General features: G+C 44.1%; 48 protein-coding genes, 4 tRNA genes and 1 other RNA gene (1 of these 53 running past the window's edge). 22 read left to right on the plus strand and 31 right to left on the minus strand.

Going from position 1 to position 57,671, the window contains the following annotated elements:
- The 11 genes from IJJ71_RS14360 to IJJ71_RS14410 all read right to left on the minus strand — a co-directional run.
- A partial coding sequence (locus IJJ71_RS14360) for a SpvB/TcaC N-terminal domain-containing protein (protein ID WP_296847992.1) occupies nucleotides 1-7,935 on the minus strand: 7,935 nt, incomplete at its 3' end.
- Nucleotides 7,936-7,937: 2 nt separating this feature from the next.
- Nucleotides 7,938-8,624, minus strand: a complete 687-nt coding sequence (locus IJJ71_RS14365; RefSeq protein ID WP_296847993.1) for a hypothetical protein — start codon at nucleotides 8,622-8,624, stop codon at nucleotides 7,938-7,940.
- 11 nt (nucleotides 8,625-8,635) lie between these two features.
- A complete protein-coding gene (locus IJJ71_RS14370; protein WP_296847995.1) occupies nucleotides 8,636-9,424 on the minus strand; it encodes a hypothetical protein in 789 nt (262 codons plus the stop codon).
- Complete coding sequence (locus IJJ71_RS14375; protein ID WP_296847997.1) at nucleotides 9,421-10,395, minus strand: TonB-dependent receptor; 975 nt, start codon at nucleotides 10,393-10,395, stop codon at nucleotides 9,421-9,423. Before IJJ71_RS14375 ends, IJJ71_RS14370 begins: the two co-directional genes overlap by 4 nt.
- A gap of 86 nt (nucleotides 10,396-10,481) precedes the next feature.
- Entirely contained in the window at nucleotides 10,482-11,699 is a 1,218-nt protein-coding gene (gene fabV, locus IJJ71_RS14380) for an enoyl-ACP reductase FabV (RefSeq protein WP_296847999.1), read from the minus strand.
- Nucleotides 11,700-11,817: 118 nt separating this feature from the next.
- Nucleotides 11,818-12,540: a hypothetical protein gene (locus tag IJJ71_RS14385; RefSeq protein ID WP_296848001.1), complete on the minus strand. Its 723-nt coding sequence runs from the start codon at nucleotides 12,538-12,540 to the stop codon at nucleotides 11,818-11,820.
- Between the two features lie 24 nt (nucleotides 12,541-12,564).
- Nucleotides 12,565-13,800 (minus strand): beta-ketoacyl-ACP synthase, encoded by a 1,236-nt coding sequence (locus tag IJJ71_RS14390; protein WP_296848003.1) that lies wholly within the window; start codon nucleotides 13,798-13,800, stop codon nucleotides 12,565-12,567.
- A gap of 94 nt (nucleotides 13,801-13,894) precedes the next feature.
- A complete protein-coding gene (fabG, locus tag IJJ71_RS14395; RefSeq protein ID WP_296848005.1) occupies nucleotides 13,895-14,629 on the minus strand; it encodes a 3-oxoacyl-ACP reductase FabG in 735 nt (244 codons plus the stop codon).
- Nucleotides 14,630-14,701: 72 nt separating this feature from the next.
- Complete coding sequence (locus IJJ71_RS14400) at nucleotides 14,702-15,139, minus strand: hotdog family protein (protein WP_296848007.1); 438 nt, start codon at nucleotides 15,137-15,139, stop codon at nucleotides 14,702-14,704.
- Nucleotides 15,136-16,371 carry a beta-ketoacyl synthase N-terminal-like domain-containing protein gene (locus IJJ71_RS14405; protein ID WP_296848009.1) on the minus strand — a complete coding sequence of 412 codons (1,236 nt, stop codon included), beginning with the start codon at nucleotides 16,369-16,371 and terminating at the stop codon, nucleotides 15,136-15,138. Before IJJ71_RS14405 ends, IJJ71_RS14400 begins: the two co-directional genes overlap by 4 nt.
- Nucleotides 16,368-16,946, minus strand: a complete 579-nt coding sequence (locus IJJ71_RS14410) for a DUF3261 domain-containing protein (RefSeq protein WP_296848011.1) — start codon at nucleotides 16,944-16,946, stop codon at nucleotides 16,368-16,370. Before IJJ71_RS14410 ends, IJJ71_RS14405 begins: the two co-directional genes overlap by 4 nt.
- Before the next feature lie 163 nt (nucleotides 16,947-17,109).
- Between IJJ71_RS14410 and IJJ71_RS14415 the strand changes: the two genes are divergently transcribed.
- Nucleotides 17,110-18,516, plus strand: coding sequence for an outer membrane protein assembly factor (locus IJJ71_RS14415; RefSeq protein WP_296848013.1), 1,407 nt, complete (start codon nucleotides 17,110-17,112; stop codon nucleotides 18,514-18,516).
- On the opposite strand, the gene IJJ71_RS14420 is transcribed toward IJJ71_RS14415, so the two are convergent.
- From IJJ71_RS14420 to IJJ71_RS14435, 4 genes are all read right to left on the minus strand, one after another.
- Nucleotides 18,513-20,360 carry a B12-binding domain-containing radical SAM protein gene (locus IJJ71_RS14420; protein ID WP_296848014.1) on the minus strand — a complete coding sequence of 616 codons (1,848 nt, stop codon included), beginning with the start codon at nucleotides 20,358-20,360 and terminating at the stop codon, nucleotides 18,513-18,515. The genes IJJ71_RS14415 and IJJ71_RS14420 overlap by 4 nt on opposite strands.
- Nucleotides 20,361-21,089, minus strand: coding sequence for an IMP cyclohydrolase (locus IJJ71_RS14425; protein ID WP_296848015.1), 729 nt, complete (start codon nucleotides 21,087-21,089; stop codon nucleotides 20,361-20,363). It abuts the gene before it with no gap.
- 132 nt (nucleotides 21,090-21,221) lie between these two features.
- A complete protein-coding gene (locus IJJ71_RS14430; protein WP_296848016.1) occupies nucleotides 21,222-21,800 on the minus strand; it encodes a DUF308 domain-containing protein in 579 nt (192 codons plus the stop codon).
- Nucleotides 21,801-21,842: 42 nt separating this feature from the next.
- A complete protein-coding gene (locus IJJ71_RS14435; RefSeq protein WP_296848017.1) occupies nucleotides 21,843-22,814 on the minus strand; it encodes an ABC transporter substrate-binding protein in 972 nt (323 codons plus the stop codon).
- 83 nt (nucleotides 22,815-22,897) lie between these two features.
- Between IJJ71_RS14435 and IJJ71_RS14440 the strand changes: the two genes are divergently transcribed.
- From IJJ71_RS14440 to IJJ71_RS14460, 5 genes are all read left to right on the plus strand, one after another.
- Nucleotides 22,898-24,805 carry a diguanylate cyclase gene (locus IJJ71_RS14440; protein ID WP_296848018.1) on the plus strand — a complete coding sequence of 636 codons (1,908 nt, stop codon included), beginning with the start codon at nucleotides 22,898-22,900 and terminating at the stop codon, nucleotides 24,803-24,805.
- 55 nt (nucleotides 24,806-24,860) lie between these two features.
- Nucleotides 24,861-24,945: transfer RNA gene (locus IJJ71_RS14445), tRNA-Ser, on the plus strand.
- 21 nt (nucleotides 24,946-24,966) lie between these two features.
- Nucleotides 24,967-25,052 (plus strand) — tRNA-Ser (locus tag IJJ71_RS14450).
- 32 nt (nucleotides 25,053-25,084) lie between these two features.
- Nucleotides 25,085-25,159: transfer RNA gene (locus IJJ71_RS14455), tRNA-Arg, on the plus strand.
- Nucleotides 25,160-25,590: 431 nt separating this feature from the next.
- Entirely contained in the window at nucleotides 25,591-26,352 is a 762-nt protein-coding gene (locus IJJ71_RS14460; RefSeq protein WP_296848019.1) for a DNA/RNA non-specific endonuclease, read from the plus strand.
- A gap of 45 nt (nucleotides 26,353-26,397) precedes the next feature.
- On the opposite strand, the gene ffs is transcribed toward IJJ71_RS14460, so the two are convergent.
- Together ffs and IJJ71_RS14470 are read right to left on the minus strand one after the other, a co-directional pair.
- Nucleotides 26,398-26,492, minus strand: an RNA gene (gene ffs, locus IJJ71_RS14465) — signal recognition particle sRNA small type.
- 48 nt (nucleotides 26,493-26,540) lie between these two features.
- Complete coding sequence (locus tag IJJ71_RS14470) at nucleotides 26,541-27,803, minus strand: M48 family metallopeptidase (RefSeq protein WP_296848020.1); 1,263 nt, start codon at nucleotides 27,801-27,803, stop codon at nucleotides 26,541-26,543.
- 96 nt (nucleotides 27,804-27,899) lie between these two features.
- On the opposite strand from IJJ71_RS14470, the gene IJJ71_RS14475 reads away from it, so the two are divergent.
- Nucleotides 27,900-28,484: a thymidine kinase gene (locus IJJ71_RS14475; protein WP_296848022.1), complete on the plus strand. Its 585-nt coding sequence runs from the start codon at nucleotides 27,900-27,902 to the stop codon at nucleotides 28,482-28,484.
- A gap of 36 nt (nucleotides 28,485-28,520) precedes the next feature.
- Here IJJ71_RS14475 and IJJ71_RS14480 read toward each other — a convergent pair whose 3' ends face one another.
- Both IJJ71_RS14480 and IJJ71_RS14485 read right to left on the minus strand, forming a co-directional pair.
- Nucleotides 28,521-30,272, minus strand: a complete 1,752-nt coding sequence (locus tag IJJ71_RS14480) for a hypothetical protein (RefSeq protein WP_296848024.1) — start codon at nucleotides 30,270-30,272, stop codon at nucleotides 28,521-28,523.
- Nucleotides 30,273-30,319: 47 nt separating this feature from the next.
- The gene (locus tag IJJ71_RS14485) at nucleotides 30,320-30,514 is read right to left on the minus strand and encodes a hypothetical protein (RefSeq protein WP_296848025.1); all 195 of its coding nucleotides are present in this window, start codon (nucleotides 30,512-30,514) and stop codon (nucleotides 30,320-30,322) included.
- 162 nt (nucleotides 30,515-30,676) lie between these two features.
- Here IJJ71_RS14485 and IJJ71_RS14490 point away from each other — a divergent pair, with 162 nt between their 5' ends.
- Nucleotides 30,677-32,038 (plus strand): PFL family protein, encoded by a 1,362-nt coding sequence (locus IJJ71_RS14490; RefSeq protein WP_296848026.1) that lies wholly within the window; start codon nucleotides 30,677-30,679, stop codon nucleotides 32,036-32,038.
- 158 nt (nucleotides 32,039-32,196) lie between these two features.
- The gene (locus IJJ71_RS14495; protein WP_296848027.1) at nucleotides 32,197-33,558 is read left to right on the plus strand and encodes an MATE family efflux transporter; all 1,362 of its coding nucleotides are present in this window, start codon (nucleotides 32,197-32,199) and stop codon (nucleotides 33,556-33,558) included.
- 133 nt (nucleotides 33,559-33,691) lie between these two features.
- Here IJJ71_RS14495 and IJJ71_RS14500 read toward each other — a convergent pair whose 3' ends face one another.
- The 4 genes from IJJ71_RS14500 to IJJ71_RS14515 are packed head-to-tail and all read right to left on the minus strand — an operon-like array spanning nucleotide 33,692 to nucleotide 36,368.
- On the minus strand, nucleotides 33,692-35,548 hold the full coding sequence (locus IJJ71_RS14500; RefSeq protein WP_296848028.1) for a YgiQ family radical SAM protein: 1,857 nt from the start codon (nucleotides 35,546-35,548) through the stop codon (nucleotides 33,692-33,694).
- Entirely contained in the window at nucleotides 35,548-35,826 is a 279-nt protein-coding gene (locus tag IJJ71_RS14505; RefSeq protein ID WP_296848029.1) for a DUF4160 domain-containing protein, read from the minus strand. Before IJJ71_RS14505 ends, IJJ71_RS14500 begins: the two co-directional genes overlap by 1 nt.
- Nucleotides 35,819-36,088, minus strand: a complete 270-nt coding sequence (locus tag IJJ71_RS14510; RefSeq protein ID WP_296848030.1) for a hypothetical protein — start codon at nucleotides 36,086-36,088, stop codon at nucleotides 35,819-35,821. Before IJJ71_RS14510 ends, IJJ71_RS14505 begins: the two co-directional genes overlap by 8 nt.
- 43 nt (nucleotides 36,089-36,131) lie before the next feature.
- Nucleotides 36,132-36,368 carry a NifU family protein gene (locus IJJ71_RS14515; RefSeq protein ID WP_296848032.1) on the minus strand — a complete coding sequence of 79 codons (237 nt, stop codon included), beginning with the start codon at nucleotides 36,366-36,368 and terminating at the stop codon, nucleotides 36,132-36,134.
- Between the two features lie 87 nt (nucleotides 36,369-36,455).
- Between IJJ71_RS14515 and hisG the strand changes: the two genes are divergently transcribed.
- The 7 genes from hisG to IJJ71_RS14550 all read left to right on the plus strand — a co-directional run bounded on the left by hisG (nucleotide 36,456) and on the right by IJJ71_RS14550 (nucleotide 44,538).
- Complete coding sequence (gene hisG / locus IJJ71_RS14520; protein ID WP_296848033.1) at nucleotides 36,456-37,328, plus strand: ATP phosphoribosyltransferase; 873 nt, start codon at nucleotides 36,456-36,458, stop codon at nucleotides 37,326-37,328.
- 58 nt (nucleotides 37,329-37,386) lie between these two features.
- A complete protein-coding gene (locus IJJ71_RS14525; RefSeq protein WP_296848034.1) occupies nucleotides 37,387-37,782 on the plus strand; it encodes a GxxExxY protein in 396 nt (131 codons plus the stop codon).
- A gap of 172 nt (nucleotides 37,783-37,954) precedes the next feature.
- A complete protein-coding gene (locus IJJ71_RS14530) occupies nucleotides 37,955-38,572 on the plus strand; it encodes an imidazoleglycerol-phosphate dehydratase (RefSeq protein WP_296848097.1) in 618 nt (205 codons plus the stop codon).
- Nucleotides 38,573-38,747: 175 nt separating this feature from the next.
- Nucleotides 38,748-40,955 (plus strand): methyl-accepting chemotaxis protein, encoded by a 2,208-nt coding sequence (locus IJJ71_RS14535; protein WP_296848035.1) that lies wholly within the window; start codon nucleotides 38,748-38,750, stop codon nucleotides 40,953-40,955.
- A gap of 218 nt (nucleotides 40,956-41,173) precedes the next feature.
- Nucleotides 41,174-41,668, plus strand: coding sequence for an Lrp/AsnC family transcriptional regulator (locus IJJ71_RS14540; protein ID WP_296323760.1), 495 nt, complete (start codon nucleotides 41,174-41,176; stop codon nucleotides 41,666-41,668).
- 118 nt (nucleotides 41,669-41,786) lie between these two features.
- A complete protein-coding gene (locus tag IJJ71_RS14545; RefSeq protein WP_296848037.1) occupies nucleotides 41,787-42,956 on the plus strand; it encodes a pyridoxal phosphate-dependent aminotransferase in 1,170 nt (389 codons plus the stop codon).
- Nucleotides 42,957-43,209: 253 nt separating this feature from the next.
- Entirely contained in the window at nucleotides 43,210-44,538 is a 1,329-nt protein-coding gene (locus IJJ71_RS14550) for a tetratricopeptide repeat protein (protein WP_296848039.1), read from the plus strand.
- Here the strand turns inward: IJJ71_RS14550 and IJJ71_RS14555 are convergent.
- From IJJ71_RS14555 to nrdD, 4 genes are all read right to left on the minus strand, one after another.
- A complete protein-coding gene (locus IJJ71_RS14555; protein WP_296848042.1) occupies nucleotides 44,535-45,431 on the minus strand; it encodes a 1-acyl-sn-glycerol-3-phosphate acyltransferase in 897 nt (298 codons plus the stop codon). The genes IJJ71_RS14550 and IJJ71_RS14555 overlap by 4 nt on opposite strands.
- A gap of 113 nt (nucleotides 45,432-45,544) precedes the next feature.
- Nucleotides 45,545-45,617 (minus strand) — tRNA-Ala (locus tag IJJ71_RS14560).
- A 178-nt stretch (nucleotides 45,618-45,795) separates the two neighbouring features.
- On the minus strand, nucleotides 45,796-46,302 hold the full coding sequence (gene nrdG / locus IJJ71_RS14565) for an anaerobic ribonucleoside-triphosphate reductase activating protein (protein ID WP_296848044.1): 507 nt from the start codon (nucleotides 46,300-46,302) through the stop codon (nucleotides 45,796-45,798).
- 111 nt (nucleotides 46,303-46,413) lie between these two features.
- Nucleotides 46,414-48,591: an anaerobic ribonucleoside-triphosphate reductase gene (gene nrdD, locus IJJ71_RS14570; RefSeq protein WP_296848046.1), complete on the minus strand. Its 2,178-nt coding sequence runs from the start codon at nucleotides 48,589-48,591 to the stop codon at nucleotides 46,414-46,416.
- 295 nt (nucleotides 48,592-48,886) lie between these two features.
- On the opposite strand from nrdD, the gene IJJ71_RS14575 reads away from it, so the two are divergent.
- Nucleotides 48,887-49,258 carry a hypothetical protein gene (locus IJJ71_RS14575; RefSeq protein ID WP_296848048.1) on the plus strand — a complete coding sequence of 124 codons (372 nt, stop codon included), beginning with the start codon at nucleotides 48,887-48,889 and terminating at the stop codon, nucleotides 49,256-49,258.
- 39 nt (nucleotides 49,259-49,297) lie between these two features.
- Nucleotides 49,298-50,140 carry a 5-dehydro-4-deoxy-D-glucuronate isomerase gene (gene kduI / locus IJJ71_RS14580; protein WP_296848049.1) on the plus strand — a complete coding sequence of 281 codons (843 nt, stop codon included), beginning with the start codon at nucleotides 49,298-49,300 and terminating at the stop codon, nucleotides 50,138-50,140.
- A 378-nt stretch (nucleotides 50,141-50,518) separates the two neighbouring features.
- Here the strand turns inward: kduI and IJJ71_RS14585 are convergent, their stop codons facing one another.
- Entirely contained in the window at nucleotides 50,519-51,178 is a 660-nt protein-coding gene (locus IJJ71_RS14585; protein ID WP_296848051.1) for a TetR/AcrR family transcriptional regulator, read from the minus strand.
- Between the two features lie 108 nt (nucleotides 51,179-51,286).
- Between IJJ71_RS14585 and prfA the strand changes: the two genes are divergently transcribed.
- The 4 genes from prfA (at nucleotide 51,287) to IJJ71_RS14605 (ending at nucleotide 55,769) form a co-directional block, all read left to right on the plus strand.
- Entirely contained in the window at nucleotides 51,287-52,363 is a 1,077-nt protein-coding gene (gene prfA, locus IJJ71_RS14590; protein ID WP_296848053.1) for a peptide chain release factor 1, read from the plus strand.
- Nucleotides 52,356-53,519, plus strand: a complete 1,164-nt coding sequence (locus IJJ71_RS14595) for an MBL fold metallo-hydrolase (RefSeq protein ID WP_296848055.1) — start codon at nucleotides 52,356-52,358, stop codon at nucleotides 53,517-53,519. Before prfA ends, IJJ71_RS14595 begins: the two co-directional genes overlap by 8 nt.
- Before the next feature lie 90 nt (nucleotides 53,520-53,609).
- On the plus strand, nucleotides 53,610-54,566 hold the full coding sequence (gene prmC / locus IJJ71_RS14600; protein WP_296848057.1) for a peptide chain release factor N(5)-glutamine methyltransferase: 957 nt from the start codon (nucleotides 53,610-53,612) through the stop codon (nucleotides 54,564-54,566).
- 381 nt (nucleotides 54,567-54,947) lie between these two features.
- The gene (locus tag IJJ71_RS14605; RefSeq protein ID WP_296848059.1) at nucleotides 54,948-55,769 is read left to right on the plus strand and encodes a class I SAM-dependent methyltransferase; all 822 of its coding nucleotides are present in this window, start codon (nucleotides 54,948-54,950) and stop codon (nucleotides 55,767-55,769) included.
- A 160-nt stretch (nucleotides 55,770-55,929) separates the two neighbouring features.
- On the opposite strand, the gene IJJ71_RS14610 is transcribed toward IJJ71_RS14605, so the two are convergent.
- The 3 genes from IJJ71_RS14610 to IJJ71_RS14620 all read right to left on the minus strand — a co-directional run.
- Nucleotides 55,930-56,157, minus strand: a complete 228-nt coding sequence (locus tag IJJ71_RS14610; protein ID WP_296848061.1) for a hypothetical protein — start codon at nucleotides 56,155-56,157, stop codon at nucleotides 55,930-55,932.
- A gap of 93 nt (nucleotides 56,158-56,250) precedes the next feature.
- Nucleotides 56,251-56,661, minus strand: coding sequence for an LPD3 domain-containing protein (locus IJJ71_RS14615; RefSeq protein WP_296848063.1), 411 nt, complete (start codon nucleotides 56,659-56,661; stop codon nucleotides 56,251-56,253).
- A 154-nt stretch (nucleotides 56,662-56,815) separates the two neighbouring features.
- Nucleotides 56,816-57,671 carry the 3' portion of an NAD(P)/FAD-dependent oxidoreductase gene (locus tag IJJ71_RS14620; RefSeq protein ID WP_296848064.1) on the minus strand. The gene runs 749 nt beyond the window's last position, so 856 of the gene's 1,605 nt are visible here — the last part of the coding sequence; its start codon lies beyond the right edge, outside the window; it ends in the stop codon at nucleotides 56,816-56,818.

A 57,671-nucleotide genomic window follows, 5' to 3' on the forward strand; every position in this document is an offset into this window, starting at 1 on the left:
GCCGAGGTAGTCAGAGACATATTTCATCGTTGCGGTGATTGAAGTTCCGTCGCTGTCATCCGCGCTCATGCGGTAGATGCTTCGTGTTTCTTCCACGACTTCACCCAAAGAGCCGTACTTGTATTCTATCGAGCCTGTGGAGTCGGTGGTTTTGATTATCTTTCCGGCTCCGTTGCCGCCCGCGTTCGCTCCGCCGTACTCGTAGACGGTATCAGCTGTTTCGGGGTAGTCAATCCTTACAAGGCGGTTCATGCCGTCGTACTCGTACTTTATCTGCTCTCCCTTGCTCCTTAGAAGCGAGTCGTCCTCGCGGACTTTGTTTCCCGCCTCGTCATAGAAGAAATGTTTCTCGCCTGAGTCCGTGCTTGCAAGGCTCGTCATACGCCCCGCCAGGTCATAGGTTACGGTGATTGGCTTTGTAGAGTCCTCGTTGTATGCCTCAAGCATCTGCCCGATTACATCGTAAGAGTAATTTACTGATGTAAGCTTTTTTCCGTGTGAGTCCTGTTTTTCCATGTAAACAATGTTTCCGCGGGCATCAGATACCTGCACCGTCCGGTTCTTCAACGGGTCGGTCGATACCGTTCCCGCCATGCCGTCCGTTATGATGTATTCGGTCCTGCTTTCGGGAGTGTTGCCCTCGCTGTCCTTCGGCAGAATGCTTTTGACAGTCCTTCCTTTAGCATCGTACTCGGTGTAAGATGGATTAACGAGAATCTTTTCGTCACAAAGCAAGGCTTCCATTGACCATGCCTCAGAGAACTGCACCATGCCGCTGGCCTTTGTGCGTGCAAGGCTGTCATAGGTCACAAGGCCGCTCACATTCCAGCCCCGCTTGGTCTCCGTTCCACCGTCAGTAACACAGCCTGTCTTTGCCGTCCACTTAACGCGGCCTAATCCGTCGCTTACGGCCACAGTCTGAATCACTGGGTTTGACGAAGAAACGCTCCTGTCATACAATGTTTTGTTGGTCGTGATTGAGTACCAGAGACCGTCTTCGCTCCTGCGGTATTCGTAGCTTACGGCTGGGCTGTCCTTATCCTCTGGAGTCCAGACTTCCTTGAGACGCCCCTGCGTGTCGTACTCATACTTCATTGAATTTTTATTCGGGTCAGTCTCTTTTTTCTTTAATTCACGCGCAAATTCCCATTCGTACTCGCTTATATATGTGTCACAGCCGTTGCCTGTAACGGAGACAGTTCTGACAAAACGCGGGTCTGTGTAATATGTGAACGAGTTTTTCATGCTGTTCGGGGCGGTTACAGATTTGATGTTTCCGTTCGACTCATAGCTGAAATGATATGTGCTTGATGAATCTTTGTCATAGTAGGTGCTTAATGAAAGCATGTCGCCAGCCTTGTTGTAGGCGGCACATCTTCGCCTCATAAGGGTTCCAGAAGCCGAATTTCCTTCGTAAGCTCTAAGTTCGGTTATAAGGCCATGGTTTAATACATTAGAGTCTTTCGCATAGTCGAATTCAGCGTAGATGTCTTTCGTGCTGTCGCTCGTCGTCTCCAAGAGGGAAGTGATATTGCCCCAGTCGTCGTCATAGAAGTATTCCGTAGTCACGGAGATTCCCTGCGACTGGTCATTGTATTCATAAGAGGTCTCGGTTTTCTTTGTTACCCTCGCATAAGGAGCGGAATCTATTTCATAGTCCTGTACTGAATGGGTTGTACCGTTGCAATCCGAAACTGTAACCCGCCTTTGCATTCCTTTATTGTAGTATTCTGTGTTGTAATACTCTGTCACTGTTGTTACAGCTTCGTTTCCTGAGCCCTGCGTTTTTATGATGGTGTCATAACCGAAGAATTCTTTTATTGAGCGGTTATAAAAACCGCCTGCATAACTGAATGTCGTGACATATTTATTTACAGTTTCCTCAAAGCCATTTGTATTATCTGCGGCTTCATACGAAACATTGTAAACATCAGATTGTATGAGAGGATTTTCAATTTTTGTTACACGGTGCATCGCAAAACGGCCGCTTCCAGCACGGTTGCCTCCCGGAACAAAGTCATATTCAATCTCATATCGTCCGCCCTGCGGAAGATTTACAGCCTTGAGCAAGCCGATTTTTCCAAGCCTGTTAAGCTGGACAAATGTATGCTCCTGATAAGTCGTCATTCCAAATCTTCCGCCGGGTATACGGAGAACCCTGTCTGGCAGGCCGTCGCCGTTAATATCTGTGAGTTGGGTCGTAACGCCTGTGAAACTGTAGTTTGTATTTGCTCCTGAATCACCCTTCAAGATTACATGAACAAACAAGACAGGAACTAATGGTATCGGGATTTTAATATCAAAATTCTGACCGAATCCGCCTTCCAGAGAAATGGACATTGTGTTGGAGAAATCAAGCATGTTAGTATAACGCCTCATGATTCTCTCATTGGCACCAAAAGGATTCAAATAGGCAAAATCGGTCATCGCACTGCTGTTAAAAACTGATGTTCCGGCAAGCCAGGAATCCTTAAATACATCCCCGTCAGAACACTTCATGAACTGCGTGACACATCCGGTGACATCCCATTCTACAAAATCAATCAATCCGCTTTCTTCAAAAGAAGAGCCGTTATTGTAATAAACTTTGGCAAAGTCATCATCTATTTGCTTTTCTATCTTATCAACTAGGCCGTCACCGTTGATGTCATTGTAAGAAAGTGTTGAAATAGTCGCACTAGATGTATCAGTCAGAGAAAGGGTTGGAGTACCTAAATTTACAAGCTGAGGACAGGTTTTGTCAGTAATTAAATTTGTCGGAGTCAATGAAAGGCCGACGCTTAAATTTGCTCCTTCACCTAAATTTGAAACAGTGTGGGCTGTCTGTGAAAGAAGGAGCTTATTTCCACCTACATTCAGAAATACCAATCCGTTTCTGACATAATCACAAAGTCCGTCTCCGTTCACATCAATAAAACCGTATTTCTGACTGTTCTCGCTTTCAGCGGCAGAGATTCCTGCCGTGGACAAAGCTCCAGACAATACAGCACCTAAAAATTTTCCTTTCCCAGAGAACTGAGGAACAAGCGCGCCCAATGGACTGAATGAGCCGTTGTATATTTCTTCATTTTCAATTTCGCTGCCACTCATGTAGCCTAAATTATCTATAATCTCATAATTAGAAGAATTGTAGGAAACAGTTTCATTTGAGTCTAATTTGCCATAGTAAACATTAGCTTTGATTCCATTGGATTGTATTAAATCCGGTATAGAGTCACCGTTTATGTCTATGATGTTCTGAACCATTTTGGCAGAGGCATCGCCTGACAAATTCTTACTAAAGCTAGTCAGGTTATTGATATTGATTTTAAATCCTTTGTCACTAAGAATATTTGTTATTGCATTGGCAGTAGCCACAAGATTTAGAACATCACTTACGCCAGATACTGTGACACTTCCGCTTATTTTCTTAATCGTTCCATCCGTTTCAGTCTTACGGAGGGAATCTAATCCGACCCTGTTATCAAAAAGAATGTCATAGAAACTGCTTCCTCCATAACGGTTTGCATGTATAACGCCTTTTTTTGTAATAAAAGGAGCATAATATCTGGATACTGGTACCTGCTCAAGATTTCCGTCTGTAGTCCAACGCTCGATGGTCACATTTATGACAGAAAAATCCCCAAGTATATGCCCTGGCATGTTTGAAATAGACAAATCTTCATTAGTATCAGCCTCTGTAAAAGTTCCGTCCGAGCCTGAGAATTCAGGATAGTTTGAGGAATCAAAAGAAACTGGCAGGGTAAAAATATTATCCTTCAAAAACTCCTGTGGAACAGAATTATCATCAATTTCTCTGACACTGTTTTCAAGGTCGCTTCCCTTGGACTTACAGGCATTTTCATCAAGCTGCGTATTATATTCGTTCATGCCGTCCAAAACTGAGTTCAGCCTTTTCTCGGAAAAACTGTTTTCGTTTCTTGTTCCGTTCCAGATTCCGCAATACCAATTGTTAATTCCACCATATAAGATTGAATCTGTTGAAAAGTTTATGTTTCCGACAGTTCTTTCTTTCTGATTGTTCTCTATAGAAAAATCATCCTCGGTCTGCCATGATAGCTTTAATGTTCCGTGTACGGAATCATGCACGCTGATGGCATCTTCATCTGTTTCTGATTCCATGAGAATGATGTTTTTGACATCATCTGTTACAATGCCGACTGACTGAACTGTATGAGAAACTTTAGCTGTAAGATTCAAATACTTTCCATATCTTCCATTGGCACATATTTCTTGAAGTTTTCCTGCATTTTGAGTTAATTTTTCTTTCTCTTCTTTTTCATATTCTGAAAACAAACCAATAGTATCAGAAATATTTTTTTCAGAAAGAATCTGGTATTCCTGCCTTAAAGAATAATAATTTTCTTCTTCCATATAGAAATCAGAGGCAATTTCATTGTAGAAACAGGAAAGTGAATAATTATCAAGAAGTTCGTCTGCATGTTTTATTTGCTCGTCCGACAGGTTTTTATTCCTCTCATAAAAGAGATTTGTTGTATTAGTAGCAATATCCTTTTTAGAGACGAGCTTAAAACACTTTTGGAAGAACTTTTTTTCCTCATCATCCAATGATAAATAAAAATCATCGCTTTCAAAATTTTCTTTGGGAAGAGATTTCCAATATGACAAAGTGATTTTCTTACGGTTATCTCCTATAGAAAATTCCCATAAATCCCTTATTGTTTTAAGTTCGTCTTTTTCAAGTCGAAGTGCAATTTTTGTAAATGTATCAAAATTGTATATAACTTGAACCGAATCGTCTTTTTTTTCAGAAATCGTAACCGTCAGAGAATCTTTTTCGTCATTATACTTTACATTTACTTTGTTATTTTTTGCACTGCCGTCAATATAGAGTTTTCCATCATCTATATGAGCCGTCTTGCCGTTATATTTTTTGAGTACAATCTTTTTTCCGTTTTTATAAATGCTTCCAGTTTTTTTCTCTTCCCTCTTGGAATCAAGGGGAATGCTTTTCGGATCTGAAAAGATAACTTTGTTATCTGTAAGCCATTCTGCTGTATAACCAAACAAATCATGATTATGGAGGGTTTCTTTTAGTATTCCATTAATCCTGTCATCATCTTTGTCCAGCAGGCTCCTGATTTTACCCATTCTTTCAACAAAGCTGCCGCTGTTTTGCAACTCCTCAGTCACATGGAAAATGTCACGCTCGGCATCATAAACAAAGCATGAGAATTCCTGCCTTACAGAATCTGAGATGCATGAAAAAAGCTCGTTGAACTGGGGGCTTGTAAACTCTATAGGGAAGAATAAATTGTTGTCGATGAAATATCTGGCGCATCCGTCCGCATTATGCGCAACATCACGCCAGTCTGATTTTAAAGACCATAAAGCCGTATATGAAATTACCGTTTCATCATCTGAATCCATGTTTTCCGTAATGTCCGGCTTATTATACAGGCTGTCAATTTCCGGGTAGTCTGGATAAACATGCTCCAGCATTTTTTTGCTGGATTCTGTCCTGGAAACCGATTCACTTGGCTCTGAAAAGAAAAGCTTGGCATTAAGCCTGTCAAACGGCTGTATGTCTGAAAATGCTATGCTTACATTCCATTTTATATCAGAATTCCGTAAATCCACATCATAAGCATTTACAGAATTAGTGTCATTATTATGGCTTGATACAAAATATATGTAATCGCCCACATTGACGGAAAGTGATATTGCTTTTTTGTATGATTCAGAAACAGATGAAAGCCGTCTCTCGTCAAGCCTTGTGCCACCGTGGAAAATCATTATGTCCGCAAAATTTGTTGATGAACTGCCGCCCATCCAGTCAGCGGAGTATTCCATGACGATGCTTCCTGTGAAAGGTGCCCTCCATGCCCTGAAAGGAGTTTGAACATAGAATACAGAATTATATTCGCTTTTTTCTTCATGTGTATATTCACGATAAATTCCGTTTACATTATTATTCAAACCTCGCGGTTCAAAAGCAAAAGATGAATCCGTAGATATGTTTTTCAGATAAAAAGAATTCCCTTTTTCTATGATGTCAGTAAGTCCATCGCCATCAATATCCGAGAACATGCTGTAAACTTTTAATTCTCCAGACTGCTTTATTGATGAGCGGGTTACACCCGCACTGACTGGAAGTGTGGTCGAAATACCGCCATAAATCAGGCTTCCGTGTGAAGAATTAGTATTTGTCTCTTTGCCTATTTTATATGAAAGTGGAATCCCGCTTATTGCCTGCCCTGCAGAAAATGAGCCGTCCGAATTTCCCTTATATATAACGAGGGTGTCCGCAGAAATCTGCCTGACACAATCAAGAACACCATCACCATTTAAATCCAATGTCATGTAATCAGTATATGAGTTTCCGCTTGATGAACTTCCCTGATAACCAAAAGTAGCGACAGGAGCTAAACTCCTCAGACCAAATCCACCACCGGCAGAAAATGTCACATTTCCTCCGCTTGAAGAGGAATTCTGAACATTCAGAGGCTTTCCGTTTGTCCATTCCGTCATCGGGTCAAAAACGATTAGCTTGCCGTTTACAAAATCAGGCTTTTCATATTCAAAAGTGTAATTCCAGTCATTAGATTCTGCACTGCCACTCCTGCATGAGAATGAAGTCAGGATGCTTTGTTTTGCCAGACCATATTCATAATTAAATGAATAAGTTTTTAGTAAGGTCGAGCCATAATAAGTGGTGACAGACTTTATACGAAGGGCATTCCTCTGAACAAAACGCGATCTTGCATCTACGCGGACATCCTCACGATTCTCATAAGCAAATTTAATTTTGTTCCCTGAATATGAGATTTCGGATATATAGATGCTTTCATTGTCATTTATGTATGAATAATCTATCGTATTTCCATGCAAATCAGTTTCTTTAGTAACATACCATGAGAATCGGTTTTCTGCATTTTCAGGCTGGCTGGAGTAACTTTTCGGTTCATTGCCGTATTTTAAAACCTTTCCGTCTTTAGTCGTCACAGTCCATGAAAGGATTTTTTTGCTTGAACTGCTTCTGTTTGCAATTATTGTCTCATAAGAATTTTCTTTTAAAGGCTTATATCTGTCCAATACCACATCTGAGCCGTTATTTTCCCGCTTAAGCAGAATTCCGTCTTTTAAATAAGTGTCGCTCACACCATCGTAGGCAGGCAATCCGTGTCTTGTGTCAGTGGTTATAGAGGAAGCGGCGTTTATAGAAAAACCGCGGCCTGCATTTCCAGAATTGCTCCCGCTTGAATAAGAAAGGGTTACATGAGGCTGCATTTCATGAATTCCTGTTGGAATCTCAAGTTCAAAATTAAACGAAGCTTCACCCGTTGGAGAAGGTTCTAATCCTTGAAGAGGGAGAACAATTCCAGAAGGATTTGCAGCCTCAAGATTTTTTATGCTGTTCAGACTTACATCAGCAGGGGAAGGACTTTCGGGCATTGACGGAGCACCGTTTATCATGTCAGTAAAATGAGATGTACGACTTATGATTGAACTTTTATTGTGGTCTATTTCAATTCGTTCAAGTGCAACCCATTCTTTTATGTCAGTGTCGTAAAAATATGTGTTTGTCTCTTCAAGAGCTCCTTGCTGTACTGAGTGTTCGTAAGGCAGTGTTATGACGGCATCAATTTTAAACTTTGTTCCAGCCGGTAAAAACCTGTAACCGCCGCCACCGCAAGTGACATTCTCAAGCCCTTCGCCAGTCTCTGCGACAGATGAAAGCCTTGTGATGCTTATCTCCGTGTCCTTTTCAAGTGCATTTGCTGGAATCTCAACGCTTGCATCGCCTAAAGATACTTTTCCGCCCTTATCGGCTTTTATCAGGACAGAAGATTTTTTTTCTTTTTGAGGTACGCTGTCTTTTACAATAGAAGTATTCTTCTGTGCAAACAGTGGCATTGGATTTATAGATAGAAGATATATACCGGCAATAAAAGATGTAAGCAATCGTCTCATTTTTAATCTTCCTTCTCAAGAAATGTTACTTTTGTATTTGAAAGCGTAAAATTTTCTTTTCCATCAATAACTACCGCATAACCATCATCCCCCGAACAAAGCCTTGGAGAAGTGCCTGAGTCGGAAAATTTAAAGACTTCCGCTCCATTCAATTTAAGCGAAAACTCTGTAGTTTCTGGATTATATTCTATGTGTATGTAATTGATTGCCCCATATCCACGGTTTATGAATTTGCTGTCCGTCCACCATTGCAGGTTCGTGTAATTTCCCTTGATTATTTTCCCAACGGCATACTGTCCGTTCGTGTTAAGTAAAACCGTCAGCATGTTGAAGACTCCCTTTATCTCGGACTCCTGCACGCAAAAAACAATTCCAAAACCCGCGTTTGCAGAACCGCTCTCCTTTACGACACGCACTGTACGGCTGCTGAATGTCTCATCTTCAGAGTGTTTTTTCTTTACAGACCAAAGGGTAGTACCCTTTGAATTAAGATAGGACTTGTTTTTTGTTTTGAAAGTATAAAGGTTCTCATTTGTATCGCTCTTAGTAAAAAGCTCATCCGTCTGTTCAATTTTTGATGAAGAATCAATGACGGGAGAAATCTCGTTGTCTGAATAAACTTCTGTTCCGCAGGAGAGAAAGAAAACGCTTAATAATGCCGGGAAAAATAAAAGTTTATACCTGGTCATAAAAAAATCCTTTAATCATTCACTATTTGAGCAAGCTTTACGGTGTAAGAACGGCAGACAGCACCTGTCGTCTCTGAATCAATGAATAGATTTTCAAAAGAAGTCGTATTCGGATAAATTGCGAACTGCATGATTTTTGTTTCGTAGGAAGTATTTTTCAGGGGAATTGATTTTGACTGAGGAACAACCACGCTTTCATAAAGAGGTTCTATATACATGAAATGCGTATTAGTTTCTGTATCTGCAAGATTAGATTCTGTAACGGTTATATGCACGGTATGCTTGGCTGGAACGGAAACCTTATACCAGTCGTAATCGCATAGTTCCTTTCCGTCATAGAACCGGACGAAATACAAATTGGCCTGATATTCATTTTCAAGAAGGACAGCCTTGTCTTTTGAATTGTTGTCATCGGTCTGTTCCGCAGTTATTTCGGAGCAAATCCCGTACTCATACACTGGCGAAGTAAAATATTTCTTACCTCGAATCTTATCAAGCCTGTATAAATATCTCTCGCCCGAAACAAGCTCTTTGTCTGTATAAGAAAGCTGCTTGCCCCTGTAAATTTCAAAAAAATCAAGATTAATGCTGTCTTTAGCCTTGAGAAGAACATAAGAATCACAGGCGACATCCTCATTCCATTTTAAAAATATTGTATCTTTCTCAGCATAAGAAACAACGGACGGCGGGTCTGAAACATCGGGGTCAACGGATGTCCTCGAAAGAAAGTCATACAGGTCATTTTGACATGAAAGAATTATAAAAATCAGGGGAAGGAAAAACGCAATCTTTCTTTTCATCGGGAAGCCGCCTTTTTGCAAGGTGTAAACACCACGCCAATATTAGCAGAGAATTCAGGAACATTTTTATTTATAAAATAATATGTTCCTCCCACTCCCATTGAGAAACCAAATTTCCGTGTTAAAAAAACTCGCCCCTCTATAAAGGAAGTTATTCCCCATTGATATATTTTTTTCATCTCCTCATCCTCATAGAGTGGAGTCCATTTTACAAATCCAAGCTGGAAAGCCGGGCCGATTCCAAATTTAAGTGAATGAATTTCTGTTGGATTCCAGTTAAACATAATGGGAAGTGAAAAGTCTGTTCCATGGAAAAGGGCGTTATATCTATCGTCCTTACCTTTTCCATAACGATAACCAGCATTAAAAGCAATCGAAAAATCAATTGTATCATTTTTGCGGAACTTAAAATCCAATGCAGGGTGAAATTCCATGCCTATACGAGAGTTTACAATGCCTAAAAACAAATCTGCCCATGTCGGATAGGTATAAGTCCAGTATCCGCCTGAAAGGGTCAAGTCCAGTTTGTAAAAACGCTTGAACTCTGTTTCATTAATAGAAAACCGCTCGCATAAGTATTCATGTATATGACTGGCAAGAGTCTTTGAAAGGCGGGGAATTGAATCAAGCTCGTCGGATGCATAAAAAAATTTATCAGTTTTCCGACTGTCAACATTCAAAAGCCTGAGTTCTGCACTGCATTTTGAATCATCTTTTTCTAAAAATCCATAGATTATAAAAGCAAAGCCACTTCTCTGAGCATGTAAGGTCATTTCCGCTGCTGAACAATCTGTATCAAGTTCTGTGATTTCCTCAAATGAAATTGCATTATCAAACCAAAGGTTTCTTAAATCATTTGTAAGAATTCCCTTAAGGGAGTCAGGCTCTATAACGCCAATGGACAAGGCATACAATTTACATGAAAGTATCAACATCAGAAGCAAGGCTGATAAACATACGCGTTTTTTCATAATAATGGAATAAAAATATTAAATCACATCAAATTATAAATGGCGAGTTTTGAAATAATCTGTAGTTTCCAAAACTCGCCATTTTTTTAATCAATAGCAGTCATGTCTGTGATGTCTTTTTCGTAGTCAACGCCGTCAACTGCGAAGCCGTTGATGTTCAGGAAGTCTTTTCGGATTCCTTCTACATCGATGTGGTCGTGCAGGTTCTGCTCGTTTACGACTTTCATGTGCTCATCGATTTCAGACTGAACTTTCGGGTCAAGCTCCCAGTCATCGATTCGGATTCGGCCTTCTTCATCAACTGGAACTTTTTTGTCAGCTGTGTAAAGTCTCTCTGTGAAAAGCCTTTCAATCTGCTCTTTGCAGCCCTCGTGTGAGCCTTGCTTTTTCTGAACGAAGAAGAGGCAGCCGAGGTACATTGTGATTACAGGAATTACTGAACTTGAACGAGTGATAAGGCCTTTGTTGACTGAAACATAAGCTGCGCCGCCAATCTTTTTGAGGACCGCATCGATGTTCTTTGCGCGAGCTTCCAAGTCTTTTTTTGCAGCACCGATTGTGCCATCGCGGTAAATCGGGTGAGAATATTTTGGTCCGATGTAAGAATATGCCAGAGTTCGGCATCCGTCTGCGAGCAAATCAGCATCGCCGAGGTATTTAATCCAGCGTTCCCAGTCTTCGCCACCCATAACTTTTACTGTGTTAGGGATGTCGTCGCCTTCTGCCGGCTGTGCTTCCATCGTGCTGATTTTTTCGGTCATCATGTCCAAAGATGCACCGCCGTAAGCCTGGCCAACAGGTTTGATAACTGAGCGGTACATTACTTTTGTGTCAGGATCTGTTCGTACAGGAGAAGCCAAAGAATAAACAATGAGGTCGAATTTTACGCCCCATTTCTTAGCCTCATCAATTATTGCCTTTCGGCATTCATCGCTGTATGCGTCCATGTTGAAAGTGGCTGTTCTGAGACCAGCTTTAGTGGCAGCACGGTCAAATGCCTTGTTGTTGTACCAGCCTGGTGTTCCGCCTTTTGTTACAGTCGGCTCTTTTTCAAAAGAAACACCGATTGTGTCTGCTCCGTATTCAAAAGCGGCCATGATTCGGCTTGCCAGTCCGTATCCTGTTGAGCAACCGAGAACGAGGACATTACTTGGAGCATATCCGCCTTCTTTTGCGGTCTTAATTCCTTTTTTTGCTTTCTGTTCTTTTGCGTATTCAATCTGATGCTCTGTGTCGCGTGCGCATCCGATTGGATGAGCGTTGATACAAATATTTGAGCGAATCATTGGTTTAATTACAGCCATTTTTTATCTCCTGAAATTCTAATGTTTTAATCCTATCTATTTCGACAAAAATTGTCAATTTGTCAGAATAGAATAGAGGTGCTCGGAAACTGCAACTTTCAGAACACCTCTAATTGTTTTACTCATCAACCGTGATTACAAGATTATTTCGCTCAAAACTTGTTGTATACTTGAAATCCTTTTCTTCGCGGGAAATGATTTTGATGTATTTGTATTCACCGAATTTCTTGCCGGCAGTTGTTGTCGCATAAGTGTCAGATGATTTTGGGCCTTTGAGAATCGCGATTGCTCCGGCTTTGTTTTCTTCTTCTTCGTCATCATAAGCTTCGATTCGGAATGTTGCTCCCATCTTGAGGTTCGGGCCTGCTGCGACTTTGAGACCTGAGAATCCGACTGGGAAAAGGCTTGTGTCAAATTTCTTGAAGTGTGAATCATCAACAACGCGGTCATCATAGAACCAGACATGAAGGTCTTTTTTTGCCGCGGCAACGCTGTATTTGAATGTCTGTTTTGCCGTAGATACGACTGCGAAATATCTGAATGTTGAAAGTCCGCGATTGTATTTATCGACAGGCTTGATTACCTGTTTGTCACCGATTCCGTAAAGGCGGGTCTTACCGAATTCGAGCCAGTCTTTTCTGTTCTCATGCCATCCGTAAACTGTTACTTCAAAATTTGTTGCCATTGAAACATTTACGATTTCAACATTGTTTTTGAGTTCGCCTGCAAGATCCTGTGAGTCGATGATATATGCGTTTGGATCTTTGTCATAAGTGGGTGCCGCAAAGGCGTTTACTGCGAGCGCAAGTCCCGCGGCCAAGGTTGCAATAAGTTTTTTCATTTTTAATCCTCCGTATGAAAAAATCTATTTTATTTTCTTAAAAATTAAGCTTGTGTTTATGCCACCGAATGCGAAATTGTTGTTCATCACATATTCGGTGTCGATTTCACGGCCATCTCCGGTGATGTAATCAAGGGGCGCGCATTTCGGATCGATTTCCTTCAGGTTGATATTCGGCAGGAACCAGCCTTCATTCATCATGTTGATTGTAAGCCATGACTCGATTGCACCGCATGCTCCGAGCGTGTGACCGATGTAGTTCTTTACGGTTGAGACAGGGACCGCTCTTTTAAAAACATCGAAAGTGGCGGAAGTTTCAGTTATGTCGCCCATCGTAGTTCCTGTCCCGTGCGTGTTGATGTAGCCTATTTTGTCCGGGGAAATTCCGGCATCGTCAATTGCAAGCTGGAGAGCACGCGCGATTGTCGGCTGATTTGGAGAAGTGATGTGCGTTCCGTCAGTTGTTGTTCCGAATCCGACTATTTCCGCGTACATTTTTGCTCCACGGGCTTTTGCATGCTCGTATTCCTCAAGAATTAAAGTGCAGGCTCCCTCGCCTATTACCAGTCCGTCCCTGTGAACATCATAAGCGCTTGGTGTAAGCTCCGGGGTGCTGTTTTTGGTTGATGTCGAGAAAAGCGTGTCGAAAGTTGCCGTCGTCATCGGACTGAATTCCTCGGCTCCGCCCGCAATCATTATGTCCTGCTTACCGTTCTGGATTGTCTCGTAAGCGTAACCGATTGAGAGTGAGCCGGATGTGCAGGCCGTGTTTGAGATTATGATTCGCCCGGTGAGATGATAGTAGACTTCGAGGTTTGCGGCGCAGGTCTGAGGCATTGCCTTGATGTAAGTTGATGAACTGACCTTGCTTGTGTCGTTTGTGACCAGCATTGCGTACATGTCCATGAGCGGGTCAACGCTTCCGATTGATGAGCCGTAGGAAATACCTGTCATTCCGCCGGAAAGTTCCGGGCTGCCTAATAATCCTGCATCTTCAAGAGCAGAATCGGTTGCCACAAGAGCCATCTGTGAAACCCTGCCCATTCCGCGGAGAGCCTTTCGTGAATATTTGTTTTTGTCGATTTCAAAATCAACGAAAGATGCGAGCCTTGTGTTCATGAGGGGATAACGTTCATCCCATTCTTTTACATAGTGAATGAAATTCTTTTTTGCTTTAAGATTTGCCAGAATCGTGTTCCAGTCTTTTCCAAGCACGCTGATGATTCCGCCACCTGTAACTACGACGCGTCTTTTTCCCATTAAGTGAAATCCTTAAAATAAAATCCGTTATATTCTATACCGAAAAACAAAGGGTTACAACACTTTTAAAAAACTGTCATAAGTTGGTATTCAATCAGATAATTCCGCCATTTACGGAAATTACCTGTCTGGTAATGTAACTTGAACTTTCGCTGAGCAGATATACGGCAAGTGAAGCAACTTCCTCCGGCTTCCCTGCCCGTCCCATCGGGATTGTCGGAAGAATCTGCTCGACCGGTGCATCCTTAATCATCTCGGTTTCGATGAAGCCCGGCGCGATGCAGTTCACGGTGATTTTTCGGCTCGCAAGTTCCACGGCCAGGGCTTTTGTCGCTCCGATAATGCCTGCCTTGCTGGCAGAATAGTTCACCTGACCGCGGTTACCGATTACGCCGGAAACGCTTGCAATCGTAATGATTCGGCCTCGCTTTTTCCTGCACAGAGGCATTACGAGCGGCTTCAGGACATTGTAAAATCCGTCAAGGTTTGTGTGCAGAACATCATCCCAATTTTCATCCGAGAGGGCCGGAAAAGCATTGTCACGGCAAATTCCTGCGTTCAAGACGATTCCCCAGAAGGCTCCGTTTTCTTCCGACCATTTTTCGAGCTTGTTTTTGCAGTCTTCCCGGTCAGAAATATTAAATTGAATCAGGGAGCATTTTCCGCCGGCCGATTCAATTTCATTTTTTAAGGATTCCGCTTTTTCTTTTCCGTTATTGTAGTGCGCGACAATTTCATAGCCTGCCTGTGCCGCCTGCAGAGCAATTGCCCGCCCGATTCCGCCAGAGCTTCCTGTCACCAAAACTTTCTTGCCATCATTCTCATTCATAAAAACCTCCCATTCATAATACGGTGATTGAGATTGTTGAAGTTATCACCGCTAACTTTCCGTTTTCCACTTTTAACTTTCCGCTTGCATCGCTGTGAGTTTTCCGCTTCCGCTCAATTTTTCGTCAATGTAGATTTCAGCGGCAAAAGATGAAACGCTGTCCATGTCCGTTTCCCGCCAGGCCTTGATTCTTACAGTTTCGCCGGCTTTTATCAAGTCAAAGTCAAATTTGAGGTTTGAAACGCTCAGAATGAACCCGATTTTCGGCTCAAGATTGTTTTCGCGCGCAAAAAGACCGTTCAGAGTTGCGACAGTCTGTGCAATCAGCTCAAAGCAGGCATAATTCGGCACACCGCCAGTCGTTTCGTCAAAAAACATAAAGTTTTCCGTGATTTTTGTCTCGCTTTCGATTGTCCATTCATTCGGATTTGCCTCGCAAATGCGCCCCAGAAGGAACATTTTTCCTTTCTGAGGAACAAGCTCCGCCAGTTCTTCGTGCTCGATTTTCATTTTTCTTTCCTTATTATGAGGCATGCGTTGCACCCGCCGAACGCGAAAGAATTGCTCATGCAGCAGCCGATTTCGTGATTCCTGACGATTTTTTCCATATTGTCAGGCGTAACAAGATTAAGGTCAGGAATTTCCTTGTCCCTGACTCCATCCCAGACATGAACCGGCAAAAACTGATTTTTTATCGCGTAAAAGCATTCTGCCAGTTCAAGGCTTGCCGCGGCTCCAAGCGTGTGTCCGGTCATCGGCTTTGTTGAGGAGCAAGGAACGCTTATGCCCGCCTCGGAACGCAAAGTGCCAAAAACAAGCTCAATGCCCTTTCCTTCCATGCTGTCGTTCAAGTGCGTGCCTGTTCCGTGAAGGTTTATGTAATCAATTTCGCTTGCAGGAAGATTTGCATCTTTTAAAGCTGCCTGCATTGCCTGTTCAGCTCCTGTTCCGTCGGCGAGAGGGGCTGTCACATGGTTAGCGTCGCTTGATTCGCCAGTTCCGGCCAGAACAATTCCAGTCCCGTCCAAATCATCTTTTGAAAGGACAAAAAATGCCGCGCCTTCTCCGACATTGATTCCGTTCCTGTTTTTTGAAAAAGGATTTGTTTTTTCGTGGTCTATTGCTTCGAGCCGGTCAAATCCAAGCATAACGGCATATTCCGTCACGTCGACTCCGCCTGCAATCACAGCATCGCAAATCCCGGAAAGAATCAGCTCCTTTGCCTTGATGATTGCGCTTGCCGAAGATGAGCAGGCCGTTGAAAATGAAAGCGCGATTCCTTCTGTTCCGAATTTTTTCTTTGTGAACACCGCCTGATGGTCTGCTCCCTGAAGCTTCAAATCGTAATCGCCAGAAAATGCTCCATTCTCAAAAAATTCTTTGTGGCCGTAAAAAGAAAGTTCGCTTCCGTTGTCGCAAGAGCCTACGCACACCCCTACCTTTTTTGCTCCGTATTTTGAAATCGCTTTTTGCACAGTTTCTTCTATTGAATTGAGGGCGAAATCCAAAATCCTGAGGCATCGTGAGTCAAATTTGTCGCCGGTTGGCTTTAATTTTTCATCAGCGATTCTTCCGAGCCAGAAAGATTTTACGCCTTCATCGCCGACCAAATCACATTCGATTTTTTTGATTCCGTCTCTGTTCCCGCTGGAAATGTTTTTTATGAATTGCTCAGAATTTTCAGAATCGCCCGCGCCGCAGATAAAGCCTGGTTCTGAAAGATAAATCTTGGTGTCTGTCATGATTCAACTCCTGTCAAAGTGTAAGAATATCCCCGGAGAAAATTTTCGTAGTGGATGGACTCTTCGTTTTTCGTGATTTTTTCAATAACCTTGCCTTTTTGCGACAATGTTCTGGTCTCGAAGCAAGTTCCGTCAGTTTCACAATATTGGACGACTTCAAAATCAATGCCGATTTTTGCCAGCTCAGCCTTAACTGCCGCTTCATCATACATGCCGAACTGAAAATCAGCGATTATGTACTCCGCTTTGAATTCTTTGGGAAAAACGCCCGTATCAAAATCCAGACTTTCGCCATCATAAAAAAAACTTGCCATCGTCGTGCCGAATTCGCTCATGATTATCATCGAAAGCTGCTCCGAATCAGCAAGGGTGTAAATGTCAGTCTCAAATTCAAACTTGCCGAAGCGTGCCGAAAGTTTCTGCTCCTTATCGACTACCCCGGCCATCGACTCAGGCGGCAGAAGCGCGAATTTTGCAGAATTAGTCACATAAACAGGCGAAAAATTTGATTCAAGCCGAGAACTCATGCAGGAGAAAAAAGAAAGAGAAAGAAAAATGAGTAAAAATTTTTTCATTGGGCGTTCCCCTCACTTTGTTCGGGTCGGGCCATCCGCGGTTCCGCCTTTCGGCTCCATTGCCTGACGGCAACAGCTAACGCTGCCGCTCCTACCCCTAACGCATTTTAGCATTTTTCTTGCCTTGTGAAAATCAGTTAATTTTAATACAATCTTTAATAATATGAAGAAGTTTATCGCCATCGCACTTTTCGGCTGTGTTTCAGTTTTTCTTTCCGCACAAGATCAGGCAAAAGAATTCAACGGAAAAATCCGTGCCGAATCTGTAAAAAACACCGCTGACGAACTGAATGTCGAGGAAAAAGAAGCGCAAAAGCAGCGGCAAAATGAAGAAAATCCTTCTGATAATTCAGAAAATTCCGAAATCGACCAGAATCTTATTGTCTCAAAAATCAACTTCATCGGTCTTAAAAAAACTCGCGAATCTTACATCCAGCCCAAATTCAAAAAATTTACTGGCAAAACCGTTGCCGAAACTGACATGCACGATTTTGAAACGGCAGTTCAGCTTGAAGGCCTTTTTGACGACATCCACATCAACTTAGAGCAAATCTCTGAAACCGAAGCCCAAATCAATGTCTCGGTAAAAGAAAAAATCACATTCATTCCGCTTCCGTTCGCAATGGCCTCAAGCTCAGGATTTATGGCAGGCGGAATCGTCATGGACACAAATGCCTTTGGCCGCAAGGACATGTTCATGATTGGCGGATTTTTTTCCAGCGACTCAATGACCGGCATGGCATCAGTCTCAAGGCCGCCAAAAGAAAACTGGATTCCTGGATTTTCAATCTTTGTTTCCGGCTCAAAAAGCACCCCGGAGCTGGAAAATCTTGATGAAGACCCGGTTTTTAAATACAGGGCAAAGGCTTTTTCTGCCGGATTTTCAATCAGCGAAAAGATTGGAGAGCATTTTTCAGTTTCAAACGGCTACAGTTTCAAGCTGTGCTCAACCGACGACCATGAAGATTACCCGAAAGACAGCACGCCGGAATCAATAAGAATCGGTTCGACATCGCTCAGTTTCGGATATTCCAAATCTGACTGGAACGGTTTTTTCATGTCAACGAATTCCGCTTCAATTTCCGCAGAAATCGGGCTTACAAATTCCGAAGACAGTGACTTCCGCTATCCGCAGGAATATTCTTTCTCAATCGGTGAGCAGCATCCAATTTTCACTCCCCGCCTCCGAATGTATCAAAAGATTTCAGGCTCTTACGGCAGGAAAAATCATCTTTCGCAGTTCAAGGACAAGGGAGCCGGCTCTGTTTCGATTCTTCCTGGATATTTCAAGACAGAACGGATTATCGGTGGCAATGCAGGATTTGAAGTCGCGGTCAAAAAATTCTCATGGGCACTGCTTTCGATTTACGGAGATTATCAGGTCGTCTACACACAGGATTTCCCGCCGCCAGATGATGAAAAATCAGACTACAAATTCATGCACGGCCCGAACGGTGGCATAAGATTCTATCTTGCAAAAGTTGCCTTCCCGGCTCTTGCAATGGGTCTGGCATACAATGTCACGCAGCATTACTGGCAGTTCGCGGCAGCTCTGGGAATGAGTCTTTAAACTGTCCGCCAGTCCGCGCCATTCTCGCCCACAAAGACTTTGACTTTGCTTTTTTGTTTTCCGCAATTTTCGGTGAAGAATTCAATGTCAGTGCCGTACTCGCTCATTACATCGTCAGGGTGATAGTGAGTGCTGAATGTGGACTCAGTGCCGTCGAAAGTGCAGCGACCGAGTGCCGAATGGATTCTGATTAAATCTTCTGCAGCCGGCAGGAATCGATCTTTGTGCTTTTCACGGAATTTCTTCTGAATAAAAGCGATTTGAAGCTCTTCGATTTGAGTAGAATTTTTTTCTGCTGACCAGTCACGGATTGAGCCTGTCGAAGCGAACTTGCTTTTCTGCTCCGATGACAAAAATCCGCTTTCAATATAATTTGTGAATCCTTTCAAAAATTCGCTCGGCTTTTCACGCAGAACATACAGAATCGGATTGAACCATGCGACAGCACGGCCTTTCGTGTAAAAAAGATTCGTTGCAAGGGCTAGTTTTTCAGCCTTTGCCAGGTCTTTTTCACTGAACTGAGGTGTACGCAAGACATGATACGGAGGCTGGCTTTCCCACTCCAGGCCAAAACCTTTTGCAGCGTCGTGCAAGTCCGTGCCAGGAAGAACACTCAGGCAGAAAAGCTCCAGGTTGTTCGGATAAAGAGCGAGCGCGAAGTCGATGCTCTCACAGAAACCGTTGAAATTGTCGCCTGGAAGACCGTAAATCAAATCGAAGCCAAAAGTGACTCCTTCTTCGTTCAAAAAACCGATATTTTTCTCAAACTTTTTTTTGTCCAGCGTGCGGTGAACATTTTTGAGAACTTCGGGATTCGCGCTCTGAAGACCAATCTGAAGGCAGCACGGAATACGGGCAAAAGCTCGGGCAAGTTCCCTGTCGATAAACTCAGCACGAGCTTCAAAATAGAAGAACATTCCCGGAGCCTTTTTTTCGATGATTTTGAGCATTTTGATTGCCCGCTCTTTGCTCGCGTTGTAGGTCGGGTCAAGCACGAACACCTGAGAGATATTTTTTTTGGCAAAAAGCTCGATTTCCTTTTCAAGCCGTTCCATCGGAAAGTAAGCGATTTTCTTTTCGCCCTTTGACTCGTAACAGTAAGAGCATTTGAAAGGGCAGCCACGCGCAAGTTCCCACAAAGCCCCGCCGTATTTGCTAACATCAAGAGTGCCGTCAAGGTAAGGAGAAGCCGTAAGGTCAGGTGGAAGCGGACAAGCCCGGATGATTGGATTTGATTGCCCCTCAGGAGATGGATTTCCGCTTCGATAGACCCCTTGCACCCCAAACGCAAAACCGGTAGTCTCATTGTCATTTCCCGAATTACAATCTGTGGTAATTTCTTGATCGCAACCGTTCCCGGAAATCTGTGTAATCTGTGTAATCTGTGTAATCTGTGGTTTTTCTTCTGCAAGATGGTTCAAAAGCTCAGTCATCGCCCGCTCGCCCTGACCTGCAATCATATAGTCAAAGCTGTGGAAAGAAAGCGGATTAGCGGTGACTTCGGGGCCGCCGGAAATGCAAACACAGTCCGGCAGAAGTTTTTTTAGCTCAAGGCAAGTTTTTTCAAGAATTACGCGGTTCCAGACATAGACCGAAAAGCACACAAAATCAGGCTTTTTTGAAGCAAGCCGTGAAGCAAGCAGAGCCGAGACCGCATAATCGCCGCCGTTCTGCTTTGCAAGCACAATCTCCTGCTCTTCAAGCGAAAAATCAACGAGCGAGACAGAAAATTGCCCGCTCGTGCGAGGGTCAGCCTTAATGGAGCTTGCGATACAAGCCGCCCCCAGAGGAAGCCCTTGCGGAGAAGTTTCGACTAAAAGTGTGGTGCATATAACGGATTTCAATTACTTATTTTTATTAATAATCTTTTCTTCGTACTTGCCTGTGGCGATGTCGATGTAGCGAACGAAAAGTGAAACCTTGTTCTCTTCGTTGAGGCTTGTCCAAATCATGTTGGCAAATTCGTCGATTGTGCCTTTGATTTCGACTTTCTCAGGCTCGCCCTCAAAACTTGGCAGAGGATTGCCGTTACCCATGTATGTGTGGATAAAGTGCCCTTCGCCTTTCTGAGGATTGTCGTAAGTGTATGTGAAGCGGAGACAATTGTCGCCGTTTCCGTTGTCGCTCTTCAAAATTGAGATTGCGTAGTCGTACTTGCCGCCCTCGACATTGAGCAATGATGAAATGCGCGGGGTGAAGTTTGGGGCATCGTGCTCGTATTTGCGGACTCGGAGTGACTGTTCGAAAGTTTCGCCTTTTTTGAGACCTTCGAAAATTGTGTCTGTCTGGTCGCCGTTTGTGACGATTGTTTTGGCACCAAGCTGACGGACAGCGGCGTAGATGATGAGGCTTGGATCGCCGGCAATCAAGCTTTCGTCAAAAGCCTTTGTGCGGACGACTTCTGTTCCATCTTCAGTTTCTGTAACGAAAACACGGTTTCGGCTGCCTGCGCTTCGGCCCATTGTCCAGTAAGCAGAGACTGCATATTTGCCATCAGCAGAAAGACCTGCAACGATTCCGCGTCCAGGATATTCATTTGCCTTCAAAGTCTCGTCAAGTTTTTTAATTTTCATATATACCTCTTTTAAAAGATTAATTAGCAGGCGTTGCGGGCGGCGTTTGAGCCCGCAGAGGGGGTAGCGGAAAACGCAAGGCGTTTGAAGCGAGGGGGAGACTTACCCCATTTCGTTTTCCACTTTCCGTTTTCAGTTTTCAGATTCTTTCTCTTCTTCCACTGTTTCGACAGAATCCGGCACGACTACTTCCGGGCGGCTCTTCCACTGGATTAAGACAAGGCCGATTCCAATTGCCAGAAGAATGAGTCCGAACAGACGGACGATGAAATGACCTGCTGTTTGGGCCGGAATGATGAAAAGCACGAGTGCAAGAACCAGGGATGAAGCGACTTCTATCATTGACTGGCGAATCATGATTCCGTTGCGGTGAAGTTTTGTGATTGTATAGATTTGCATTCCGCATGAAACAATCAGGTAAATTGCGAGTGTGTAAGCCATTGCCTTCCAAACGACGGCTGCGACTGCAATGGGAAGCACGACTGAGAGCACGCCGACAACAACGCTGAGAACGCCGCGCACCGTGACAATCAGCTTGTACTGAGGATCGATAATCAGGTCTCTGGTTGCCGTAAGGATGAAAATGCCGTCAATAATGGCCGCAAGACCGAGTAAAATGACAAAAAACGAGATGAATGTATCTGGAGAAATGAGCAGAAACAAGCCCAAAGCTGCCGTCATAAATCCAAGAAAAAGTTTGTTTTTATCCATAGATTTATAATATGCAACTAATGAGAAAAATTCTAGTCTTTGTTATTTCTTAAAGTAGCTGTTGTCAACATAAGTTGCGACCCGGTACTCACTCTGCAGGTTGTTTATGCTTGCCAGAAAACTGATTGTGTCCTGAAGCGTAAAAATGTCTTTTTCCGTGACGGAGACCGAAAAATCGTATTTCTTGACGATTGATTTTATCTGCTCTTCGTTGATGTTGAGTGCTTCTGAAAGTTTTTCGAGCATTTCTGGTTCAAGGGTTGGGATTTTCTGGACGGCAATCGCATATTGATTCAAAATTTCGGAGATGACATCGCCGTTGTCGGCAAGGAATTCATCGCGCACGACAAAGCCGTTTGTTCCGCGGAGATTTGTTTCGTCTCCCTGTGCAACTATTTTTGCAACGCCCTTGTCCAGAAGCCTTGTTATGTTAGGTTCCCATATTGCGACCGCATCTGCTATTGAGGATGTGAGGGCTAGTTCGGCGTTTGAAGCCTGGATGTTTACGAAATCAATGTCCTCGAAACTGAGGCCTGCTTTTTCGAGGAGCTTGGTGACGAAATTGTGGCCGGTGGAGCCAAAGACCGTGGCAATTTTTTTGCCTTTTAAATCCTTGTATGAATTAAAATTGGAATTGTCGGCACGGGCGAGAAGGGCATAGGCGTTTGGACCGCTGGCAGGGATTCCGACAAGCCGCATTTTTGTGGCTCCTGCAAGCGCACGGACGGTCGGAACATCGCCGATTACGCCAATATCCGTGAGGTCGGCCGTGAGGGATTCGTTCATTGGCGGGCCGGACTCAAAATCCTGCCATACGACAGTGACATTTTTTGGCGCAAGTGCGTTTTCAATCTGTTTTGAATATCGTGCGATGTAAAGCGGAATGAATGCCGCGGACGGCTGAATCGCAATTCTTACGGTGCGTGCCTGCTGCTTTTCTTTGCATGAAAAAGCAAAAAATGCTGAGAATAAAACAAAACTAAAAAAGAAGAATCTTTTCAAAATCTTTTTCATAACAAATTAAATTATATGCCAACTTAAAATTTATTTAAAGAAATTCTTTGTATAAATTCATTTTTGGTTGTAAAATTCAAGATATGAGAATTAAACTTACTCCGAGAAACACCAAAATTGCAATTCTTGTCTTTTTTCTTGTAGCTTTTGTGACGGCTTCGCTTTTTGTATTCCGTTTAAAAACCCTGAGCCTTATCTCAAAGTCTTCCTTGCAGAATATTTCTGAAATTCAGGACATGTACGCCCAGACTTTGCAGACTAAATTCCTTGACCAGCAGAACATGCTTGAGGCACAGGCAAGATATTTTGACGGTGTTGATTTAAAAAATGAGGAGGAGTTAAAAAAGACCATCGTAAAAACAAAGGGAATCGGTGATTTTAAGAAAATTGCGATAGCAAACAGGCATGGCGCATGTACGAGCTTTGAGGGCAAAAACCTTCCTAATATTTACAACAAGCCGTTTTTCTTTGATACGCTGAAGACTGGCAAGCCTCAAATTTCAAGCAAAATCGAGGTCGATGAAAACCTGGAGCCGATTCTTACGCTTACTTATCCGATTAAGCGGAACGGGCAGGTTGAGGCGGCGATAGTCGGAACGCTTTCATATAATGTGCTTAAAAATCTTTTTACGGTCTCGCTTTTCTCGGGCGAAAGTTACATGTACATAATTTCTGCGGACGGAAATGTCATTCTCTGCAACCGTGACAAAAACCGCAACCTGTACAATGTCAATGTTTATGATTTGGTCAAGAATTACGCTAAGTCGGACAGTGATTATGTCAGCAGCAAGATGCGTTCTGACATCCTTAAGAATCGCTCGGACTTCATGACTTTCAATGCCAAAGATTTCACAAAACTTTTCGCATATTCTCCGCTTGGAATCAACAACTGGTACATTATTTCAGTAATTCCATACTCTTACATCGTTCAGCAGCAGTCGGAAATCGGCTTCCTTGTTTATGTTCTTCTTGGAATCATTGCGTTTGTAATAGCAATCTTTATTTTGGTTCTTTACTGGCTTTTCAAAAAGACTTCTTCAATCGAAAAGGACAACGAAAGGCTTACAATCGCAAGCGCACAGGCTCAGACTTTGATTTTTGAGTATGATTTGCCAAAGCATCAGGTCACATTCTCCGGCGACACACAGTTTATCCTCGGAACTGACCAAAGGGTTTTTGCAGTTGAATTCATCCGTGCTGAATATTACAAGCGAATTCATAATGATGACAAAAAGGTCATGGTTGAATTGAGAAGAACTGCCGAAAATTCGCTCCCGGAATTTACGGGCGAATTCCGATACAAAACTTTTGGCTCTGGGGAATATATCTGGCTTCGGATTTCAGGAAATCTGCTCGACAAAGAGGACGGAACTGGCAAGAAATTCATCGGCACAATCACGAATGTCAACTCTCAGGTTTTGCACGAGCAGGAATTAAAATCAATCGCCGAACGGGACAAGCTTACGGGGCTTCTGAACAAGAGTGCTATGGAACAGCGTTCAAGGAATTTGCTTGAGACGGCTGGTGCCAATCAGAAATGCGCGCTTTTCATCATTGATTTGGACAATTTCAAGAAGGTCAATGATACGCTCGGTCATCTTGTCGGTGATATGGCAATCGTTGACGCGGCCAAAAAACTCTCGCTCATCTTCTCAGAAAAGGATTTTATCAGTCGTTTTGGTGGCGATGAATTCTGCATCCTTCTGCGTTTCAGCAAAAACCTTTCTGACGAGGCAATCAGCGGCATTATTACCGAAAAGGCTCAGAATTTGTGCACTTTCCTCCGCGAAGATTATTTTGATGAGAACACGGTCATCAGCGTCAGTGCCAGCGTAGGAATTGCTTTTTATCCGGAAAACGGAGCCACTTATGAGGAACTTTTTGCCAGTGCGGATGCGGCCTTGTACAAGGTTAAGGAAAGCGGCAAGAACGGCTACAAATTTTTGAAAAAGAATCAGAAAATTCGTGAAAACTTTAGAGATTTTATTTAAATCCGCTTGACACAAACCGCGTCATTGGGGTATATTATTTAAGCATTAATTAAATGGAGCGATGGCAGAGAGGCTGAATGCACCGGTCTTGAAAACCGGCATACCGCAAGGTATCGGGGGTTCAAATCCCTCTCGCTCCGCTTTTTTTTTAATTGCAGCCTGGAGGTGTGGTAGAGCGGTAATACAACGGATTGCTAATCCGTCAGTTCCTTATCGGGCTGGGCAGGTTCAACTCCTGTCGCCTCCGTAAAGAACAAGCACTCTTCCAAGTCTTGTTATGAGATTGTAGCTCAGTTGGATTAGAGCGCCACCCTGCGGAGGTGGAGGTCGCACGTTCGAATCGTGTCAGTCTCAAAGAATAAGCTCATCAGTGGATGGGCTTTTTTTATTTTAAACCAAAATCCCAAGAAATTTCAAAGAGATTCGAACCGGAGTGAGCGCGCCGACAGGCGAAAAGCCGCCATGGAGGGCGGCGTCAGCGAACGAAGGCGCCGCGGCGGGAACCAACACGATGTTGGTGACCATAGCGGCGAATCGTGTCAGTCTCACGAATATAGCTCGTCAGTGGATGGGCTTTTTTTATTTTAAACCAAAATCCTAAGAAATTTACAAAGAGATTCGAACCGAAGTGAGCGCGCCGACAGGCGAAAAGCCGTTCAAAATAAGGCAAAATTTCCCGAAAAATCCAAAATTTGTTAAAAAGTTATAATTCCGATGTTTTTTTAATAGAAAAATTCTTGATATCGATGTAAAATCCATAAGGTATATTAAGAGAAGGAAGAAAAATGAAAATCAAAAAGTTTCTGTTATTGTTGCTTATGGTAACGCCACTTTATGCTCAGGGAATTACGTTCCCTGTTCCGATGCCTGCTGCGAAAGATGCTTATGTGGTTGAGAACAATGCTTTTATGGTCTGCTATGCAGGCAATTATGGAATCCCTATTTGGGAAATGCACAGGCTTAAGCCAGAAATGTTTATAGGCGGAGCTTTGATAACCGGTGAGTGGAAAGCTGATTCACGCGTAAAAAGCTACAGAATCACAGCAAAAGATATTGCAGGTTTAAGGCTTGAGCCGGTTCAGCTTTTCCCGAAATCTCATGCAGTGAACGATGTTGAGTCTCAGAATGCATCTTTTTACACATCAAACTTGCTTTTCATGAACAAACAGCTTAAAGATTCAATCTGGGAACGAATCACGGAGTCTTTTGAGGAATTGGCAAAAGAATACGATACGGTTTATGTGTATGCAGGCCCAATATTTGACAAAGATACTTTGAAAATAAAATATACGATGAACAACAGAATTGCGATACCGTCATATTTTTATAGAATCGCTCTTTACTTTGAAGGCGGAAAGGCTCATTACAAGTGCTACCGCATCCCGAACCGGGTTCCTGCTGATTATGAGCGCACAAGTTCCCTTGAAGATTACGCTTACAATATTTATCAGCTTGAAGAGGATACGAGCATCGACTTTTTTGACCGTGAGACTGACAGCAATTTCCGGCAGGAAAAAGTTAAATTCTTGGACAAGCGGGTTAGATAAGGCTTGCCTTTGGGGCTTTTGCGCGGATGAATTTCGGGCAATAAAAAAGGTCAGGGAGACCATGCACAATCCTTTACATCATAGAGCTGCTGCTTCCGCCCTGACTCGGTTTTGAAGAAAGGATTTGCTGGCGCCTGACCAATAAAACTAATTTATCATAAAAATCGATTCAAATCAACTGCCGCGCATTAACGAAGGGCAGAAATGCGTTCCAAAAGCGGCGGATGGTTGTAGTTGAACACGCTGTAAATCTTTGGTACCTGAATTTCGCTCAGGTTTTCTTTATTAAGCTTGATTAGTGCGGTGCAAAGCGGTTCGCCTGTGCCGCATATTTTTTTTGCGAAAGCATCCGCCTGAAATTCATCGTGGCGGCTGAAAAAATTGACAATCGGGCTGAAAATTGTTCCAAGCTCGCCGAAGACAAGACTCAGCAAAAATACGCCGATAAACATCATCTGATACGGAACGACTTCCACGCTTACAAATCCAAATCCTGAGTAAAGCGAAGGAAGCTTAATCAACATGCTTGCGATGAAGAGGGCTACAAAAACTCCAGGAATCATAAAAATCATTCTTTTGAGGATGTGATGGTGCTTGTAGTGTCCAAGTTCATGGCCAAGAACGGCTTCGATTTCGTCAACCGTGAGCTGTTCAATCAGCGTATCATAAAGAACGACTCTTTTAGACTTGCCGAAACCTGTGAAATATGCGTTTGAATGTCCTGAGCGGCGTGAGGCATCCATTACGAAGAGACCGCTTGCCTTGAATCCGCATTTTTTGAGAAGTTCTTCGAGACGAGTTTTAAGCTCTCCGTCTTCAAGCGGCGTGAATTTGTTGAAAATCGGAGCAATGAAAATCGGATAGATGATTGAGATTCCGATGCTGAACGCAAGGTAAATGCAGCCGAGAAGAATCCACCACCAGTCAGAGGCATATTTGAAAAGCCCGATCATTGCGAGCAGAAGAGGTGTCATAATCACGAGGTTGATGATAAATCCTTTGAGAAGGTCGGAAATCCACATTCCGAAACTCATGTTGCTGAATCCGAAGTGCTTTTCGATGCCGAATTCTGAGTAAAGCGAGAAGGGGATTGAAAGAAGTGCGCCCGGAATTCCTCCGAGAATCATGAAAAGCACTGCCGCGAAGAAAGAATTGTCCGTCCAGCTCCAGATTTTCTCGAAAAGGGCAGGATAAAATCCGCAGAAAACAAGGTAGTATGAAAGTAAAAGCTCCAGAATGTTGCTGGGAATCCAAAGATTGTATTTTGCATCTTCATAGCGGCATGTTTTTTCGAGTGTGTTGGAATCAACATAGCCAGTTAAAATTTCTGGAAGTTCACGCCCATGCTTTTTGCGGAAAGAAAAATCGATTCGTTCGAGAATCATGTCAAGGAAAAAACTGAAAAGCGTGCCACAGATAAAAATTAGTACGAAAATATTTGAAAAGTCCATTATGAAGAAGATTTTAGCATTTTTGACCGAGAAATACTAGAATCGCCAAAATTCCCTCGGTTTACGGAATTTTGGGAAAACGATATAATTTGACTTATGAAAACATTGATATGCGGCCCTATGTATTCCGGCAAATCAACGGCACTGTTCCAGCGGTTGGAGAGACTTTTATTTGCGCACAAAAAAGTGCTTTTAATCAGGCCTGACAGGGATGACCGGGGATATTTTACACATTCAGAAAGTGTTGATCTTGAAAAACTTACAGAAAAATACATCTGGCAGCTCAATATTATTTACTGTTCCTCTTTTGCTGATGAAGATTTGAATAAAATTTTAAAAGAGGAATATAATTCGGTTTTCGTTGATGAATATTTTATGATTCCGGGGATTCACAAGCTTTGTTTTCAGACTGATTTCGATGTGTTCTTTGGCGGACTTTTGGCTTCGTCGGAGTGTGGGCTGTTTGAGGAGACTGTTAAAATCCTTCCGTACTGCGACAAGATTAAAAAACTTAATGCGGTTTGCATGAATTGCGGAAGTGAGTTTGCAAATTATTCATTCGCCGATTTCAAAAAGACCAGCAGCATTGTTGTCGGTGATACAAAATACAAATGTCTGTGCCAGAAGTGCTATGTTGAGGCAGAAATCCAGAAAAAATACGCCTCGCAGACCTTGTTTTAGGGGAAAAACGATTTTTTAGGAAAAGTTCGCGGTTCTTTATTTATCACTTTGATCGGTGCAGAATCCTGAAAACACCCAGAATAATTCTGAAAGTGCTTGGTAAACATCCGGTTCATAAGCCGAAAAGCCTGCGCACAGAATCCATGGAGCTGTGATTCCGTCGATGGTGTCCTGTTCCTTTGTTTCTGCGATTGCAAAAACAGATGAATCTTCTTTAAGCTCGGTGATTTCGCCGGTTTTCGGGCCAAACAAATATTCGCTATAAGGAAATCCGTGTCGTTTGTAAGGACAATCTTCATAATACTCGTATTTGGAATTAAAATACGGAACCGTAATATCTTTTGCATCTAAGGAAGGACCATTTTTCAGCGTCATATTTCTGTCAATTCTGAAAAATTTGAAATTATATCCGTTAATCGGGTATTTTAAGAAATTTACTCCGTCAAACTCAAATTCTCCGCCGGGATTTTCGTGAGTCACATCCATAAACAAAATTATGTTTGTCTCAGGTTCGACAAGTCCGCCAGTATAATCAAAAGATTTTTTTTCTGGAAGAATTTTCATGCTGGGTTTAGGTGCGGTGTAAAAAGCTTTGAGCGAAAAAGGATATGGCCTCTCCCAATAATTAGAAAAAGCAAGAATAGGAGAAAGCTTTACCCTGCAATACTCCGAGTCATACTCAATATAATAAGTTCCGATCGCAACAGAACTTTCATTTTCATATTCAAATTTTACCGTGTAAAAGTCGTCCGCTCCAAATTCTAAAGTTGCGCCTTCCATTTTGTAGCAGAAGCCCTCAAATCTTCCTTTATACAGATAATCCTTTGCCTTGCTGATTGCCTCTGCTTTTTGGAGTTTAGCTTTTCCTTTCTCGTCTTCGGCTGTATTTTCATAGAACGAAGATTTTCCCGCCAAGGATTCAACATCCGAAAAATCCGCGCTGAAAACATAAAAATTTTTATTAAATCTGTCTTCCGCCCAGAAACCGATTTTTGTTCTGTCCGCATTTACCGAAATCTTCTCATCAGGACATAAAAGCAAGTCGTAAAAAATAGGAGTTGCTTCGATTTTTAAAAGCTCCATTGTTGAAAGCCTGTAAAAATAAAGGCCGGAGAAGCTAGGTTCTGCGCAGTTGATGGCGCACAAAGCCAAATCTTTCTCAGGGAGAATTGCAAAAGACTTACATTCAAAGCCTGGTGTTTTTCGGTAATTCGCCTTGAAATATGCTTCTTCATCAGGATGTGATTCATTCCCGAAGATTTCCATATCTGAATCAAGAAGCTTTTCTTTTGCTGTGCAGGAAATTTTCTCAAAAGACTGTTTTGCATGAGTGTTTTCGATGAGGTAAAGATTTACTGCGACTACCCAGCCTTCAAGTCCGTCGGAAGCAAGAACTTTTATCAGGTGGAAATCATCGTAGGAATTTTCAGCAAAATCATTTCTGCAATCAATATTCTGGATGTAAAGAAGTTCTCCTTTTTGCAGCTTTCGCTCGCATTTGTCAAAGCGGATGTTAGGCGTGATGTAGATTTCAGTTTCTTCTTTTACGGTCACAATCGAGCCAATCGGAAGCACCGGACTGTCCAAAGCTTTTTGTACATTGCTCAATCTGTCGAAAAACCATTCGCTTAAATTGCAATATTTGAGCGCGCTTTCTGAATTTTGTACTGGTGAAGCTGATACTGCCGGTGGATTTTGTTCTTCAGTTTTTATATTTGACGGGGATGGATTTTTACAAGAAATGATTAAAGAAAGACAGAGTAAAAAGATGAGAGAAAAATACTTCATGTGGATATTTTATCATGTTTAATGACAGAATATCCACATTGAAAAATTTATTTTCCGAAAATGAGGCCTGCGAGCTTGCCGATTGGGTCAAAGTCAAGGAGAAGCAAATCAAAAGCAACGAATACTGCGAAACCGACAACAGCGATGAGAAGAAGAATTGCGATTCCGATGAGCATTTGAACTGCGATTGGAAGGGAATCGAATTTTGATGTTTGTTTTGTTGTAAGTGTATTTGTAGCCATAAGTTACCTCTGTGCGTTTTGAATTAAGTCATTATTATATTAAAGGTTGGGTGAGTTACCGTCAAGGAAAAAACCGACTTCTATTTGCAATTTGCTTTCTATAACAACCGTGTGGCACAATTTTTAGTTTTATATTAAGATGTAAGCACCACGGAGGAAACCATGCTCTTTTCACCTAATGAAATTCAAGAAACTGTAAATATGTTTTTGCGCCACAAACTTGATGTGCGCTGTATCACAATGGGTATTTCCCTTTTGGATTGTGCCGATTCTGATTCAAAAAAAGCGAATCAACGGATTTACGACAAAATCATGAAAAAGGCCGGCAATCTTGTCAAAGTCGGTCAGGATATTGAAAAAGAGCTTGGTGTTCCTATCATCAACAAACGAATTTCCGTCACGCCGATTGCGCTTGTAGCAGGTGCCAGCGAGGCAAAGTCTTATGTCGAATACTGCAAAACTCTGGACAAATGTGCCCACGAGCTTGGAATCAACTTTATCGGCGGATTCTCGGCTCTGGTTCAAAAAGGAATCACTCCTGCTGACCGTATTTTGATTGATTCAATCCCGGAAGCACTTGCAACAACTGATTTCGTCTGCTCAAGCGTAAACGTAGGCTCAACAAAATCTGGAATCAACATGGACGCCGTAAAACTCATGGGCGAAACCATCAAAAAAACTTCCGAAGCAAGCGCTCACTGTGCAGTAAACGGCTGCTCAAAGCTCGTCGTGTTCTGTAACGCCCCCGAAGACAATCCTTTCATGGCAGGCGCATTCCACGGACCAGGAGAAGCTGACAGCGTAATCAACGTCGGCGTTTCCGGCCCTGGCGTAATCCTTGCCGCAGCCCGCGAATACAAAGGCCGCCCGATTAACGAGCTTGCAGAAGGCATCAAAAAGATGGCTTTCAAAATCACCCGCTTGGGTCAGCTCGTAGGAACAGAGGCCGCAAACCGCCTGGGCGTCAACTTCGGTATCCTTGATCTTTCACTTGCCCCAACTCCGGCTGTAGGCGACTCAGTTGCCCGCATCCTCGAAGAAATCGGTCTTGAAGGAGCCGGCTGCCCGGGCACTACGGCGGCACTCGCAATGCTCACCGATATGGTCAAAAAAGGCGGCGTAATGGCTTCAACAAGCGTCGGAGGGCTTTCTGGCGCATTCATTCCTGTTTCAGAAGACGAGGGCATGATTAACGCAGTCAAACAGGGCTCAATCTGCCTCGAAAAGCTTGAGGCAATGACAACAGTCTGCTCTGTCGGCTTAGACATGATTGCAATCCCAGGCGACACACCTGCAACAACAATCTCCGGCATCATGGCAGACGAATTTGCAATCGGTATGGTCAACAACAAGACAACCGCAGTCCGCCTGATTCCAGCACCTGGCAAAAAAGCCGGCGAATGGATTGAGTTCGGCGGATTGCTTGGCGGCTGTCCTGTAATGCCAGTAAGCAAGTTCAGCTGCGCAGACTTCATCAACCGAGGCGGCCGTATTCCGGCACCAATCCACTCATTCCGTAACTAGGATTTCTCACAGAGGGCACAGAGTCCACAGAGAGATTTTTTGCAAAACAAAACTTTATACCTCAATCTTGTTTTCACTGCTAACTTGATTGAGGTATTAAATTTCTTATACAACAGACTCTCTGTGCCCTCTTTAACTCTGTGAGGAATTTAAAAATCATGACAAATAAGCAGCTTCTTGGCGGTTTTTACAAAACACTTTTCTCTATTGCGATTCCGATAATCTTGCAGAATCTTTTGCAGACTTTCGTGAACATGATTGATACCGTCATGGTCGGGCGGCTTGGTTCGGTGGCGATTGCGAGCGTCGGTCTTGGAAATCAGATTTTCTTCCTGCTCAACATGGTCACATTCGGCGTTTCTTCGGGCTGTGCAATTTTTATCTCGCAGTTCTGGGGAGCACAGGATTTTAAGGGAATCCGAAAGACTTTTGGCATCATGCTTACGCTTTGTTTCGGCTTTTCGCTGATTTTTCTGGCAGGCGGGTCTATGATTCCAGAGAAGATACTCCGTCTTTACACAAACGACGAGGCCGTAATAAACGAGGGCGTCCAATATCTCAGACTTGTTTCGCTCTGTTATCCATTATTCGCGATTTGTTTTTCGTGCCAGATGACATTCAGAAGCACTGAGCGGGTCATCCTGCCCATGGTAACGACCGCAGTTTCTTTTATGACGAATATTTCCCTCAATTATCTTTTGATTTTCGGCTTTGCTCCGCTTTCAATCCCGCGGATGGGCGTTCGAGGCGCGGCTCTGGCAACGGTAATTTCCCGCGCAATAGAAATGATAATCACGATTGTGGTTGCGAGCGTTAAAAAATACGAGGCAATGGGCAAAATCCACGAACTTTTGGGCTTCGACCGGGCGTTTTTGCTCAAACTTGTCAAAGTCGGAATCCCGGTTTTGCTTTCCGAATCTTTATGGGGGCTGGGAATCACCACACAGAATTCAATTTTCTCGCACTCAGGCACAGATTCTTTTGCAGCCTTCAGCATCATGAACACCGTGAACCAGCTCACCTGGGTCTTTTTCATCGGAATGGGAAGCGCGGCATCAATCATTCTCGGAAAAAAAATCGGCGCAAAGGACGAAGAAGGTGCAAGGGCCTACGCGCACCGATTCTGCTGGTTCATGCCGCTCATGGGCGCGATTATCGGGCTTCTTTTGTTCCCGCTTTCAAGACTTTTGCCATTCATTTTCAATGTAGAGCCACATATTATCGCAATTTCTCAGTCAATGATGATTGTCCTCATGTGCATGTATCCGAGCCGAGCCTTTAACATGCTGATTATCGTAGGAATTTGCCGTGCTGGCGGCGACACAATCTTTGCCTCTCTGATAGACAACGGCTGGATGTGGCTGATTGCAATCCCGCTTGCCTGCCTGGCAACCTTTATGTGGCAAAGTCCAGCGTGGACAATTATGCTCTGCTTTGAGACCGAACAGATTCTGAAAACACTGTGTGGTGCAATCCGTGTAAAAAGCGGTAAATGGCTGCACAGCGTGATTAAGAATTAAGATTTTTTGGCGCAATCTTCTTGCTGCCGCTGTTCCGTGGCTCACTAACGCTCGGTGCCTCATGCATTGCAACCGGCACTGGCTTTGCCACCACTCCATAGCGGGCGCGGAATTTTTTGTTCCTTTCACTTTTTTACTTCATCAAAACCTTAATCAAATCTCTTCTTCCGGCTTTTTCCAGGGCTTCCTTTACCAGAGGCCAGTTTTCGCGGCGGTTGAATTGCAGGAGCGCGCGCTGTAAGCGGCGTTCGTGTGCTCCACGGGCTACGTAGACTTCTTCAAATTCACCATTTTCGAGGCGGTTGCGCGGGTTGAGGCCTGTCCAGTACATGCAGGTTGAAAGGCTTCCTGGAGTAGGGTAGAAATCCTGAACCTGGTCTGGGACGAAGCCTGTCTTTTTGAGATAAAGTGCGACTTCAATTGCTTCGGCAAGGCCTGCTCCCGGGTGCGAGCAGATGTAGTAGGGCACGAGATATTGTTTTTTGCCGAGTTTTTTGTTCCATTCTGCGTATTCTTCGGCAAATTTTTCGTAAAGCTCATGGCTGCTCTTTCGCATGAGGCGGAGAAGTTTGTTTGAAACATGCTCAGGCGCGACTTTGAGCTGGCCTGAAATGTGATGCTCCACCAGTTCCTTGAAGAATGTTTTGTCCTTGTCCATCATCAGGTAGTCAAATCGGATTCCAGAGCGGATAAAGACTTTTTTGACTTTCGGAAGCGCGCGCAGTTTTCGCAGAAGCTCCACATATTCCGTGTGATCGACGTTCACGTTCTTGCACGGGTTTGTTCCCATGCAGTCTTTGTTGGGGCAGGCACCCCGTTCTTTCTGGAAGCGGCAGGCGTCGTGGCGGAAATTTGCGGTGGGGCCTCCAACGTCGTGGATATAGCCCTTGAAATCCGGGTTTTCGGTAATTACTTTGGCTTCTTTTATGAGGCTTTCGTGGCTCCGTGCCTGAATGCGCCTGCCCTGATGAAATGTAATCGCACAGAATGAGCAGGCTCCAAAACATCCGCGTGAGCTTACGAGACTGAACTGAACTTCGGAGAGCGCGGGAATGCCTGCCTTTCCGTTTTCGGCAGGAGAGTCGTACATGGGATGCCACTTCCGGGTAAAAGGAAGCTCGTAAATCGCATCGAATTCTTGTGTGGTGAGGGGGAGGGCTGCCGGCTCCTGCACAATAAAGCGGGCATCAACCGGCTCAATCAGAAGATGTCCGTTAATCGCATCGGTGTTCTGCTCCTGAACGAGATAGCTTTCGGCAAAAAGCCTCTTGCATTCCGGCGTGTTTTTGGAGATTTCGGCATAAGAAGGGAGCATGATTGCGGCGTTTTTGGGATTGCGCTCGTTCCAGTTCACGTGTTCTGGCAGTTCTTCGGCCTTGCTCGTGTACCAGACTGTTCCACGCACACCGCGAATGGCTTTGGCTGGGATTCCCTGGCGGAGTTTGGCCGCGATTTCAAGGATTGAGTGCTCGCCCATGCCGTACATGAGCAAATCAGCCTTTGAATCAAGGAGAATCGAACGGCGCACGGTGTTTGACCAGTAATCGTAGTGGCTCGTGCGGCGCAAGCTTGCCTCAATTCCGCCGATAAGGATATTCACGCCCTTGTAGGCTTCACGGATTTTTGAAATGTAAGTGATTAAAGCCCTGTCAGGCCTGTGGCCCGCGACTCCGCCGTGAGCATAAACATCTTCGCTCCGGGGCTTGTTGTTTGCGGTGTAATTTGAAACCATGCTGTCCATGGCTCCCGCGCTGACCAAAAAACCGAGCTTTGGCCTGCCAAATTTGCGGAATTCTTCGACATTCTTCCAGTCCGGCTGAGGCAGAATCGCCACAGAGTAGCCGTTTGCTTCGAGAAGCCGCCCAAGCAGAGCCGAGGCAAAAGAAGCATGGTCAACATAAGCGTCACCTGACACAAAAACGAAATCAACTTCGTCTATGCCGCGGTCGAGAAGGTCTTGTTTTGAAACTGGAAGGAAGGGATTAGTCATTAACAATAGAATTCGATTGTATCAACTTTAAAATGTTCTTTCCATTTTGCACAAATTAAGAAAAACTGAGCGGACACAATCTGCATGATTTCATTTAAATCGTGCGTTGGAATTTTCCCGTTATTATTCGCAATGATACAACCACCGTCAGCTGTAAGCCAAAGTTTTGTATCGTTTTTCGATGGAAAACCTTTTCCTACATGAACATGGATAGGTTCATTGTTTTCTTGAGACCAAAAATAGATTCCATACCCATGAATCGAAAATAATTTAGGCAATTTGAAGACCACCTGTTGCAGCGTATCTAAAAATCAAGTGTGCGTTATGATGCAAGAATTCATTAAAAAAGGAAATTTCTTCATCAGAATAGCCTTCGTTAAAAAGCCATTTATAATTTGGCAATTCGCATCTTGCTGAATCGAAACCATTAGATGTAGGACGCTCAAAATGGACTTCAACGGTAGGATTTTTATCTTCGTTTAGAATCTGAGTATGTACGACTTCCGTGCCGTCTGGAAAATTAATGTATTCGTAAACCATTATGAGCCTCCTATAAAAATACCGCGTTAACGGCGTTACTTCCTTACTGTTCCTGAACGACCTCAGAAACTTCCGGGCATGCGTCTTTGAGGTAACGCTCTACGCCCATTTTGAGGGTCATAAGTGCCATCGGGCAGCTGCCACATGCTCCTGTGAGGCGCAAGTGAACGCGGTTCTGCTCGTCGATTGAAACGAATTCCATATCGCCGCCGTCGGCCTGAAGCTGCGGGCGGAACATATCAAGTGCTTCCTTTACGGTAGCTTCCTGTTCTTTTGTCATAAATTGCTCCTTGAAACCATTATATCATCTTTTTTATTCTTATGGAATTTAGTATAATCTTAAAATCTAATCAAAAAGGAATATATTATGGAAAAACTCAGAGTATTATTAGCAAAAGGCAGAATTTACGAATCAGTCTATGAACTTTTGAGCGATGTTGGCATTTCCCTCAAACTTGCAGAACGAACTTACTTCCCAAGCACTAATCAGGACGACTTGGCTTTTCAGGTCGTTAAACCTCAGATTGCAAGCGCACTTTTGGCCTCAAACAAAGCCGATGTCGGATTCTCAGGAAAGGACTGGGTTTATGAAAACGGCGTTCAGTATGAAGTCGAAGAAATCATGGACTTGGGATTTGACCCGGTTCGAATCGTAGCGGCTGTTCCGAACACAGTTGATTTCGACGCTCTCATCAAAAAGCCGGTTACAATCGCAACAGAATATCAGACCCTCAGCAAAAAATGGGTCGAAGAAAAAAAGATTGACGGAAAAATTTTCCGAACTTGGGGTACAAGCGAAGGCTTCGTTCAGGACAACGAGGATTCTCTCGCACAGATTTTGATTGACAACACTTCGACAGGCTCAAGCTTGCGTGCAAACAACCTCAAAATCGTCGATACGCTCATGACTTCTTCAACAAGAATGTACGCTTCCAAAGAAGCACTCAAAGACCCGGAGAAAAAGCAGAAAATCATGGAGCTTAAAATGCTCTTCGAGTCAGTTTTGAACGCTCGTGGTCGCGTAATGCTTGAAATGAACGTTGCAAAGGACAAGTTCGACGGCCTTATCAAGGCTCTTCCATCAATGAAAAGCCCGACTGTCAGCCCGCTCTTCGGTGACGACGGCTACGCAGTAAAAATCGCTGTCAAAAAGAGCGAAGTTCCAACCCTGCTTCCAAAATTGCAGGCACTCGGTGCAACGGACATCCTGGAATACGCGCTGCGTAAGGTTGTGAGATAAAAAAATTCCTCACAGAGCTTTGGAGGCCACAGAGAGAATTTTTGTGTAGGAGAGATGTTTGACAGAAACAGAACTTAATGAATTAACAGAAAAAATCATTGGTGTTGCGATAAAAGTTCATAAAGAACTTGGTCCTGGCCTTTTGGAAAAGGTTTATCAGCGATGCTTAAAAATTGCTCTTGAGGAAGAAGGGCTGCATGTTGATTCAGAAGTGCCTGTTGAAGTTATTTTTCATGGCAAGAAAGTTGCTGATGAAGCTCTAAGAATTGACTTGCTTGTAGAAAATCAAATCGTTCTGGAACTGAAATCAGCATCAAAACTAACAGACTTGTATCAAAAACAACTTGGTACATGTCTAAAATTGGCGAAGAAACCGTGTGGCTTACTGATAAATTTTAATGAAGTTTTGTTGAAAAACGGAATTAAAAGAGTCAAAAACGGATACTTAAAATAGCAGGCGGCGGGACTGGCGCAAGGAACTTACCTAAACTTAAAGCACTCTGTGCCCTCTGTGCCCTCTGTGAGGAAAATAAAAAATGCATATTGAACAGGCGGCGGGACTGGCGCAAGGAACTTACCTAAACTTAAAGCACTCTGTGCCCTCTGTGCTCTCTGTGAGGAATTTAATAATGCGAACTGCTACAATCGAACGAATTACTGGCGAGACTCAGATTTCGCTTACTCTTAATCTTGATGGTACAGGAAAGTGCAGCGTGGAGAATCCGATTGGGTTCTTTGACCACTTGCTTCGCTCTTTCTGTAAGCACGGACTTTTTGATTTGTCCGGCTCAATCAAGGGCGATTTGAACGTAGACCAGCACCATACAATAGAAGATACCGGTATCGTTTTGGGCATGTGCTTTGCAAAAGCCCTCGGCGACTGCGCCGGTATTTACCGAAGCGGCTCTTTCCTCTACCCCATGGACGAAAGTTTGCTCCGTGCGGCAGTTGATTTTGGCGGGCGTCCCTTCCTTGTCTGCAATGCAGAACTTTCAAATATTCCTCTCGTGAGCGTACAGGACGGAAAGCAGGGCACTTTCCAGACAGATTGCTTTGACGATTTCTGGAACGGCTTTGTTCAGGCGACAAAATGCAACCTGCATCTCGACACTTTGCGGGGCCGCAGCGATCATCACAAAATGGAGGGCTTGTTCAAGGCGGCTGCCCGTGCAATCCGAAGTGCGGTTGAAATTGACCCTCGGCGTAACGGTGAAGTTCCAAGCACAAAAGGCGTTATTGTATAAAAATTAAAAATAACTTTAAATAAAACTAGCTTTTTTCTTAAAAATAGGTTAAAATAGTCATATAATCCCCATAGCAAAACTTGGCAGGGCGGGCAAGTTTTCTCCGCTGGCGAAAACTTGCATTTTCGTTGCTTCCATGCAACGCCACTAACGCTGAGTTTTTACAGGAGTTTCTATGACACAAAAGACCAAAGCCAGTGGCGGTTTCAAAAGTATTCGCACTCAGCTTGTACTTACAATCGGCCTTTTCCTGCTTGTGCTCCTTGCACTTTGCTCTGTATTCATTTTGAGCAATGTTTCCAGCCGGTTCCGCAATATTTCCGACAATTATCTTCATGAAATGGCTTCTTACTATTCCGAAACAACGAAGTCGATTATTGCACATGAATATGCCACTTGCAGCGCGCTCAAAACTGTCGTCGAGCAGGTAGAAAATGTTCCTCCTGCCCAGCGGCGTGATTTTGTGAACGCTATTTTAAAACAGGCTCTAATCGCCAACGAAAATTTTGTTGATACCTGGGTAGTTTACGAGCCGAACGCATTGGACGGCCTTGATTCTCAGTATGCGAACACTGAAAATCACGATTCCACAGGTCGTTTCATTCCTTATTGGACAAAAGTTGGCTCTACGATTGAATGTACACCTCTCACTGATTACGAAAATGGCTTTTGGTATGTAAATCCGCTTAAAAGTCCTACAGGAATTCTAATTGACCCGAATCCCTACGAAATTGGCGGCAAAACAATCTGGGTTTGTGGAGTCGCATTTCCGATTCACTCTAAGAATGGTAAACCAATCGGTGTAATTGGTCTTGATATGTCACTTGACACTCTTTCTTCACTTCTTAAGCAGGTCAAAGTCTATGATTCCGGCTATCTCTCGCTCATTTCCGATTCGGGGCTTCTTGCGGTTGATTATGACACGGAGAACGAAGGTCAGAATCTTGCTGCTTATACTGATTCTTCGACGGGCCCTCTATTTCAGTCCAGCAAATCTTCTCTCCAGCCTTTTGGCATGACTGTTAAAGAAAAAGACGAGAGTGTCTACAAATATTATCAGCCATTTAAAGTTGAAGATGCAAAAGAAGTCTGGTTCCTTGGTCTTAATGCGAAAGAATCAGAAATCACGGCGGCAGCAAAGGCTGTTTTCTTCATTTCGACGGTTGCCTTTGTCCTCACCGCTCTTGTAATTCTTTTTGTTCTCTTCCTGATTATTCAGGGCGTTGTCAAAGAAATGAACAAAGGTGTCTCTGCAATGCAGAATATCGCGCAGGGAGACGGTGATTTGACTGTCCGCATGGAGGTTAAGACCGACAATGAGCTTGGAAAAATGTACAAATTCTTCAATCTTACCATTGAAAAGATTCAGAATTCCATTGCGCAGGTCAAAGAGGCTGCGGGAAATCTTACGGAGCAGGGGTCTGCTCTCGGAGACAGTATGAATGATACGGCCGCAAGTGCCAACGAGATAACTGCGAATATCGATTCCGTAAACAAGCAGGTTCAGCAGCAGGGGCGTAATGTTCATGAAGCCCAGGAATCTCTCGGTTCAATCAACAGCAGCGTAAGTGAGCTTGTATCTAACATTCAGAGTCAGAGTTCAAGCGTTGTAGAGTCTTCTTCTGCAATCGAAGAAATGGTTGCTAATATCCGTTCCGTAACAGGAATCCTTGAGAAGAACGGCATTACAATCAAATCTCTTGAAAATTCTTCTGAATCGGGTAGGGTTAGTATAAACAACTCGGTTGAGGCAATCAAAAAGATTCAGGAACAGTCGGGAACCCTTCTTGAAGCAAGTAAAATCATTCAGGCAATTGCGAGTCAGACAAACATGCTTGCTATGAACGCAGCGATTGAGGCGGCTCATGCCGGTGAAAGCGGCAAAGGTTTCTCCGTTGTTGCCGATGAAATTCGTAAACTTGCGGAAGATTCAAACAAGCAGGGAAAAAACATTACAAACAACCTCAAAGTTGTTCTTGCAAGCGTCAAGGAAGTCACAGATTCTTCTGAGCAGCTGCAGAATCAGTTCAACGAAATATATGAGCTGACTCAGGCTGTTGCCCGGCAGGAACTCACGATTATGAATGCAATGCACGAGCAGTCCGAAGGTGGCGAGCAGATTCTTGAGGCAATCAAGCAGATTCAGGATGTAACGGCGAGCGTAAAGGGTTCCAGCGATGCAATGGAAGATGCCACTAAGGAAGCAAATGTGAAAATGGATAATCTTATGCGTCTCACCGAAGAAATTACGGCCAGCATGGATGAAATGTCAATCGGTATTGAGTCAATTAACAATTCAATCAATGCCGTCAACGATATGACCCATAAAAATACCCAGAGTATCGAGTCTCTTGGTGAGGCTGTGAGCAAATTTAAGGTATAGTGAAATTTCGAAAAATTTTCTTCTGCTGATATTTTCTGATTTCCCATGACTTTTTTCAAAAGCAGTCCTGTGTATTTGATTATACAGGACTGTTTTTATTCTCCTTTCTAATGATATACTTTTCAAATAAAGAACAATAAATTAAAATAAAATATGGGAATTCCTGAAAAGCTCAGTTTTTCGAAGTTTCCATAAGTCAACATATCAGAGGTAAAAGTATGGACGGTAAAGAAGAAATTTTGGATTTGCTGCGTGAGAATGCGCGTCTGGCCGTTGAAGACATTTCGGCGATGACAAAAAAATCCGCCGATGAGGTAAAGGCTATCATCAAAAGTCTTGAAGACGAAGGAATTATCTTAAAATACGCCGCCATCGTTAACCCGGAAAAAGATATTAATACAAAGGACAAGGTTCGTGCTGAAATTGAAATCCAGTGCCAGCCTGAGCGTGAGCACGGTTTTGATGCTCTTGCCGAGCGAATCTACCGCTTCCCGCAGGTCAAGTCGCTTTACCTTATGAGCGGCGGCTATGATTTGAAGGTCGTGATTGAAGGCGATGATTTGCGTGAAGTGGCTCTTTTTGTGGCTCAAAAGCTTTCAACTTTGGAAGGAGTTCGCTCAACAAAGACCCACTTCCTGCTCAAAACATACAAAGAAAACGACGTTCTCTATGTAGAGGACGAAAGCGACCGCCGTGAAGGAGTGATGGCTTGAAACAAAAAATACATCCATGTATTTTTTGTTTCTGACGAGTTTTCCAAGCGAAAACTCGCAGATGAATTTTGCTGTATAATGACGCGGCGTCCATGCCGCTAATTGGAGATATATAAAATTGAACACTCGAGAAGATAGATTATCAAAATCAATGCAGAATATTCCGCCGTCGGGCATCCGTAAGTTTTTTGAGATGCTGATTGGTCATGACGATGTAATTTCGCTTTCGGTTGGTGAGCCGGATTTCCCGACTCCGTGGGTTATCCGCGAGGAAGCTTACTATCATCTTGAAAAGGGACACACTTCCTACACTTCAAACTGGGGCTTGATTGAACTTCGTGAAGAAATCGCCAAATACATGGAGCGATACAACCTTTACTACAACCCAAAGAATGAAATTTTGATTACGGTTGGTGCGAGTGAGGGCGTTGATGCCGTTCTTCGTGCAATCTTGAACCCTGGTGACGAGATTATTGTCGTTCAGCCTTGCTATGTAAACTACACTCCGCTTGCTGAGCTTACGGGCGCAAAAGTCGTTCCAATCGACACGAGCGTAAACGGTTTTTACCCCACAGCCGAACAGATTGAAAAGGCAATCACTCCAAAAACTAAGTGCGTGATGATGTGCTCTCCGAACAATCCAACGGGCACGATGATTCCAAAAGCTGAGCTTGAAAAAATCGCAAAAGTCGTCGTTAAAAATCAAATCTGGTGTATTTCCGATGAAATTTACTGCGAGCTTGCTTATGATGGGGCTGAGCATGTTTCTGTAGGCTCTTTCCCGGACATGAAGGACTACACAATCATCCTCAACGGCTTCTCAAAATCTTTCGCAATGACAGGATGGCGAATCGGCTACATCGCGGCCCCTGCAGAAGTTCTTGCTCAGATTGTAAAACTTCACGGCTACAACACAATCTGTGCTCCGATTTTCAGCCAGTACGCGGCTGTCGAAGGTTTGCGCCACGGCTGGAAGGATGTCGAAAAAATGAGAGTCAGCTATCAGCAGCGACGAAATCTCATGTACAAGGCTTTCTGTGACATGGGGCTTGAAGTTCCTGAGCCGACGGGTGCGTTCTACATGTTCCCGAGCATCAAAAATCTCGGTATTTCCAGCGAAGAATTTGCCACCCAGCTTTTCCAGAAGCACAATGTCGCTGTCGTTCCTGGTAGCGTCTTCGGCTTGGGCGGCGAAGGCCATATCCGCTGCTGTTATGCCACCGCAATCGACAAAATGAAGACTGCTCTCGACAGAATCGCTGAGTTTGTCGAAGAATTAAGGAAATAGAACTCCCGCATGGATGCGGGATAAAAGCAAAGAGAGAATTTTCTGTAAAGAAAATTCTCGTACGAATCAAGAAATCCACGGATGGATTTCTTGTTCGCAGAGTTCGTTGAGGAGCTTAGGGGTACGGGGGCAAAGCCCCTGTAGAGAGGGTAGCGGAAAAGCTCTGCTTTGGAGCGAGGGGGAGACTTCCCCCTTTAATTTTCCATTTTCCACTTTCAGTTTTCCGCTTTTTCTGCCGATAATTAAAGAAGATATGAGTACTTTAATTGCTGTTGTTATTATTACGGCTTTTGCTGCGATTGTTCTCTCATTCGCGACCCGAAAAAAGTCTGGTAAAAAGGGGAAGCAGAAGTCTCGCGCCCAAATTTTGAAGGAATCTACTCGAAAACTTGCTCAGGATCCTCACAACCCGGATGCTCTCATGGCTTTGGGCGATTTATATTACAACGAACGAGCATGGGATAAGGCTTATCCGATTTATGAGACTCAGATGAGCGTGGCTCCAGCTCACAAAGAAATTGATATTTTTCGGGCGGCTTTGAGGCAGGGAATTTGTGCAGTAAAACTTGAAAAAATTCCCGAGGCATTCAAAGGACTGAGCGCAGCTGTTCAGATTAATCCGAATGATTTTGAAGTAAACTATTATCTTGGCCTGGCTTTTTATAAAAACAACGAGTTTGAAAAGGCCGTGCCGAGATTTAAAAGAGTTGTCACAGTAAAACCTGAGGCGACGGGCATAGCATCACCTCTCGGTCTTTCTCTTTATAAAGCAAAGCATTACAAGGAAAGTCTTCCGTATCTCAAACGCGCTTTGGATGAAAATCCTGAGAACAAAGAGGCTCTTTTTGCGATGGCCGATGGCATGAACGAAAGCGGCTACGGTGAAAAGGCTATGAAGGTCTTTATGCATCTTCGTCCTGATCCAGAATTTGGTGCAAAGGCTTGTCTTGCGGCCGGTATGTACCATCTGAAGCTTGGTGAGGCTGACAAGGCCATTCAGGATTTTGAGATTGGCCTCAAGCATCAGAATGCGGCTCCAGAAATTGCGATTGAGACCCGCTATCGTCTTGCATTGGCTTATTTTGCTCAGAAAACAATCGGCAAGGGCATAGAATGTTTGCAGGCTATTCAGGCCATAAATCCTCAGTACAAGGATGTTCCGCAGCTTCTTGCACGCTATTCCGAGCTTAACCAGAACCAGAATTTGCAGACTTATCTTATGGCCGGTTCGAGCGATTATGTTGCGCTCTGCCGAAAAATCGTCTTGAAGTTTTATCAGAAGGCTGTCACAAAAATCGTTGATATTTCGGTCAAGCCTGAAAACATCGAGATTTTGGTCAGCGTTGAATTTATCCGTTCGGAAGAGACCCATATTTTCAGATTCTATAGGACTACAGGTGCGGTTGCTGATTTGTATGTCCGCGAGTTCCATTCTCGTGTTACGGAAGCAAAGGCCGACAAGGGCGTGTGCATTACGGCGGGCTTGTTCAGTGAGGAAGGCCGCAAATACGCAGAAGGCCGCCCTATCGATTTGGTAGATAAGAACGGCCTCATTAAGATTTTGAAAAAGATTGATTCTTAGCGCAGCTTTTCGATTTTATCGTGCTGCTCGTCAAAAATTTCCATGATATGGTCGATGACTTTCTGCTTTGGATCCGGCTCGCTCTCTGGGAGAGTTGCGAGATAATCCTTGCGGAACTGTTTGCAGTCAATTACCGGGCTTGCAGTGAAAATCTGAACATCCGGTGCAACCAAGTCTGCGAGCATATCATCCGGGTTGTTCATGTCGATTGTGAGCGCGCTTCCGTTGATTGTTACCAAAATCATTACATCGAACATTCGCAAGTATGAGTCAATTTCGCGCAAACCTCGTTTTGTCTCCGGGTGACCAGGGCGGTAGCGTGTGCCGCTTGGGAATACAAGAATAACTTCGCCGTCACGCTTGCATTTATCCATTGCGCGCATTGCTGCGAGATTGATTGTGCGGGCGCGTTTTTCTTCTTCAATTTTTTCTTCTTCAGATTTTGCCTTTTCCTCAGCTTTTGTGAGAGAGCGGGTAGGGTAAATTACAACCCTTGTGAAACTTTCTGCAAAGGCACGGACAAGCGGGTTTGCTTCGTTGAGCTTCATTCCGGCAATTGCGACGATTCGTTTTGAAAGGTCTTTGCCGTCTTCGCCTAAATCGTGCTCCAAAAGGTAGCAGAGTGCCGGAAGGTCAGTGTTGGAATAGTGCTCCATGAGAATAAGACCGTGCTTTCCGTTTTTAACCGCGTCCAAAAAAGCGCGGAAATTTTCTTTGCCCTCAAGACGGCTTCCTTCAGCCATGTTTTCTGCGACAAGAGCATCCATGAATTTGCGTGTCTGCGGATTTTCCTTTTGATAAACATTTGTTTCGTCAATTTTTGCAGCTGCAACCGAAAGATTTGCGATTTGTTTGAGCATGTCTGCATATTTTTCGCGAAGTGAAATTGCCATAAATTCCTCGATAAAAATATAATTCCCTTATTTTAAAGCTGATATTGATTTTTAGCAAGTAAAAGGGAAAGTTGCTTTTAAAATAAAAAACTTCCGTGCTTGACGGAAGCTGTTGGAGACGATCGGACTCGAACCGACCACCCTTTGATTGCGAACCAAATGCTCTACCAGATGAGCTACGCCCCCAATAAGTATTTTTATATTATAGCATTGAAATAAAAATTTCAACTGTCATTCCGAGCCGTCCCCATGCGGGCATCAGAGCTTCAACAGGCAATTGTCGACATCCATGTCGTGACAAGTTTTTGACAAGCAAAAACTTGCGGATTTATTTTCTTTGTGCCGCCTCCATGCGGCGCATAAATTATAGCTTCATCAGGCAATTGTGTTCTAGGTCGATGATTCGCTGGTTGCGGCTTCCGCGGAAGTTTAGCGTCAGGTCGCGCTCTTTTTCGATGAACGGACCGTCAATCAGAACATTTATGCAGGCCAACATTCGGTTTGTGAAAGGCGTGTGCTTGCGACCGTCAGCAGGGAGCAAATCTTTGTCGTAGAGATAGCCTGTGAAACACCAGATATTTTTGTTCGGAAGCTCTTTTTTGACCCTTTCCAAAAACGGTGCGAGGACTTCCTGATTTTCTTCTTCAAACGGCTCTCCGCCAAGCACTGTTAGCCCGGCAATATGAGCTGGCTTGAGTGCTTCGATGATTTCATCTTCGGTCTCTTTGGTGAAAGGATTTCCGAAGTTAAAATCCCATGTAATCTGATTGTGGCAGCCCTTGCAGTGGACTCGGCAACCTGAGACGAACAGTGAGACGCGAACGCCCAAGCCGTCAGCGATATCGATTTTTTTAATTATTCCGTAGTTCATATTTTTTTTAGAAAAAGATTGCCTGGTCGAGCCAGGCAATACAAGTGTGTCATGATATTGTCATTTTCCGGCTAAGGACAGCATTGCCGCCCTATTTAGCCATGGGAATTTTTACAAGTGCAAGACTCGCTCTTTGATTTCCTGAGTGCGGCCCTGGTTCCAGTACTGGGTGCCGATGTATCCGCATGTTCGGCGGGCTACATTCATTGTGGCCTGATCTTTGTTGCCGCAGTTCGGGCACTGCCATACGAGCTTGTTGTCGCTGTCGGTTACGATTTTGATTTCACCTGTGTAACCGCATTTCTGGCAGCAGTCACTCTTGGTGTTGAGTTCGGCATACATGATGTTGTCATAGATATGCTTGAGAAGTGTCATGACGGCCGGAATGTTGTTTTCCATGTTTGGAACTTCAACATAGCTTACGGCACCGCCCGGAGAAAGCTCCTGGAACTGGCTTTCAAAGCTGAGCTTTGTGAATGCGTCCATCTTCTCTGTGACATGAACATGATAGCTGTTCGTGATGTAGTTTTTGTCCGTAACGCCCGGAATTTCACCGAATCGCTTTTTGAGGCATTTTGCGAACTTATATGTAGTTGATTCAAGCGGAGTGCCGTAGAGTGAGAATGCGATGTTTGACGCTGCTTTCCACTCGGCACATTTTTCGTTGAGGTGCTTCATGATTTCGATTGCGAATGGCGTTGCGCTTGGGTCTGTATGTGGTTTGCCTGTCATGTAGCGTACACATTCACACAATCCTGCGTAACCCAAAGAAATTGTTGAGTAACCGCCGAAAAGCAGTTTGTCGATTGTTTCACCTTTTTCGAGGCGGGCAAGGGCACCGTGCTGCCAGAGGATTGGAGCGACATCGCTTGGGGTGCCGAGCAATCGCTGGTGTCGGCGCATGAGTGCTTTGTGGCAAAGTTCAAGTCGCTCATCGAAAATTTCCCAGAATGACTTGTAATCTCCGTTTGAAGAGCAGGCTACGTCTACAAGGTTGATTGTGACTACACCCTGATTGAAGCGGCCATAATATTTTGGTTTGCCATGCTCGTCGAGATATGGTGTAAGGAATGAGCGGCAGCCCATGCATGGGTAGCAGTTTCCCTTGCCGTTTGCATCGACTTTGAGTTCGAGCATTTTCTTTTCGGAAATGTAATCCGGAACCAAGCGGCGAGCCGTACATTTTGCGGCAAGCTCTGTGAGTGGGTAATATTTTGCGCCTGGCTCGATGTTGTCCGGTTCGAGGACATAAATGAGTTTTGGGAATGCCGGTGTGACCCAGAAGCCCTTTTCGTTTTTAACGCCCTGATAACGCTGTTTGAGCATTTCTTCGATAATCATGGCGAGGTCGGCCTTTTCCTGCTCGTTCTTTGCTTCGTTGAGATACATGAAGACTGTGATGAACGGAGACTGGCCGTTTGTTGTCATGAGAGTGACGACCTGATACTGAATTGTCTGAACGCCACGGGTGATTTCGTCACGGATTCGCATTTCGACGATTTTGTTGAACTGTTCGTCGGTGAATTTTAAGCCTGTCTGCTCCTCAACGCGCATTGTCTCGCGCTGGAACTTTTTGCGGCTTACTTCTACGAACGGAGCCAGGTGTGCGAGAGAGATTGACTGACCACCGTACTGAGAAGAAGCGACCTGTGCGATAATCTGAGTTGCGATGTTGCAGGCTGTTGAGAATGAATGTGGTGTGTCGATTTTTGTGCCTGAGATGACTGTGCCGTTCTGGAGCATGTCCTCAAGGTTGACCAAATCACAGTTGTGCATGTGCTGTGCGAAATAGTCGGCATCGTGGAAGTGGATGAGACCTTCATCGTGAGCCTTTACGATGTCCTCGTCGAGAAGGAATCGTTTTGTGATGTCTTTTGATACTTCGCCGGCCATGTAGTCGCGCTGAACTGAAACGACTGTTGAGTTTTTGTTTGAGTTTTCTTGTTTGACTTCCTCATTGTTGCATTCGAGAAGAGAAAGAATCTGCGAGTCCGTAGAATTGGCACGACGCATGAGCTGGTGCTGGTAGCGATATGTGATGTATTTTTTTGCGATGTCGAATGCACCGGCCTTCATGATGGCCTTTTCTACCAAGTCCTGAATGGCTTCGACATTCATTTCGTGATTCTCAGCGGCGCACTGCTTTTCGATGTTCTCCGCAATGCTGTTGATTGTTGTACCTGCAAGCTGCTCCGACGGTGGAACTTCATTGTTCGCTTTTGAAATGGCCGTAATGATTTTGTGGATGTCAAATACGACTTCTTCACCGTTGCGTTTGATAATTTTCATGCCGATGCCCCTCCAGACATTAAATAATATTTTAAAAAAAATGCTTGACAAATTCGAATTTCTGTGTAGTGTCTGTCACCTTAATTATTGGCTAAAATGACACTACCTATAGCGTTTTTTTGTAATTTTCAAAATCATAATTCCACAAGGGATTTTAGTCAATCCGTTTTTTGAAGAAAGTCAATAAAATCAAAAAGAAGTCGGTTTTTTCTAAGCAATACCAAATTTGCTAAAAATTGAAAATTTCGCTACAATTTCTATAAATCATCTTAAAACAAATAGTTAGGAGTCAAAAATGAAATCAACAAAAATTCTTTCGGCACTCGTCGCAGTGCTCTTCCTGTTTGCGGTAGTTCCGCTCGCAGCATCAGGCAAGTCAGATTCTTCAAATAAAGAGGAACAAAAGAAAGAGCAGAAAGTTGAGAAATCGGAATCAGACAAAAAAAAGGCAACAAAATCTTCTGAAAAAGAGTCAGAATCAGAGTCAGAAAATATAAAAGAAGGATTCAAGGAAGCTGGAAAAGCCGTCGGCACTGCTGGCAAGGAAGTCGGTAAGGCTGCGAAAGGTGTCGGAAAGGAAATTGGTTCCGCCGCAAAATCTTTTGGAAAAGGCGTAAAACAGGCTTTCTCTTCGGATTCTGAAGATTCAGACTCAAAAAAAGACTAGGTTATCGGGCTAGTTCCGGTAGGCACACAGGAGAAAATCATGGACATTCGTTACTCAACAGGTAAAGAGCCGTTCAAAAGAATGACTACTGAAGAAATTCGCGATGAATTTCTCATCGAGAACATTTTCATCAAAAATGATGTTACTGCAGTTTACAGCCACATCGACCGAATCGTAACTTTGGGCTGTATGCCTGTTGACGAGACAGTTAAGCTCGACAAAAACATCGATGCAATGAAAGACTTCGGCGTTGATTTCTTCTTGCAGCGTCGCGAGCTTGGTATGATTAACATCGGTGGTGACGGTCTTGTCGTTGCGGATGGAAAAACTTATGAGGTAAAACACTACGATGCGCTTTATCTCGGTGCTGGCACAAAAGAAGTCACACTGGCTTCAAAAGATGCTTCAAAACCTGCAAAATTCTACATGAACTCAACTCCGGCTCACTGCACTTACCCAAGCCGAATCATCACTTATGAGCAGGCAAACCATGTTCACATGGGAAGTGCTGCAGAATCAAACGACCGAACAATCAACCAGTACATTCACCCGTCAATTTTGGACACATGTCAGCTTTCAATGGGAATGACACACTTGGAGACTGGTTCAGTATGGAACACAATGCCGGCTCATACACACGAACGCCGTATGGAAGTTTACTTCTATTTTGATTTCCCGGAAGATCAGATTGTATTCCATTTCATGGGCGAGCCAAATCAGACACGCCACATCGTAATGCACAACAACGAAGCCGTAATCAACCCAAGCTGGAGCATCCACTCAGGCTGCGGCACAAGCAACTACACTTTCATCTGGAGCATGGGCGGCGAAAACCGAACATACACCGACCAGGACTGGATCCGCACTCCTGACCTGCGATAGCAGGGCGGGAGAAGTTCAATAACTTCCTTGCAGGACGAGGCGGCTTGGTCGCCTCATACGCACACCGGATTTACGTTAGTAAATACGGTGGTTTATAATAGGTTCCTTGCGTACGCGGCGGGCTTGCCCGACCGCATATGCACTCCAGATCTTAGATAGACTATTTGTTGCGAGCATGGAGCGAGCGAGAGGTAGAGAGAATTTTCACAGAAAATTCTCGTACGAACTCAAAAATCCACGGATGGATTTTTGAGTTCGAAGCACTCCGGATTTACGATAGTGGTTCGGGGGATCTTAAGGGGCTTGCCCCTTAGGAGAAGGGGTAGCGGAAAACGCGAAGCGGTTGTAGCGAGGGGAAGACTTTCCCCTTTATTTTTTTTATTTGAGCATTGAGCAGAATGTTGTGACCAGATTGTCGATTTCGCTGTAATCAGTTTCGTTTGGCGCGTCGAATAAAGAGCCTTCGCCACTTTCTGGATTTGAGCGGATTTCAATCTTCTTTTTGATGATGTATTCGTCGAGGTTGGCAACGGTGATTGATGCGAACATTTTTGAAAGGGATTCGAGGTCGTTTTCTTCCAGGTCGATGATTTTTCCGGCTTTTGCGAGGCAGCGGAGAGCAGTTTTAGTCTGATTTACGAGCTTGTCGCGTGTTTCCTGGGCGATTTTTGCCGCCGCAGTTGAGATGTATTTTTCGCTTTCAATAAAGGAATAAATTTGTACCAGAGGCTCTTTTTCGCTCATTTTGAACCAGCGGTTTACGATTGCCTTCATTACATTTTCAGAAGGGTAACGCTGTGATATTGATTCAATGTCTGTTGGGATAAAATATGTCTTTCGGTAATAGTCGCCGCACCATCTGATGCAGTCTTCGACCATTGCGTCACGGCTTTCGTAGTGATTGTAAAGAGAGGCTTTTTTGATTCCGAGCCTTTCCGCAACATCTGAAAGTGAAGTTCCGCCTGCGTTTTTCACAAAGCAGGAATCCAAAAATGCGAGAATAATCTTCTCGCGAGTAACTTTTTCTGATTTTGCCATTTCCCCACCCAATTTTCGGAATCGAAAGTTCCAAAAACTAACAAACATTAGTTTATTCTTACTTCGGTCATTTGTCAAGGTTTGCGAAATTTGATAGAATGAAACACTATGGATTTATTGAAGAAACTTACAGAATTGGATGCTCGTTATGTTGAGGTGAACGAGCTTGTTCAGGATCCGGATTTGGTAAAAGACCAGAAGAAATACAAAGATGTTATGCGTGAACATGGTCATCTAACGGATGTTCTCGAAGTCGGAAACGAATACCGAAAATGCTTGCAGGGCATTGAAGATGCCAAAATGATGATTACGGCTGAGGACGATGCCGAAATGAAGGAGATGGCCCGCGAGGAGCTTAAAGAACTTGAAGAAAAGGTTCCTCAGCTTGAAGAGCAGATTAAGCTTAAGCTCATTCCGCCTGATCCTCTTGATGAAAAGAACATTATCCTTGAGATTCGTTCTGCTGCGGGCGGTGACGAGGCTAGTTTGTTCGTGCGCGACATGTGGGAAATGTACATTCACTTGTGCGAGCGCAAAGGCTGGAAGTACGAGAATGTCGAGGCTCAGGAAACAGAAGTTGGCGGATTTAACAAAATCGTCACTCAGATTACAGGAAAATTCGTTTACGGAACCCTTCGCTGGGAATCTGGCGTTCACCGTGTTCAGCGAGTTCCGGCTACAGAAAGCCAGGGACGCTTGCAGACTTCAACTGTCACGGTTGCAGTTTTGCCGGAAGCCGAAGAAGCAGATATTAAAATCAATCCGGGCGATGTCCGCGTAGATGTAATGCGTGCGGGTGGACCAGGCGGCCAGTGTGTCAACACGACTGACTCTGCTGTCCGACTCACACATATTCCAACGGGAATCGTCGTTATCCAGCAGGACCAGAAATCTCAGATTAAGAATAAAGAAAAGGCATGGGAAGTTTTGCGTGCGCGCCTGTTCGATTTTGAGCAGAGCAAGCTTGATGCCGAGCGTTCTTCTGCACGCCGAAGCATGGTTGGAAACGGCGACCGCTCAGAAAAAATCCGCACTTACAACTATCCGCAGGACCGCGTAACTGACCACAGAATCAACCTTTCGCTCCACAATTTGCCGGGCTTTATGATGGGTAATATGGACGAAATGCTTGATGCACTCAACGTCTACGCCAAAGAGGAAGAGTTTAAAGCACTTGATGCGTAAGTTTCTTCATTTTCTTGCGGTTGTCGGGCTTGTGATTGCCGGAATTATTGCAGTTGTCTCGCTTTTTGCCTTCGTTTTTTTGAAGACATGGAAGCCCTTTGGCGGAAAGGCGGGCAAAACTGACCGCAAGAATTATGCAGAGCGGGCGGAAAATTTTGACGGAAAGAAGTTCCATAATATTGAGGAATTTCCAACTCTGTCGATGCAGAAAAATCCTGCTCCGGACCCGCTCACTTTTTCAAAGAAAAATCCACGGCCTGATTTTGACTTTCCTGTAAAAATACCCGATTTTATGAATCAGGAAGATAAAAATAACCGTCTTTCGCCAGAAAAATTCCGAGTCACATGGTTCGGGCATTCCAGTCTTCTTTTGCAGATGCATGGGCTGAACATTCTGATTGATCCGGTTTTTTCAGAAATGATTTCGCCGGTTTCGTTCGTGGGGAGCAGGAGATTTTCAAAGCCGCCTGTTTCTGTCGCTGACTTGCCAGAAATCGATATTCTTCTTCAGACTCACGACCATTATGACCATTTGGACTACGATGTTATCCGCGAAATCGACAAAAAGGTAAAAAAATATATCGTTCCGCTTGGTGTGGAAAACCATTTGGAGCGGTGGGGCGTAAAATCTTCGAAAATCACGAATATGGCCTGGTGGGAAGAAACTGACGTTGACGGTTTGATGATTGCCTGCACTCCGGCCCAGCATTTTTCTGGCAGGCATTTGACAGACAACATGGCGACTCTTTGGTGCAGCTGGGTTTTAAAAGATGAATTTTATCAGATTTTTGAAAGCGGTGACTCTGGTTTTGGCTCTCACTGGCAGAAAATCCACGATAAGTACGGAGATTTTGACTTTGCGATGATGGAATGTGGCCAGTACGATGTTCAGTGGCCGCGGGTCCATTCATTCCCGGAGCAGTCTGTTGAAGCCGCAAGAATTCTTGGAGCAAAAATTGCGATGCCGATTCATTGGGGTGCGATTATTCTTTCACGGCACGGCTGGGATGACCCGGTGGAGCGTTTTTTGCTCGCTGCAGAAAAAGAAGAAATCACCGTGATGACGCCATACATCGGCCAGACGGCAAATATCGAAACGCCCATGCTTTTTACGGAAAGATGGTGGCGAAGAAGGGAAATTTCTTTGCTACGGTAGGGAGCCGGTCGCGAAGCGAACAAACTCGTGAAACGAGTTTGTAGGCGAGTATCGGTGAAGGCTATGCTTGAACCGTGCAGGAGAAATATTGTGAAAATTCAGCAGGCAAAAATCTACGGAAAAAATGAACTGACTTCATCTCCAACTTCTGAGCTTGATACGGCGGTGCTCTTGCAGCACATTACGGGCTTTGACAAGACGCATCTTCTTTTGAACCGTGACTATGAATTGACTCAGAAGCAGGAAGCGGATTTTTTGACTGCGATTGAAAAGCGAAAGACAGGTTTACCTGTTGCATACATCACAGGTCACAAGGAATTTTTCGGACTGGATTTTTATGTCACGCCTGATGTTCTGATTCCCAAGCCAGACACGGAACTTCTTGTAGAGCTTGCACTTGATGCGCTTGAAGATAAATTCCGTGCAAAGCCTGACGCAATCCCTACTGTCTGTGACATGTGCACTGGAAGCGGCTGCGTGGGTCTTTCCATTGCGAAAACGCTTGCAGACAAGGCTGGTGAGAAAAAAGAAACCACAGATTACACAGATTACACAGATTACACAGATTACACAGATTCCCGGCGATTGAGTTTTACTTTGGTTGATATAAGCGAGAAAGCACTGGCTATTGCGCGGAAAAATTGTGTGGGGCTTGGCATGGATACTGCAAATTTCCACTTTATCCAGTCAAATCTCTTTGAAAATGTGCTGCCGACATTCGACCTGATTGTTACGAATCCGCCGTATGTTCCTCATTCAGAAAGCCTGGAGCTTTTGAAGGACGGACGGAGCGAGCCTCTTCTGGCCCTTGACGGCGACGTGGATGAAGTGGGGGAGGTGAGCGGAACGAATGACGGACTTGCCTTGATTCGTCGTCTTGTGCCACAGTGCTACGAGCATTTGAACCGAAACGGAGTGCTGATTATGGAAACCGGCGAATACAATGCCGAAGAAACGGCCAAACTTTTTAAGCAGGCGGGCTTTCGCAATGTTAAAATTGAATACGACATGAACGAAATGATGCGGGATGTCGTGGGAGTGAAATAGCTTGATTTTTATGCAGTTAAAGTTTATATTGAAAGCAGGTAGTAACTACGATTGAGTGGTTACCCCTACGGTTGTTTTACGGCATTAAGCCGAAAGTCCGCTAAGTGTTGCGACCACAAGGCGGACTATTTTTTTATGCGATCAATCATTTCTTTCGAAAGAGAGAAAGCACACCAATAATCAAACTGGCAACAGAGATGCAAAGCATCACAATGTCATAAGTTGTCATACTGGACAGCCCCCTTCTTCAAGTATTTCAGTTTATCGCAACTGATTGAATGAGGGGGAAGCCACCTTTGAAGTTACTACCTGTATGCTAACTTTAGCAAAATTTGATATATTTGTATAGTTTATTTTAACAATTTTTTCTATAATTTTTGTATGACACCATTGGAAAAATATTACAATAAATTTAAGGAAGATCACAGGCTCACAACCCGGCACGGAATCGTGGAATTTACGGTTTCGATGAAGCATATTCACGACTGCGTTGAACTTGTGCGCGCCGGCATTTCGACTTCGCTCAATGAACGGCGGCAAAATCAGGAAATCAAACTGCTCGATGTTGGGGCTGGAACAGGCCGTTATTCGGTGGCTTTAAGTCGAGAAGGTTTTGATGTGACGGCGGTGGAACTGGTTGCTCACAATCTGGAGATTTTACGGGGCAAGCACGAAAATGTCAAAAGCTGGCAGGGGGACGCCCGCGACCTGCATTTTTTGAGCGACGAAACATTTGATGTGACGCTTCTTTTTGGCCCCATGTACCATTTGCACTCTGACGAAGACAGGCTTTCGGCATTGAACGAAGCAAAACGAGTCACAAAAAAAGGCGGATTTATCCTCGTGGCTTATCTGATGAACGAATATGCGGTTTTAAGCTATTGTTTCCGCGAAGGAAAAATCAAAGAAGTGCTTGAAAAAGGCACTTTGACGGCTGATTTTCACACGATTACGAATATCAACGATGACTTGTACAGCTACACGCGCCTTGAAGACATGTCTCGGCTCAACGAAAAAGCGGGCTTAGAGCGAGTGAAAGTCTTTGCACCAGACGGAGCGGCCGATTACATGAGGCGTGAACTGAACGCGCTTGACGAAGAAAGTTTTGAGCATTTTATTGAATATCAGATGGCAGTATGCGAGCGGCCGGATTTACTCGGAGCAAGCTCCCACACAGTGGATGTGCTTAGAAAAAGCAAATAATTCAGAAAATTATCAAGAAAGTGCCCACACGAACGCGATCAGAATACAGAGTGACAAAGCCAGCAATGCAACAATTAATCAAGGAAACGCCCACACGGATGTGGGCAAAAGCAAGTTGACCCGCAAGAATTTTAGACCGTAGAGCGGTCTAAAATTCTTGTCACGACAGGATGTCGATCATTTCCCGGAAGAAGTGATTTTCAATCCGTGCCTCGTTCATGAATTCCCCGAATGAGGCATATTTTTTGCCCATAAAACGTTCGCCGAAGACAATCAAATCGTTGCCCTTGTCGTCGCGGTCGTAGGTGAGGTTGTAGTTTTTGCCGTTGTAAGTGAATTCAAATTCCTTTTTAGTATTTATCAGAAAAATCAAATCATCTTTGGTCATTTTAGTTCGTTTCCTTGACATTAAAGTCCTTTATGCTATAATAAAATCAGAGCCGTCCAATAGAACTGCGTTATTTCCATTTTGGTTAGCGCACTAGAGTTGAGGACGGTTTGATTTTTTTAAATCATCAAGATAGTGATGATAGTATATTCGGCGATCACCGTGTGTTGCAACTATAATTTTTATACTGATAACCGCATTAAAATCTTTTTCATCAATTTCTAGCGGACATTCATAATATTCAAAGCTTGGAGCATTTTTTAGCTCTGAATGAATATTTTTTTCAGCATGAGTATATTTTGCTTTTTTTAGAATTTGAGTTAAAAGAGAAATTGATTTTATTTGTTCTTCAGATTTCGATTTAGAAAACCATTCATCAATCCCTTGTGCTGATATTTCTATTAAATTTCCGCTTAATTCATTAATTACAGAAGTTCCCCTAAGATTTTCCTTTGCCCATTTATAAAGAGTGCGTTTTAATGTAAACAGTTCATCTTTGGTCATTAAATCTCCTGGGAGCCATGCGTTAGGGATTGTAGCGGCTTGTTCCGTAGCGCAGCGTAGGAATGGAGCGTTAGCGGAACCGCGGAAAGCCCGACGGCGAAGCCGGAACGCCCTTCGTTTTTGGCATTATCTATGGACGCCCAATTTCTCACTTCTAATTCCTCATTCCCAACTTTTGTACGATTTTTGCTGCGACTTTTTCGCCGTCCATTGCGGAGCTGCCGATTCCGCCTGAGTAGCCTGAGCCTTCGCCTGCCGGGTAGAGATTTTTGATTCCTTCACATTCCAGCGTTTCTTTGTTGCGCGTGATTCGGACTGGGGTGCTTGTTCGGGTTTCACTTGCGATTAAAAGTGCGTCCTCTGAGATGAATCCGTGCATGTTTTTGTCAAAGTCTCGGAAGCCCTGTTCAAGCCGGCTGCTGATTTCAGGTGGAAGCCATTTGTCGAGGCGGCTTGCGACTACGCCCGGTTTGTAGCTTGTTTGTGGCAATTCGGTTGAATCTTTGTGGCTTAAAAAATCCGTGAGTTTTTGTGCCGGTGCGAACTGACCTTTTCCCTGTCGGAATGTTTCTTCTTCGAGCCAGGTTCGCCAGTAAAGGCCTGCTAGGGCAGGGCAGCCTGCTTTTTTTGCCTCTTCCTGATATTCGGCCGGGATGTCCTCTGGGCGGCGTTCAACGACGATTGCCGCATCGCTCCACTGACTGTTTCGGCCTGAACTTGACATTCCGTTGATTACGATTTGATTTTCTGCTGTTGCGCATGGAACGACATATCCGCCCGGGCACATGCAGAAGCTGTAAACGCCGCGTTCTTCGACTTGGGTTGTGAGCCTGTATTCTGCTGCCTGTGGCATTGGTTTTCCGTGGAACTGGATTGAGTCAATTAATGCCCGTGGATGCTCGACACGAACGCCGACTGCGAAAGTTTTTGCTTCGAGGGAATTAGGTGAGATTTTCGCAATCATTTTGTAGATGTCCACGGCTGAGTGTCCTGTCGCGAGAATGACCGCA

It is taken from the genome of Treponema sp. (assembly GCF_017430385.1).
Lineage (GTDB): Bacteria > Spirochaetota > Spirochaetia > Treponematales > Treponemataceae > Treponema_D.

Excerpts from the sequence above, each read along its gene's own strand:
- IJJ71_RS14510 (WP_296848030.1), bottom strand. The coding sequence starts at position 36,088 with ATGGTTTACGAATACATTAATTTTCCAGACGGCACGGAAGTCGTACAT.
- IJJ71_RS14410 (WP_296848011.1), bottom strand. The coding sequence starts at position 16,946 with ATGAAAAAATTTTTACTCATTTTTCTTTCTCTTTCTTTTTTCTCCTGC.
- fabV (WP_296847999.1), bottom strand. The coding sequence starts at position 11,699 with ATGGCTGTAATTAAACCAATGATTCGCTCAAATATTTGTATCAACGCT.
- IJJ71_RS14460 (WP_296848019.1), top strand. The coding sequence starts at position 25,591 with ATGAAAATCAAAAAGTTTCTGTTATTGTTGCTTATGGTAACGCCACTT.
- IJJ71_RS14435 (WP_296848017.1), bottom strand. The coding sequence starts at position 22,814 with ATGAAAAAGATTTTGAAAAGATTCTTCTTTTTTAGTTTTGTTTTATTC.
- IJJ71_RS14425 (WP_296848015.1), bottom strand. The coding sequence starts at position 21,089 with ATGAAAATTAAAAAACTTGACGAGACTTTGAAGGCAAATGAATATCCT.
- IJJ71_RS14365 (WP_296847993.1), bottom strand. The coding sequence starts at position 8,624 with ATGACCAGGTATAAACTTTTATTTTTCCCGGCATTATTAAGCGTTTTC.
- nrdG (WP_296848044.1), bottom strand. The coding sequence starts at position 46,302 with ATGAACTACGGAATAATTAAAAAAATCGATATCGCTGACGGCTTGGGC.
- IJJ71_RS14595 (WP_296848055.1), top strand. The coding sequence starts at position 52,356 with ATGCGTAAGTTTCTTCATTTTCTTGCGGTTGTCGGGCTTGTGATTGCC.
- IJJ71_RS14555 (WP_296848042.1), bottom strand. The coding sequence starts at position 45,431 with ATGGCAATTTCACTTCGCGAAAAATATGCAGACATGCTCAAACAAATC.
- IJJ71_RS14430 (WP_296848016.1), bottom strand. The coding sequence starts at position 21,800 with ATGGATAAAAACAAACTTTTTCTTGGATTTATGACGGCAGCTTTGGGC.
- IJJ71_RS14470 (WP_296848020.1), bottom strand. The coding sequence starts at position 27,803 with ATGGACTTTTCAAATATTTTCGTACTAATTTTTATCTGTGGCACGCTT.
- IJJ71_RS14375 (WP_296847997.1), bottom strand. The coding sequence starts at position 10,395 with ATGAAAAAACGCGTATGTTTATCAGCCTTGCTTCTGATGTTGATACTT.
- hisG (WP_296848033.1), top strand. The coding sequence starts at position 36,456 with ATGGAAAAACTCAGAGTATTATTAGCAAAAGGCAGAATTTACGAATCA.
- IJJ71_RS14390 (WP_296848003.1), bottom strand. The coding sequence starts at position 13,800 with ATGGGAAAAAGACGCGTCGTAGTTACAGGTGGCGGAATCATCAGCGTG.
- IJJ71_RS14490 (WP_296848026.1), top strand. The coding sequence starts at position 30,677 with ATGCTCTTTTCACCTAATGAAATTCAAGAAACTGTAAATATGTTTTTG.
- IJJ71_RS14605 (WP_296848059.1), top strand. The coding sequence starts at position 54,948 with ATGACACCATTGGAAAAATATTACAATAAATTTAAGGAAGATCACAGG.
- IJJ71_RS14440 (WP_296848018.1), top strand. The coding sequence starts at position 22,898 with ATGAGAATTAAACTTACTCCGAGAAACACCAAAATTGCAATTCTTGTC.
- IJJ71_RS14535 (WP_296848035.1), top strand. The coding sequence starts at position 38,748 with ATGACACAAAAGACCAAAGCCAGTGGCGGTTTCAAAAGTATTCGCACT.
- IJJ71_RS14400 (WP_296848007.1), bottom strand. The coding sequence starts at position 15,139 with ATGAAAATCGAGCACGAAGAACTGGCGGAGCTTGTTCCTCAGAAAGGA.
- IJJ71_RS14370 (WP_296847995.1), bottom strand. The coding sequence starts at position 9,424 with ATGAAAAGAAAGATTGCGTTTTTCCTTCCCCTGATTTTTATAATTCTT.
- IJJ71_RS14610 (WP_296848061.1), bottom strand. The coding sequence starts at position 56,157 with ATGACCAAAGATGATTTGATTTTTCTGATAAATACTAAAAAGGAATTT.
- fabG (WP_296848005.1), bottom strand. The coding sequence starts at position 14,629 with ATGAATGAGAATGATGGCAAGAAAGTTTTGGTGACAGGAAGCTCTGGC.
- prfA (WP_296848053.1), top strand. The coding sequence starts at position 51,287 with ATGGATTTATTGAAGAAACTTACAGAATTGGATGCTCGTTATGTTGAG.
- IJJ71_RS14500 (WP_296848028.1), bottom strand. The coding sequence starts at position 35,548 with ATGACTAATCCCTTCCTTCCAGTTTCAAAACAAGACCTTCTCGACCGC.
- IJJ71_RS14405 (WP_296848009.1), bottom strand. The coding sequence starts at position 16,371 with ATGACAGACACCAAGATTTATCTTTCAGAACCAGGCTTTATCTGCGGC.
- IJJ71_RS14550 (WP_296848039.1), top strand. The coding sequence starts at position 43,210 with ATGAGTACTTTAATTGCTGTTGTTATTATTACGGCTTTTGCTGCGATT.
- IJJ71_RS14515 (WP_296848032.1), bottom strand. The coding sequence starts at position 36,368 with ATGACAAAAGAACAGGAAGCTACCGTAAAGGAAGCACTTGATATGTTC.
- kduI (WP_296848049.1), top strand. The coding sequence starts at position 49,298 with ATGGACATTCGTTACTCAACAGGTAAAGAGCCGTTCAAAAGAATGACT.
- IJJ71_RS14415 (WP_296848013.1), top strand. The coding sequence starts at position 17,110 with ATGAAGAAGTTTATCGCCATCGCACTTTTCGGCTGTGTTTCAGTTTTT.
- IJJ71_RS14475 (WP_296848022.1), top strand. The coding sequence starts at position 27,900 with ATGAAAACATTGATATGCGGCCCTATGTATTCCGGCAAATCAACGGCA.
- IJJ71_RS14575 (WP_296848048.1), top strand. The coding sequence starts at position 48,887 with ATGAAATCAACAAAAATTCTTTCGGCACTCGTCGCAGTGCTCTTCCTG.
- IJJ71_RS14540 (WP_296323760.1), top strand. The coding sequence starts at position 41,174 with ATGGACGGTAAAGAAGAAATTTTGGATTTGCTGCGTGAGAATGCGCGT.
- IJJ71_RS14385 (WP_296848001.1), bottom strand. The coding sequence starts at position 12,540 with ATGAAAAAACTTATTGCAACCTTGGCCGCGGGACTTGCGCTCGCAGTA.
- IJJ71_RS14615 (WP_296848063.1), bottom strand. The coding sequence starts at position 56,661 with ATGACCAAAGATGAACTGTTTACATTAAAACGCACTCTTTATAAATGG.
- IJJ71_RS14495 (WP_296848027.1), top strand. The coding sequence starts at position 32,197 with ATGACAAATAAGCAGCTTCTTGGCGGTTTTTACAAAACACTTTTCTCT.
- IJJ71_RS14480 (WP_296848024.1), bottom strand. The coding sequence starts at position 30,272 with ATGAAGTATTTTTCTCTCATCTTTTTACTCTGTCTTTCTTTAATCATT.
- IJJ71_RS14485 (WP_296848025.1), bottom strand. The coding sequence starts at position 30,514 with ATGGCTACAAATACACTTACAACAAAACAAACATCAAAATTCGATTCC.
- IJJ71_RS14585 (WP_296848051.1), bottom strand. The coding sequence starts at position 51,178 with ATGGCAAAATCAGAAAAAGTTACTCGCGAGAAGATTATTCTCGCATTT.
- nrdD (WP_296848046.1), bottom strand. The coding sequence starts at position 48,591 with ATGAAAATTATCAAACGCAACGGTGAAGAAGTCGTATTTGACATCCAC.